Raw genomic sequence first — 57,671 nt, 5'->3', positions numbered from 1 at the left:
GGGGTTGTTTCACGTGAAACATAATTATTTTGCTCTATGGAAGGAATATAAACGTGTACTAAAGCAACGCAATGCACTTCTCAAATTACGAGTACCTTTTGCACAATATATTCCTTGGGACAAGCAGTTAAATCTATTGGCTTACCAGCTTCATCTATTAAGAGAAGAGTATTTTATTCAATGGGAGCAAGAATTTATTTCTGTACTGAATGAACTTAGTGAAATTAAGTGTACCCTAAAATACTACAAAGGCTGGGATAAAAGAAATTCTGGTAAAAATTTAGAAGAAATATTGGCTGAGAATTTTGAGAGTGACAAGCAGAAATTATATACGCAGCATGGAGCTCATCAAGCAGATTTTAGTATTGAAGTAGATAATAATAAGGCTAAGCATTTCATATCAAGAGGTCAACAAAAAATTATTTTAATCTCACTGAAACTAGCTCAAGGAAATCTTGTTGCGCAGGACTGTTTATATTTAATTGATGATCTTGCTTCGGAACTTGATGAAATCCATCAACGTAAGGTAATTTCACATTTATTAACACGACAGGGACAATATGTTATTACTTCAACTTCCAATTCATATACCTTGTTGGAGAATCTATCCAACAAAACTAGTACACAATATCAAATTAATGCAGGTATTCTTAATCAAGTGAATACTATTTATTAATACGTCCCATTTCAGGATTTCTCTCGCTACATTCGGTATGTTTATGAGACACTTAATTTCTATATCGACTGATGCTCAACGAAATAATGTTTCACGTGAAACAAAAAGGTATATAAAATTTTCGCTTTAGGAATAATAAAAGAGAATTTAATTAATCTTAAAAAAACAGATAAGTTACCATTGTCAAAGTTCCTAAATCACATATAAACACAATACAAACTATGCTATGATAAGGTATTTGAGAAATCATAACAGGGTTAAGAGGACCACTTAATGAGCGTTGATGCCAGCTACGATTCAAATAATATTAAAGTTCTAAAGGGGTTAGATGCAGTAAGAAAAAGGCCAGGGATGTATATTGGAGATACTGATGATGGCACAGGTCTGCATCATATGGTTTTTGAGGTTGTTGATAATTCTATAGATGAAGCACTGGCGGGATATTGCAAAGAGATTTTTGTTACCATTCATTCTGATGAGTCAATCACGGTTAAAGATGATGGTCGTGGTATACCTGTTGATATTCATAAAGAAGAAGGACGTTCCGCTGCAGAAGTGATTATGACAGTCTTGCATGCAGGTGGTAAGTTTGACGATAACTCCTATAAAGTATCTGGTGGTCTACATGGCGTAGGTGTGTCAGTAGTTAATGCTTTATCCGAAGAGTTATATTTGACTGTGCGGCGTCATGGCAAAATCCATGAGCAACGTTATCGAAATGGAGTTCCAGATGCCCCTATGGCTGAAACTGGAGATGCAACAACGACAGGAACACAAATTTGGTTTAAACCAAGTGCTGGAACTTTTTCAAATATAGAGTTTCACTATGATATTCTTGCAAAACGTCTAAGAGAACTATCTTATCTAAATTCAGGTGTTTGCATTCATTTGTTTGATGAACGATCGCAAAGACAGGATACTTTTCACTACGAAGGAGGTATAAAAGCATTTGTCGAACATCTCAATAAGAATAAAAATGTGATTATGCCCATAGTATTCTCTATGACTGCTGAAAAAGATAATATTGTCGTTGAGCTTTCAATGCAGTGGAATGATTCATATCAAGAAACGCTTTATTGTTTTACTAATAATATACCTCAGCGTGATGGCGGAACTCATATGGCAGGATTCAGAGCTGCATTGACCCGAACTTTAAATAACTATATTGAAAGTGAAGGATATGCCAAGAAAGCAAAAGTATCGCCAACTGGAGACGATGCTCGCGAGGGATTGACGGCTATACTTTCTGTAAAAGTACCTGATCCAAAATTTTCTTCTCAAACAAAAGATAAACTCGTTTCTTCAGAAGTAAAGTCAGTAGTTGAATCCAGTGTTTCAGAAAAATTTAATGACTTTCTTTTAGAAAATCCCTCAAGCGCAAAAGCGATTGTAGCTAAAATTATTGATGCAGCTCGAGCTAGAGAGGCGGCCCGGCGCGCCCGAGAAATGACTCGACGAAAAGGTGCATTGGATATTGCAGGATTACCAGGGAAATTAGCTGATTGCCAGGAAAAAGATCCAGCTTTATCTGAGCTTTACTTGGTAGAGGGTGATTCAGCAGGTGGTTCAGCGAAACAGGGTCGAGATAGAAAATTCCAGGCAATTTTGCCACTTAAAGGAAAAATACTTAATGTTGAAAAGGCTCGTTTTGATAAGATGCTTTCCTCTCAAGAGGTGGCGACACTTATTACCGCTTTGGGGTGTGGTATAGGGCCTGATGAATATGACCCCGATAAAGTAAGATATCATCGAATTATTATTATGACTGATGCTGATGTTGACGGTTCACACATCAGAACACTGCTACTTACCTTTTTCTACAGACAGACACCAGAGTTAATAGAACGTGGGTATATTTATATTGCCCAGCCACCATTATATAAAGTTAAACGTGGAAAACAAGAACAATATGTTAAAGACGATGAAGCTTTGTTTGAATATTTAACACAAAGTGCATTAGATGGAGCAGCATTCTTTCCCGTAAAAGATGCTCCTCCTATCGCCGCTAAAGCTCTTGAGGAATTAGTGCATCAGTTCAGACGTACTGAAAAAATTATCAAACGTTACAAGCGAAGATATCCTACTGATATATTGAAGCGTATCGCTTATTTACCCATGCTTCATAATGAAGATCTTAATCAGCAAGAAAAAATAGCAAACTGGTGTAAACATTTACACTTAAGCCTACAGCAATTAGGAAGTAAAACGGAACAATATGATGTTGATGTTCATATGATACCTGATACAAATCAATTTCTACCTAGGATCATTGTGACTCAACATGGAGCAAAAAATCCTATACCTATAAATGCTGAGTTTTTTAATTCTAAAGACTATAAAGAGTTAGTTAGTCTTGGTTCTAAGTTGGCAAGTTTGATAGAAGAAGGAGCATATATCAAACGAGGAGATAAAGAACTGGCTGTAGAAAGCTTCGAACAAGCTTTGGATTGGTTAATGGAAGAGGCGAAACGGGGACAAACGATTCAACGATATAAAGGCCTTGGAGAGATGAACCCCGAACAACTTTGGGAAACAACAATGGATCCAACAGTACGACGTATGCTCCAAGTGAATATTGAGGATGCAGTTGCTGCCGATGCAATATTTACTACACTTATGGGCGATAATGTTGAACCTAGAAGAGAGTTCATCGAGTTCAATGCACTTGAGGCTGAGAATATCGATGTATAATTATTATTTGCGTGATCGATATTTAAACAATCACGTAAAGTATTCTTAAAGTGAGTTATCTTTTGTAATTAATGAATTAATTTTAAATGAATGGGTGTATTTTTAATGGATAATCATTTGCTTAGAGGTTCTCGATACCACGCATGAAGTGTAGTAGGTAGAAGTTTCTAATAAAACATTAAAAACATTTCTGGACAAATGATATCACCTATGCCAGGATATAATTCTTTTTAGAGGTAATGATAGTTTGTTTCGGTTTTTTAAGATGAACTAGCGTGGAACGTTGTAGAAGACTGCTCTAGTTACTCTTGCAAAGTCTAATGCTCTAAAGTATAAGAGGATTAGTTTTTAATGGGTTCAAATACTTTTCTCCACAAAAGTAAAAACTCTTGAGTGTGATTTCTATCGCTCAAGAGTTCATTACTGTGTACCATTCTTATTAAGTTAAAATTCACAAAATAGTTATAAATTTTGAAGATAAACAAACTTGGTTTTCAACGTAATCTGAAGTTTCAATTATAGATTAGTTTGATCTAATATAGTTTAATGTGATCTTATAAAGAATCCTCTGTTTTTATTTGCTACAACTGGTCATAAAATATATAATCCGCATCCCTTATTTTATTTGTTAACTTTTTACGAGGCTAGAAATGTTTTTTGTAATTATTGGTGGTGCATCTGGATCTGGAAAAACAGGTTTATCTCACCGTCTTCTCACTAAGCTGCAAGATGCTGGCATAAGTGCACAAATATTGAATATGGATGATTATTATCATGAGATACCTGAGGGTGTTGATCTCGAATATTTCAGAAAAAACACAAATTTTGATACACCAGACATGCTTCACTTGGATTTGTTGCAAAAACATATTGCTGAATTGAATAAGGGAAAATCAATAACAAAACCACTTTTTGATTTCAAATCAAATCACAGGGTAGGGGAAGAAACAGTTCATCCATCCGATGTAATTATCATGGAGGGTATATTTGCTCAATACTTTTATAAAAAATATGGATTATCCGATTTGCCTGTAGTGACAGTAAATATTACTACTGAAAACTATCTTGATGTTATTGAGCGCCGCATTAAACGTGATATAGAGCAACGTGGCCGAGTTCGACTTGAGGGTGTAAAACAAGAAAAAAAATACGTTGGACCTGGATTCTTAAAATATACAGCGAGCAGTTCTGTTGGGGCAGATGTTTATGTGTGCAATGAACATCGAGAAGGAAGTGAAGAGCAACAATTAATGCTGGATACTAAAGCCGCTGAAATTGTTGCCGAATTAAATAGAAAACGTATAGAAATTGAATCAGGAAAAGCTCAATTGAAAAAGACTAGGCCGAACGTACAAGAAATGGTTGCTAAAAGCCATTTAATGGCTGGGACTTTATTCCATCCTCATAAATTCGAAGGGCATTTCAGTGGTGTGTTTAATGATTTTAAAGGAAATTTTGTGAGAGAATTTAATGAGCAGGAAATAAAAGAAAGTCAGCTAACTCTCTAATCTGAGTTGTCCGACCCACGTTTAAAACGTCCATTATTTTACCTCAGTAATTTAACGATATAAAAGGCATTTCAATGCCTTTTATGTTGCGCTCACATTACTTACATGTGGCATATTAAGTATTTTTCGTGAAAAACTTATATTAAACGGATTAAATAGTAAGTCTAATATTTATGAATGAATATTCAATAGGTCACTAAATAAACTTTTTCACTTGATTAACTCACTCTTGGATAGGAAGTATCTCAAAAATTACACTGCTTTTTAAATTTCAATATAAAGTAACTTCTTTGTGCGGACGAAGCTAAGACACAACTATTTGATTTTTTTTAATATTTATATTAAAAATATTGATGCCATCTAATTTAAATTTTCTTCATTAGCCATTCTCAAGGATTAGAAATGCTAAAAAAACCCAAAATTCTCATTTTATTAATCTCAATGATATTTTTTTCTGCTGTATCGGCAGAAAATTACAGAGTTCCAGCAACAAAAGATACTGTGACCTTGGGTCTTTTTATGCTGGATAAACAACCTGTAGTCAAAGTTCATTCTGGAGATTCTGTATCTTTGGAAACTTGGAACAGTTGTTTGCATGAAATGGTTTTTAATAAGACAACGCCTGCTGAGGTTGCACAGTTCTATACAAAATATGACATCCAAAAAAGACGTGGTATGCATAGTTTAACAGGTCCTGTTTATATTGAAGAGGCTGAGCCAGGGGATGTGCTTGAGATCCGGGTATTAGATATCAAATTGAATGATTTTGGGTATAACTTTTTAAGCCCTACACAAGGAATTTTATCAGAGTTTACCCAACCACAAATTATGTACTTTAAATATGATAAAGAAAAAAATACCACAGAATTCACAAAAGGTGTATGTTTGCATCTAAAGCCGTTTCCAGGGATTATTGCAGTAGCTCCTCCAAAGGATTGGCCAGATGCATGGCCTGTAAATTTAGAAACGCATATGGGTCAACCTGTTCCTGGGCAATTTAATTCTGTTCCTCCAGGTCCTTTTGGCGGTAATTTAGATCAACCGAGCTTACAAGTGGGTTCTGTTCTTTATTTGCCTGTTTTTCAAAAGGGCGCTTTAGTTTGGACTGGTGATTCGCATGCTATGCAAAGTAATGGGGAAATTGATGTCACTGCACTAGAAACTTCTTATGAAGGAATCACTTTGCAATTCGTGGTACGAAAAGATCTAAAAGCTGAAGGAGTATTTGATAAAACAAAACGAAATGGTAATAGCCTATTTACCTGGCCAATTGTCGAAAATTCAAAAGAGTGGATTGTGATAGGATTGAATGAGGATCTGTTTGAAGCCATGCAGCTTGCTTCTAAAAATGCCATTGAATTTTTAGTCCGCACTCAAGGGTTCTCACCACAAGAAAGTTATCAATTTTTAAGTATGGTAGGTAATTTCGACATTCCTGAAGCAGTTAATGTGATTAAAAGCGTAGCCGTACATATTCCTAAAGAAGCATTCAAAAATCTTGATAAGAAAACCACACTTTCTTCTGAAGGTAAATTTCCTCTAACGCCGCCCAAGAGCAATGAAAATGCAACCTGCGTGCCTCAAGAAGGTAAAATTATTCAATAACCATTAGGTGACAATAATGAAAAAGATCTTTGTTTATTTAGGCTTATATTTCATGGCTTCTGGGGTTTTTGGTGGCAACATTGTACTTGAGAATAAAACGGATTACCCAGAAAAAGATAAGTTAGGGAAAATTGCAGTGCAGTGGGCTGTTTCGGCTAAGGCGATACAAAAAGCGAATAAGGACATCCTTAATCACGCCACATTAAATTCAAACTCTTTAATGATGATTTCTCAAAAAGGAAAAATTCAGCTGACCACCCCTAATGATGCCCGATACTTTAGATTAGTAGTGTGGTCAAATGACAACCCTGAACCTGATTTTCTTACGAACTGGGTAGACATTGTTCCCAACAAAACTTATGTTGTGAATCAGAATCAACTGGTACACAGGGTGCTCATGGCTGGAGCAGGATGTTAAATAGTTGGTGCTATTAGTTAACGTAAGTACGACAGAAAAGATATTTCCATGCTTTTTCTGTCGTATTTTACAATGGTTGCTTTTGCCGCGGTTATTGTCTTGGAACACAAAGAAAATGATAAAATGTATCTTTTTTTTTATTCTATTGGTTACAATTCATGGTGTGTGTGCAGAGACAATTAAGGCTGGATCTAAAAAAGCTGCGTCAACAAAAAATCCAAGAACTACGAGTATTAGCTCCAACCCTGCAGCGATTAATGTACCTACGGGAACAGGGATAGTTCAGCGCTATATTGAGAAAAAACTTGGTATTGAAAATAATCATGGAATTATGATCCAAGGAGCCTGGATTGGCGATACTAATGATTTATTTTCTGGCGGTATACCTAATTCAGAACGTGTTACCTCAAACAGTGTACTATTAGTCGATTTAACTGTTGATATGGAACAATTTAATGGATGGAGAGGAGGCTTATTTAGCGCCCAGTTTTTACAACAAAATGCGCAAAATACCAATGCACAAGCTGGCCTTTTTCAAGGGTATAATTCTTTGCCTGATGTTTCCCCCTTCGATCGTTCGGAACTTTACGCGCTTTGGTATCGCCAAGCCTTGTTTGACGATAAACTATTTGTGCGTCTTGGAAAAACAATTACTACACTTGATTTTAATAATGTAATCAAGCCTGTTCCTCTGAGTGCTGGTGAGCCTAACATCCCTGCCGTAACCAGTTTGATTTATACCCCTATTTTTATCAATCCTGCGGTAGATGGGGTTATGCCGGGATATACGAATTCTGCGTATGGAATAACCTTGAATTTTACCCCAATGAAGCAATGGTATCTTGCTTATGGTATTTATGATGGTAATTTAGCCAGTGGCAAACAAACCGGTTTGTCTGGGCCAACGTTTAATGGAAATTACTTCCAAGTTGCTGAAACAGGCGGAGCCTGGGTTCTAGGAAGGAAACATTTGCCCGGAACTTCTGGAATTGGCATATGGCATCAAACTGGTCTTATTCGTCAGCATAATCTTACTGAAACAGGGGCGACAGGTGCTTATTTATTCGGATCACAGCGTTTATGGTACCGTCATCCTGGATACGATATTAGTGGGATTTCAGCGTTTTACCAATTGAGTATTAATAATTCCAGTGCATTATCTATGAACAAATCTATTGGCGCAGGGTTAACTGCATTTGGTTTGATTGCCAATAGAGAAGCTGATTCCATGGGATTTGGTTTTTCTTTAGCATGGTTGAATCAACGCAGTACGAATCGATCTACCGAACTGATGTACCAAGTTTACTATCAGGCAAAAATAATCACCAATATTTATTTAGAACCAGCTCTTTCCTATATTCCCACTCCAGGACAAAACGTGAATTTGCCTTCTGCGTTTGCAGGTACAATAAGAGCTATTATTTTAGCTTGAGGTCAAGATAGTGAATAAGCTATTACGCTACAGAATTTCACATGCGCAAATGGAATAAAAATATAATAATAGTTTAATATTTGAGCGTTATGATTGAAGTAAGTAATGAAAATTTGAATTACTTGATAACAGAACTGATGGAGCTTTAAGGAGAATAAAGTGAAGCGTAATAAATTAAGTTATAAAAATTGGTTTGCCAGTATTGCATGTTTAGGCGTATTGGCTTTGGTCAGTCAAAGTGCGGCTGCAGGCGATATGAGTGTAGGAGGTATGGCATCACAAATTACATCGTCATTTACAAATTTAACCAAACTAATAACCGCTGGTTCTTATTTGGCTGGTTTGGCGTTTTCTATTGGTGCAATTATGAAATTTAAGCAGCATAAAGATAATCCTACCCAAGTTGCTATAGGAACACCAATTGCGTTAGTTTTTATCGCTGCTGCTTTATTGTTCCTGCCTTCGGTGTTAGGCGTCACTGGCACAACAATGTTTGGTTCAAGTGGTGGTATAACTGCTGGTCCTAATGGTATGGTTCCTGGTTCTAGCACCTAATGTGAGCCTATATAAAAAGGTATCTTATTTTTGATGTCAAACTTATGATAATTAGACAAGACCTAATTGATAGCCCTTCACCTAGTCTAAGTGAAGGGCGTAGTGCTTTGTTACGGAGAATAAGATATATTAAGCGGTGCTGCATCCTTGCAGCGAAGCACATCCGATGTGCTGGTCCCTAGTTTGACATCCTGTCAGACAAGTCCGTGTCATCCCTATGAGATACAGTATAGTCTTTTCATGGCTGTTGTCATTGCGTGAATAGAGCAACAGAATGTAAGAAATATCTCAAAGAGTTTAAGGTATTGTCTTAGGTTGTTGTTGGGTTATACAATGAATTCCCCCTCCTCCAGCAAATACATCCAACGCGTTTATTTGAGTAATCTCATAATTAGGAAATAGCTGAGTGAATAACTGGTATGCTGCTTTATCCTGTTTTTCATACCCAAATTCGGGCATGACTATTCCCTTATTTGCTAAATAAAAATTAATATAGGATAGAGTGAGTCGCTCACCGTTAAGATATGTAGCTGGTGGCTGCTCTACAGTATAGACCTCAAGCTTACGTCCTTTTGCATCTGTTGTAGATTTAAGAATTTCTAAGTTCTCATGCAGATTTTCATAATTGGGATCTTCTTTGTCATGTGTAATAAGACATAACACCTTTCCTGGGGCGATGAAGCAGGCGATTTCATCAATATGGCCATCTGTTTCATCTCCTAATAATCCTTTATTGAGCCATATGATTTTTTGTCCTCCTAGAAAATCATACAGATAATTTTCAATTTGTTGTTGGCTCAATTGTGGATTACGATTTTCATTAAGTAAACATTCACGAGAAGTCAGAATAGTTCCTTCTCCATCGACATGAAAAGATCCACCTTCCATAACCAAAGGTGCGCGAAAAGACAAAGCATGCGTTTGCTTTATAACTACAGAAGCAATTTGATTGTCGAGCGTACAATCTTGATAGTTTCCTCCCCAGGCATTATGAATCCAGTCTACTCCTGCTAAGTGCTGTGCTTGATCCAACAAAAAGGTAGGTCCAGTGTCTCGAGTCCAAGAATCATTGATAGGAAGAGACAATAATGTAATATTGTTGTTTCCACATAAATTTTTGGCTGACTCTTCATCTCCAGGATTAACAAGTAGAGTAACAGGCTCATATTGTGCTATGGCTTGGGCAACACGTGCATAAGCTATTTGGGCTCTTTGTAAACCGACCTTAGACCATGTTTCTAAATGACAAGGCCATGCCATCCAGCATCGTTCATGTGGATACCATTCAGCGGGCATAAAAAATCCACTTTGCTTTGGGGTCATTTTATTTTCTCCGAATGTTTGCGTCTAAATAAGTTAATTGAGAAAAAATACTTCTCAATTCATTTAAATAGAGCAACGTTTTCTCTTCAGGTAATTCTGCCTGAATGAGTTGTTTCTCATAGGATTGAGCCAATTTTTTAGTATCAAAATGAGCAAGGTTAAGTACGTTAGTTACAGTGTCCCCACTGACTAAATCATTCAATTCAAATTGGCCATCGTCAAAAAGTTTGACATCTAAAGAATTGGTATCACCAAATAAATTATGAAGATTACCTAATATCTCTTGATAAGCACCTACAAGAAAGAAACCTAGGGAATAAGGATTGTTATTGTCATAAAGAGGAAGCATTAAAGTGGAATTCACACAAGAACTTCCTAGATACTCTTTAATTGTTCCATCCGAATCACAAGTTAAATCTTGTAAGATACTGTGCATAGATGGGGTATTTGTTAACTGCGAAATAGGTGCTATGGGAAAAATTTGGCCTATAGCCCAAGCATCCGGAATAGATTGAAAAAAGGAAATATTACAAAAAACTTTGACTGCCATATCTTCATTGATTTTTGCTAATAAGGTCTCTTCAGTCGGAATATCTGGATTTAGCCGTTCTTTAAGCTCCATACAAATATTGGTATAGAATGCCTCAACTTTGGCTTTCTCTTGTAAGCTAATTACTCCATGCTTAAATAAAGAGTGTGCTTCATTGAGCGAGTGTTCTGCATAATTATAAATTTCTATTGGGGCACTGTTAGTAATTGATTGATAAGTATCATAAATGTCACGAATCACATGCGAGTCCTCACTCGTAATCTCTGGAAGTGTGGGCTGCTTGTGGATCATTTCTATATCACTAATATCGGCAATTAAAATAGCATGATGTGCTGTTAGTGCTCGACCTGACTCGGAAATAATATTAGGCTCGGGAACATTGTATTCCTGACATAAATACTGCATTGCTAAAAGAATGTGGGTGGCATATTCACGTAAACTGTAGTTCATAGAGCAGCCATGATTAGAATGCGTTCCTTCATAATCCACGCTTAACCCACCACCCACATCAATAGTGTCTATCGGTGCATTTAATTGGCGTAATTCAACATAGTAGCGGGAAACTTCTTGCATGCAATGGCGAATATCATGAATATTGGCAATTTGTGAGCCCAGATGGCAATGCATGAGTTGCAGGCAGTCAAGCATATCATGAGCTTTTAATTGAGTGATCAACTCAAGAACTTGCTTTGCATTGAGGCCAAACTTGGATTTGACTCCTCCTGTATGCTCCCATTTTCCTGCGCTTTTACTGATTAAGCGAATACGAACACCAAGAGTTGGTTTAATTTTTAGACGGGCAGATTCTTTTAAAATAATAGCGAGCTCAGAGATCTTTTCGATGACGATAAAAACTTTATGCCCCATTTGTTGCGCAATTAATGCTGTGCGGATGTAGTAGCTGTCCTTATAGCCGTTACAGACTATGGTGCTCTCTTGATGATTACTGAGCATACCAATAACTGCCATAAGCTCGGGTTTTGAGCCAGCTTCCAGGCCTATAGTGTGGCTTGGTGATTTTAATAGTTCTCTAACAACACTTTGTTCTTGGTTTACTTTAATGGGATAAACAAGCTTATAATTCCCTGTATATCCATTTTCTTCTTTGGCTTGGGCAAACGCTTCATAGATACGATGTACACGATCATGTAAAATATCTGGGCTACGAATGAGTAAGGGTAAATGTAACCCTGCTCTGCTTGCAGCATTGACAATGGCTTGCAATTCGACACCAGGTTTACCGGGCGCTTTGCTTATTTCCATGTTCCCTTTGGCGTTAATGCTGAAGTATCCTTCTCCCCAGTTTTTAATGTTATATAAATTTTCTTCAGATGGTGCGCTGATGTTCATAGTTTCAATATTCCAAAGGGCTTAACGTGATTTTACTAATTCGTGATAGGTTTCAGGTTCGCGTTGTTGCGCAAAAGGAAATAGTCTTCCCCATAATGTACGCTGGCTGAAATCTAACTCGGCAACTAATACGGCTGGTTTGTCTCGGGGTGCTTGTGCCAAAATTTCACCCATAGGTGTACTAATAAAGCTACTTCCATAAAACTCTAATTCATCTTCACAACCGATTCGATTTGCAGCAATTACAAATGTATTACTCATAATGCCTTGTGCAACCATTACTTTTTGCCACATAGATTGAGTATCGACGTTTGGAGCAGTAGGTTCGCCACCGATTGCAGTAGGATAAACTAAAATTTCTGCACCTTTTAAACCATAAATTCGTGATAATTCCGGAAACCATTGATCATAACAGGTTGGCAGTCCCCATTGATGGCCGGCGATGTGATGAAGTGGGTAATCAGAATCTCCAGGTTTAAAGTAAAAATTTTCATGGTATTTTTCCCCGCTGGGGATATGCTGCTTTCGAGTTATTCCTATAAGCTCCCCCTGATTGTTATACGCAACAGCAGTATTATAGCCTGCTTTTTCAAAAAGAGAGGCGGTTATGCATACATTGTTTGCCTTCGCCATTGTACTAACGAATTGTGTCGTGGGGCCGTTATGAATATCTTCCATAAATGGAGTAGGGTCGACGTCGGAGCGGGTACAAAAATAGGGGCTTAAAGTGAGCTCTTGTAAACATACAACAGCAGCTCCTTGTTGTGCTGCAGTGTGGATCCCAGAGGCTAGTTTGTCTTGATGCTCTTTGGGGTTTTCATGCCATTTTTCTTGCACTAATGCAACTGTGAGTTTTTCGTGTGTCATTAATTTACCTCTTATCATTAAGGATCAAAGAAAAGAGCCCTTACTTTAGTGTAAGGGCAGTGGAGCTTAACATTAGCAACTGAATGAAGATTTTTCATATCCTTCCTCAGATTTTTTATCATCTGTTTCATTACTCATTTTGGGTGTCTCATTCAGATGTTTTGGACTGATTGACTGTCTTCGTGAATGGCCAAACATACGACTAGGGTTTGTGCCTTGAAATGAAACTTTCTTTTGTTCTATTTTTGGTCCCATCACCTCGGCAATGAGTTTGAAAGGATTCGCTTCATCAAATACTTCAGTATGAAGTAATGACAATTGGCGTCTAATGGCATCTTGACTGTCCAGACCGGATAATTTTTTGCCAATTTGATCTTCTTGTCCCTTTAATAATGTTTGAAACATACTTGGGAACATATTGTAAGCATCTTTATTAAAATCACGACTTTCAAAAAATTGCTCTGGATTTTCTCCTAACAATTTATCGACATTGCGACGTATGGCAAAGGCTGCTTTTGATTTTGTTGCAAAAGAACTGTGAGGAAAAGTAATCTCTACATTCCGAGCTAACTTACTTCGTGACTCTTCTGGTGTGCAAAGCGCTAGTCGTTCTGCAATTGCTTGCTCATTGCCTTTTAATATTTCTTTGGCGAGATCACCAAAGTTATTAAAAAGATCAGGGTTAAATTCTTCTAAAAACAAAGAGTGAGGTGTTTTATTTCTAGGATCGAGCAAGGTGAAAATTCTATGCCTTACTTGATAGGCGCCAGAAATTACTGCATGAAAACCATCCTCTTCAAAACTTCTCAATGCATTAATGTGTCGACCATATTGCTTAAATTTTGATTCTGGGCAGGCTGCAATTATTTTTGTAGCAAGTGTCTTTTGTTCTTCTTCGCTTAACTGATTAAGTACTTTTGCATTTTCAGCTAATGCATCACCATTGCTAAGTTGCTCATAGGGATTTTCTAGCTCTATGATTTGTTCATAAGTAAATGGCATTTAATCCTCCTTAAATTAAAGATGGGGTACTAAACAACAATACAAAGGAGCTCCCCCTTACACATCATTAGTATCATCTCCTTTGTCCTTTTCCGGTGAAGACAACCGAAATTCTTTTACTGCCATGATTTCTTAAAAAACTGTTCTTCATTTATATTTTTTTAGGCTTTCAGAGTTAAATTGCAAATAGTAACGGATTAAAATTGAACTGTCATGAAATTAATCTAAAGTTTTACGAAAAAATGTCGAATTACTGATCAGATGCATGTTTTGCCTTTAAAAAATACAATAACAATAAGGAGTGGGCAATGTCTAAAAATCATTTATTACAAGACCCTTTTTTAAATGAGCTACGTAAAGAAAAGGTGCCTGTATCCATTTTTTTGGTAAATGGAATTAAGTTGCATGGTATAGTGGATTCTTTTGATCAATATGTAGTGATGTTAAAGAATTCGATTACTCAAATGGTTTATAAGCATGCGATTTCTACAGTAGTTCCTTCACGTGCAATAAAAATTCCTGCTGATGATGAATCTGGTGGAACTGAAGGAACTGTGGCAGACTAGCAAAAAAATGTTCCACCTATAGGTTGGATTTTTGCTTATACTTTTAGTGATCACACTAAAGAAATGCTTAATACAATAGGTTAAGGAGCCCATTTTTAAACATTAGAGTGATGCTTGTCATCAAGTTAAGGAGCAGTAGTTAGTGTTTGAACGTCCTCAAGGCGGTGAGCGCGCCGTGTTGGTGCAATTAGCATTACCAGGAATTGATGCTGGTAAAGCATTGCAAGAGTTTGAAGAGTTAGCTCTTTCAGCTAATGCGGAAGTATTAGAATGTGTTTTAGGTACTCGTGCAACCCCTGATGCTAAGTATTATATTGGTCAAGGTAAAGCCGAGGAAATTGCGCAACTAGTTAAAGCTTGTGATGCAGAATTGGTTCTTGTTAATCATGAATTATCTCCATCACAAGAAAGGAATTTAGAACGTTTGTTTGGATGTCGCGTAGTTGATAGAAGCGGACTAATTCTTGATATTTTTGCACAGCGTGCACGAACTTTTGAAGGAAAGTTGCAAGTTGAACTTGCACAATTGCAGCATTTATCAACTCGCTTGATTCGTGGATGGACACACTTAGAACGACAAAAGGGTGGAATTGGGCTGCGTGGGCCTGGTGAAACACAATTGGAAACAGACCGTCGTTTATTGCGAGAACGTATTAAATATATTAATAAACGTTTAGAAAAAGTACGAAGTAGCCGCGATCAAAACCGCCAAGCACGACGAAAGGCCTCTTTACGAACGGTATCTTTAGTAGGTTATACCAATGCCGGTAAATCCACGTTATTTAATGCATTGACTGGAGAAAGTATCTATGTAGCGGATCAATTATTTGCTACTTTAGATCCAACGATGCGTCAACTCAATTTGCCTGGTTCTTCCTCCGTGATTTTGACGGATACAGTTGGATTTATTCGTGATTTACCGCATCAATTAGTAGAGGCATTTCGCGCTACCTTGGAGGAGACACAACAAGCTGATTTGCTACTCCATGTTATTGATATTTCTGATCCTCATTGGCGAGATACTGTTTTTTCAGTTCAGCAAGTTTTGGATGAGTTAGAGGTCCATGATGTTCCAATAATACAGGTATTCAACAAAATTGATTTAAAAGAAGAATGGGAACCTAAAATTGATTATCAAGAAGAGAAATGTAAAGTCTGGCTCTCTGCGGCATCAAATTTGGGATTGGACTTATTAAAAGAAGCAATTAGCACTCAATTACATGGCGCAATTTCTACTGAAGAAGTAGTACTTAAAGCAACACAGGCAAAATTGCGTGCTCAATTATACCAATTAGGCTCGGTTTTAAGTGAGTCAATTAATGATGAAGGTGATTGGCTACTAAAAATTCGCATTACAAAGGCGCAAAAGCAACGTTTGTTTGCCAATGAATGCTCTTCATGAACCTTTCTATCGAAAGTCATTAAAATGATATATAGCGCCCCGTTGAATTCTATATATTATCATGACTTAAGTACGCTCCTTCATCTCGCTTTACTTGTGCATTCGTTTAGAAATTAGTGGATGAGTTATAGTATAACTCCTTCGCTTATCGCATTGATGCCCTCATTTCATCTTCTAGAGGCTCCGGTTGATTTTTTATTAAGTTCAGTCGCTCTTTAAAATCACGCGCTATCTGAAAAACTTCTGGGTTATCAACGGTGGTGTGAAAAACAGGCTTCTTATGAAATGTATCGCAAATCCTATTAATAAAACCTCTAAATCCAGTACTAAGGGGGATTTTTTGAGCATCCGATACGGTCTTTTCAATATGAGCTTCTACATTCTTTTGGAGTTTCTTCTCGTCAACAGGAATGTTTGCATATAGAGAAATTATGGCGTTGTTTATTTCTTTAGTTACTTTTTCGCAAAGATTATCTACAAATGCTTGTTCTATATTGGAAAATTCTTCATTGCTGGAAGCGTTTTTAATGGAATTTATTGTGTCGATATAATGTTCTATTTCGGGTGATTTATATGCATTGAGCAAGTTATTCGCATATTCTAGTTCCCTATCCAACATAGGTATTGTTTGTGTTTGTAAGGCTCTATTTTCCTTTAAGTGATTTTTGCACGCTTCTGCAGTTTGTAATATGGTGTTTAAAAATAATTGCTCATTTTTATCCTGAGTGGAATCAATTTTAATTTGTGTAAGAACGATGAGCTTATGTAACTCGTCTTTACTCATCCCACTATCAATAACAAAACAAGGAGTTTGATTTCGAGCTTCAGTTTGTAGTTGGTTAAATCTTTCTAATTGTTGCTCCAGCTCTGCTTTAGCCACCAATCTAAAACCTAGTTCATCTTTATTTTGTTTGAGTTCACTTTTATAGCGTGCTTTGTCTATCCCTCCTTCTTTTAATAAATCTTTTAAACCATGCTCAATTTCATGAGTGGTATCATTAATAATCTGAGTATTTACTTCCATCATTGATGTATATTGAGCAATTTTATTCGTAATGACATTTTCTACTTCTGCTTGGGGTATAAAGGCTACGCGAGACATATTTTTTCCTGAATATATTTGAATCATATTTTTTATAATAATTGAAACACATTAAATTAATATGATAACATTATGCACAAATAGAAGGGGGTTCTACATAAATCGTTTTGTTTTATAAACAAGGTTACGTTATGGATGTCTTGAGCCGGTGGTAGCAGCTAATGATTCGCTTTTTTATCTTGTATTCACGTAGGTCTGTTTTTGTTCTGTTTCTGTTTTTATTAATTTCTATTGCTCTTTAAAGTCCAGTAGTTTAATAGCCGAGAGCTTCAATGGTTGAATGGAGTCATCGCATTGAATATAGAGCGATGCCTTGTATGCCAAACTTGATAATAATGTTTTAAATGTCCAATGACCGTTTCAATTGTTGGTTGCATAAGACCCCAGAATCCATAATGAGCCTGAACGTATTAAACATTCGAAAAGTAGAATGGTTAGTTTTTGAAACATTAAAACTTATATTTCACAAATCATAGAGAGGTTAACTATTATAATGATAAATGAGCTAAAGAAATTATTAGAAGAATTCAACTCTGATATCGATAATGAAAATAAAAAGCATCCATTTACTCAAAAAAAAATGCTAATACAAAAACACAGCAAGGAAGTTTATGAAATTTTTTATTCTTTATTGAATACTTGGGAAAACGATAAAGAAATTAGTCATGAAAGCATTAAAAATACATTTGTACTAATTTGGAATAGAGTTCAAGGTACGATGCTCTCGTATACTGCGCTTCCAGAAGCTGCTGTAACAAAGTTTTTGATTAAAGTAGCCTGTAAATTACTTAAGGAAGATGATAAAGACTCTTACTCTTTAGTAGAGATTATTCAATTGTTAATGCCGACTCTTTTATTTGGAGAAAATCCTGAAATCTATAAGCCTGCAGCTTGGGGATTTAATTCAGGCTCTGCAAGTAGAATATCCGCAATTGCCTTTCAGGATGAGAATGACAAAGAAGCGGATGTAATTAAGTTTTTAAAAACTCATATTATCTCAGATTGTGGAACATATATCATCCCTCTTTGGGTATTGAACGTTTTAGAAAAAAAAGATAAGGATGAACCAATTCCTAATTATTATTATGAGCCTGGTGCAACTGATAATGAATGGTTAAGTGAATCTGAATTTGTTCGTTTAGGAAAGCATAATTTACTAACGAAGTCGATCGTGGAATCGTATGGTCGTATGCAGGAATATAAACAAGATAAAACTAATTTGCTTGGGCAGTTAAACATATTATTAAATTCACTTCATTATAATAGTGTTTCTGGTGTCGGAAAAGAGGAAATAGCTGGAGCTACTGCAGAGTTGTCTATAAGAAGATTTTTCGAATATTACAATGTTTTATGTGAAAAAATATCCTTTTCTTTAGATGATAAATTAAAACATGAATTAGGAATGTTACGTAAGTGTATCGGAGAGTATTCCTCTGGAGAGGCGCCAATTGCTCTTATACAGACCTGTATGGCAGCTAGGAAATCTTCGCTTCAAATGGCTATGATGGGAAAAGAAAGTTATCTGGCTGGCATTGGATTAGGGAAAAATGAAATAAGTGAGGTTATTGAAAACACGAAGAAGAAATTGCAAATTTCATTAGATGAACTGAATCAAGCAATAGAAACAGGTTCTGTAAATGGTTGTGATCATTTGCCTTTAACTAGAAAAATATTGGATATCTATGGTTTCAATTTACATAATTGTAGATTTGAGGAGTTAATCGATATTATAAACGATCTATCAGAGGAAGATATACGCATTTTATTAGATGATTTTTCTTATGTTAAATCATGGTCATATACTATAGGTACATTAGATAATATTATCAAGTTATTTCGCGAGTTAACACTGGTTAAAATAGGTGTTTTATGTGGTTACATGGCAGGTAGACTGAATAAAATTTTAAATAAAAAAGAAGATTACTATTTCCTAATCTCGTCCTTTTTAGATCCGAATGTACAGGAGGTAATTGTAAGGAATTTTGTTAACAAAGAAAACGTACTAAACAACGTTGGTTCTGAGAAAGGGTTGATGGAAATGTTAGTGCAATCCACCCAAGCATTTGATGTCGTCTGGAGGCAGTTTACGCAAAGCGAGAAGATACAAATTTTAAATACTAAAAACACTGATTCGGGAAATACATTGTTACATGATAGTATTAATCATGCTAATACTTTAAAACTTATTTTAAAATTTTTAGCTGATAATGACATGATAAATACATTCATTGTCCTGAATTTAAATAAAGATAACTTGCTTCATAGTGCTGCATCTAACGCCGAAAGTTTGAAGATGCTTCTTCAATGCTTACCACAGAAAGATCATCTGAATGCAATAAAAGCACAAAACAGGGATCAAGATACGGTATTGCACCTTGCAATGAGCGATACGGAAAGCTTGAAAATATTGCTGGAATTTATTCCGAGTCCCTCACTTTTAGAGTTAATTAAAATTGAAAACAGACGTAGCGAGACACCAATTTCTATTGCCTGCAAAAAAGCTGAAAACTTTAAAATAATTTTAGCTAAATTATCAGAAAAAGATCGCATGGAATTAATAAATCCATTTATTAGGGAAGACAAAAAAAATATTTTTAAAACCTATCTAAATTATAACCCTGATAAAATACAATTACTTCTAAATTTATTTCCTCCTAACGAGCGCATAAATATAGTTACAACTCAATTTGAAGATGGTCAAACTCCCTTCGACTTATGTGCACAAGCTCCTGATGCTTTAAAGTACCTTTTGCAGCAACTGCCTAAAAATGAGACGCTAAGAGTACTTACCCTTCAAACCAAATACTCACTCTCCACTATTTTTCATAGCGTCATTAGCTCTCCGCCTACATTACAAATACTATTTGATGCACTTACCGAACAAGAGTATTTAAAAGTGTTAGAAATAAAAAATAAATATAGTTTTTCTCTTGTAGAATATGCGTTGACGCATCACTTAGATAGTTTCAAATACATTGTTGAGCGTACCCCAAAAGACCATTTATTAAGGATCATTGAGGATATAAATGCTGAGCATTTTAATTCATTAGATGAGGTTACTTTTAGAGTATTAGGTGACTTATATCTTTCAAGTGATCGCTTTAATTGTAACTTTCTTTCGGCTATTGATATTACAAAATTTCCACAGTTAGCAGAATTAAAAAATAGACTGGTAGTAGAATCAAAAAATAGACAGGAGTTAAAATTCCTGCCTAGAGGTAACGATTGCTTGCTTCGTGTTGCTTCTATCCCTGAAACTTTAACGAAGATTCTTCGATACTTACCAGAGAAAGATCATCTGGAGCGAATGAAAGCAAAAGACAAGAAAGGCAATACGGTACTCCACCTTGCGATGAGCAATACGGAAAGTTTGAAAATAATACTGAAGTTTATTCCAAAGAATTTACTTTTAGAGTTAATTAAAATTCAAAATATGGAGTGCGAGACACCGATTTTTCTTGCCTGCCAAAACTCTGAAAACGTTGACATAATTTTAGCTCACTTATCCGAAAACGAGCGCATGGAATTAATGAGTCCGATTGATAGGAAAAACGAAAAAAATATTTTTAAAATTTATCTAAGTGAAAATCCTGATAAAATACAACCACTTTTAAATTTATTTCCTCCTAATAAGCGCTCAGATATAGTTACAACTCAATTTGACGATGGCCGCACTCCCTTCCACTTATGTGCACAAGCTCCTGATGCTTTAAAGTACCTTTTGCAGCAACTGCCTAAAAATGAGACGCTAAGAGTACTTACCCTTCAAACCCAATATTCATGCTCCACTGTTTTTCATATGGCCCTTGGTTCCAATGATGCATTAAAAATACTATTTGATGCACTTACCGAACAAGAGTATTTAAAAGTGTTAACAATGGGCGATAAATATAGTGGCTCTCTTGTAGAATGTGCTTTGAAGTCTCGCCTCAACTTACGTAGTTTCAAATACATTGTTGAACGTACTCCAAAAGATCATTTGTTATCTCTCATTGAAAGAATAAAATCAGAGAGCTTTAATTCATTAGATGAGGTTACTTTTAGATTATTAGGTGACTTATTTCTTTCAAGTGATCGTTCTGCTCCTAATTTTGTTTCGGCTATTAATGTTCAAAAATTTCCACAATTGGCAGAATTAAAAAATAGACTAGAGTCAAAGGTTAATCCGCAACCCCAGTTCGGAGTTTCCTAGAGCGTCGAATGATTTAAATTTACGCAGCTAAATTCATAGCGATATATAAATTTATCGCCATGGCAGTTCTGTTTAAATCATACTCATTAAGTCTTAAACCAATATATTTTGCTCTTGGTCCTTTTCGATTGCAAATGGAGGCAAGAGCATGCTCTACATGAGCCAGGGTTATTAGTACAGCATCTATTCCAGTTGACCAAAATGAATAATGATCTTAGTTTTGTCGCTAAACATATAATTGATAATCTCACCTCGAGAAATCCTAATCAATATCTAAGACTTAAACGAGAATTGGATAAAGATAATCCCCAGTAGATTTAAGTTTTACTTAAAAAACAGTCTATCTCCAACTTAAATAGTTAATAAATATTCAAACAATAATTAAAGGAAGAGAAATATATACATAAGGTAGACCATAATAGTGTCTTAAAAAGTCTGATTAGGTAGACTTTAAGTAGGAAACGAACTTCGAAATAGGGCGATACTTGAAAAAGAGATTTATTTAGCTTTTAAAAGAAGCAACGTTGGGAAAACTCACCTTAATTTTCCTTATTCTAGCGGTGAGTTATTTATAAGTTATTCATTTTCGCACAGCAAGGGCTTGAATAAATGTATATCCATAGTATAATTATACTATGGATATACATTATTGGAGTTACAATGTCTACTGTTACTTTAACTAAATGGGGAAATTCAATCGGAATTCGTATTCCCTCAGTTATCATTAAAGAAGCTCATTTACATCCTGGCGAAGAATTAGAAATTAGAGTAGATGAAAATGGCGTGCTTACGTTAATTCCAATCAAAAATCAGCAAGAAGGATGGTTAGAGCAATTCAATGCTGTTGTAGATGATAGAAGTGAGGAGGCTCATTTAAATCTAAGCAATGATTTTGATAAGGATGAATGGACATGGTAAAAATAAAAAGGTTTGATGTTTTTTTAGTAAACCTCGATCCTACAGTTGGTTCTGAAATAAAAAAAACACGTCCAGCAGTAATTATTTCACCTGACTCAATGAATTTGAGCAGGTTGAAAACAGTTATTATTGCTCCGATGACCAGCACCATTAAAGACAATTTTCCAACTAGAATATTGACAGAATTTAAAGATAAAAAAGGGCAGATTGTACTTGATCAGCTGAGGTCAATAGATCGCACTCGTATTGTCAAAAAATTAGGTGTTATTGAAAGGGAAGCTCAAAATAAGGTATTAGATCTTTTATCCATAATATTTCAAAAATAGTTTTCCCTTGGAAAGAGAGTCGTGCAATATTTCAGTCTACATGAATTAATTCTTCTTTATTTTGTTTTAGTTCTTCTTCATAGCGCAGCTCTTTTATTCTTCCACTTTTTAAAAGTTTTTTTAAACCAATATTTATCTCATAAGTAGTATCGACAATGATCTGAGTATTCATTGCTGCTATTCTTTGGAGATCGTCAATTTTTGGTTTTACGACTTTAATGACATCTTCCGGAGACATAATGGCTAAATGAGGCATTTTAACTCTTTGGTATGCTGAGTCTTTGCTAGCAAAATGCGAATCAACCCCTATTTATTAAGACTTAAGGTTCATTATCGCGGAATCTAGGGATGATATATCTTGTCCACCATAAAGTGTATTCACAAGTTTGCCCTGTGGATTAATAATAAAAGTGACCGGTACACCCATAATATCTCCTAAGCCTAAAGCAAACGCGGGATTAGATGCGAGAGAAGGATAAAGGATATTGAATTTTTTGATGAGCCTTTTTTGTTTATGTAAAGGTAACTCGTCATAATTGACTGCAAATAATGCGACAGAGTCATTTTCGTGTTTTTGATAAAAGCGATTGAGTTCAGGAATTTCATCAATACACGTTTTACACCAACTTGCCCAGTAATTAATAAGAATCCATTTTCCTTTCAAAGATGAAAAAGAAATAGTGTTTCCTTGAATGTCTTTAAGCTGTACATCTGCTTGGCTTATTGATGATATGGCCATTAAAATTAAAACAGCAAAAAAGGATTTTATTTTTGAATTCATAGCTATCTCATGTGTGCAAAAGATATGTTAACGATAAAAATATATTTTTTGTACTATACCAGAGAAATGCTATGATGGCTGCAATTTAAAAAAAAATTGAGCTTTCTCATGGCAAAACTCTATTTTTATTTTGCGGCAATGAATGCAGGAAAAAGTACAGTACTTTTGCAATCCAGTTACAACTACCGTGAACGAGGGATGCAAACTTTATTATTTACTCCTGCTATAGATAATCGTTACCAACAAGGAGTGGTGCATTCTCGCATTGGATTGTCTGAAGAGGCCTTAATTTTTAATACCAATGATGATCTGTACCAGAAAGTAATGAAACAAGGACAAAAATATGCGTGTATTTTGGTTGATGAAGCACAGTTCTTAACAAGAATCCAAGTGCATCAATTAACAGAAATCACCGATCAACTAGAAATCCCTGTTCTTGCTTATGGTTTACGTACCGATTTTCGCGGTGAATTATTTGAAGGAAGTCAGTATCTCTTAGCATGGGCTGATGAACTTGTCGAACTTAAAACAATCTGTCATTGTGGTCGAAAAGCAACAATGATCTTACGATTAAATGCACAGGGAGTCGTTATTACTGAAGGCGATCAGGTCGTGATCGGCGGTAACGATATGTATTCATCAACATGCCGCAAGCATTTCAAAATACGAGATCCAGGCATTACGATGATGGATACTGAGTTTTGTGAACAATCGATTCTTTAAAAATGAAGACTATTCTTCTGCGCGCTCAAAAAGTATAGCCATTGTGAGTGAACCTATAAAATATGAATAAGCAACTGCCCTTTTGCAAATGGGGGATCAATTGCCTGATTTCCAATGGCTATGTAATAGAACGCACACCGGAAATCGTGTTATCAACGCCTTGGTCGAAGGTGATGCGCTTTTCAACATCAATGGGTGATTTTTATTTAAAACAAACACCATCATCTGCTTTTTTATCGAATGAGCCTAAGATTATTCGGTGGTTATCCGAGCAACTCCATGCTCATGTGCCGAGGGTGATAGCTATTAATGATGATTTACATTGCTTTCTGATGAAAGATGCCGGGAAGCCTTTGCGTGAAACGCTTAAAGCTGGTTTTAAACCCGAACTATTGTGCCAAGCAGTGCAGCAATATGCCGCGATTCAACGTGCAACAGAAGCTTATATTACCACCTTGCTGCAATTGGGCATCCCCGATTGGCGGTTAGATAAATTACCTTTCCTTTATGATCAAATGGTCAGCCAAACCACTTTTTTAAAAACAGAGGGTTTAACGAATGAAGAATTGCAAAGATTACAAGCATTAAGCCCACCATTTTTAGCCCAATGCAACTTATTATCCAGCTATGGGATTCCTGAAACTATAGGTTATCACGATTTTCATGATAAGAATGTTCTTATTGATCAAGAGACTAAAAAGATGACCTTCGTAGATTGGGGCGAGACGGCTCTTATTCATCCATTTTTTTCGCTACATACCTGTCTTGAACAATCAATGATTCACCACGGCATAAAAGAAGGGGATGCTATCTATCAGAAGCTTCAAGAGGCCTGTTTGGAAAATTGGTTGAAATTAGCGCCAAAAAAACGGTTGTTAGAGGCATTTCTTTTAGCCAAACAAATACGGCTGATTTGGAGCACATTGGCTTGTTATCAGTTTATGTTAAGCGTAGATCTACATGCTTATAGGACTTATTATCTCAATAGGCTTAGTCCACTCGCAGGTTGTCTTAGAAAATATCTCAAGAATATGGAGGCTTAATAATTGATCTTTGTGATGTCTGATTGGGGGGTATTGTAGGCGGTATCAAATCCTGTTACTTTAATTTGCGTACGTCAAAATTATTTAAGGAGAAATTAGGATGATGTATTTAGTTACAGCGTCGCAAGGACCTGGTTTTGCCTCAAACGAAGAGACCATTGCTGTATTGGAGAATGGAATCCTTGCTACTTTTGATATGCTTATTCAACTTGAGCGTATGAAAAAAATTATTGCTGGAGGGGTTTTAGTCGGTGATAGAGCTTTTTCATTTATTTTAGACGCATCATCAAATGATGAAGTTGATCAGCTCCTTCGAGAAATACCTGGATGGGGTGTTCTAAAGTGGAAAGTGGTGCCCTTGCAAAGCTTTCAAAGCAGAGCTAATCAAGAGCGTAACCTATTAACAGAACTTAAAAAATAAGATTGTAGTCATTTTAATGTCACCGCCACATCTCTATTTAGTTTTTTCTTATTGTTAGTAAGGCGTATAAGAAAATGGAGTGGGATTAAATTTTGTCTCCTCTTGTGCTTTACTATCATTTCTTATCGTCTCAACTTTTTGAATAGGCTGATTTGAATTTGTTTCTTGTTTTTGAGATTGATTTGTTTTTAGTGTTGGTTTTGGGCTAGGTGGCATTAACTGCAACATTTTTTGGATACTATCAATAGGCTTAATAACCTCCTTCTCGGATTGGGGCAGTTTCGGTGATTGTTCTTGGTAATGTATCCCGCGATTACATCGTATTTGCTGCAAAGCCTCCCAATTTTCCTCCCAGCCAGTAGCAAAACCATATTTTTCTTTAAACCATTTCATCCCATGATCTAATTGAAAATTAGGTTTTATTAATGCTTCAGCGAGAATATGTCCGTTCCCATCAGGATCTGGGCCTTTTGCAAAATAAACGGTTGCCCTTCTTTCTTTTAAATCATCACTTAAATCGATTGCAACCCATCCTCTCCATGGACCCATATCACCTGTTTTAAACGCAGTAAGAGGTTTAGCATATTCATCAACTTCAAGTTGAAACCCTAAACATTCAGCCACATATTTTAGATCGCTTTGATTCGAAACCATCTTTTTTGCCCAGGGATCTTGAGTCATATGAATTTGGGGGTTAAACGCATATTGTAGTTTTTTATCATTCATCCATGCTTGCACAAAACGCACATAATCTTCGGCAGTAGTTATTAAACTATTAGCGGCACATGGTTTTTCGCCAAAACTGCTGTGGTCCATATGTAATGGATCGAACACATATTGATGAGCAAGTACTTCAAGGTTTGCGATATGCCCTCGTTTTGCTACTTCTTCAAGAATTTTGGCGCGGTACGGATTAAGCTCCTGTATATCAGTGAGTTTTTGTAAATTACAACTCATCTCTTCTAAGTTGATAGTACCGGTTTTCCCTTCACCCATAAGGTCAACAATTTTATACTTTAGATTCGGTGGATTAATAGAGACATACAGTTTATTTTTTTCAAAAACATCATTATCTGGCATGAGAGCAAGTTTTGGTTCGTGAAGTTTTTCAATAACTTTTTGCAAATAAAACAAGGGGAATCCTGAATATCGATAATATTCTTGGCTAGGTTCAAATTGATGATTCACTTGATTTTTTCGATTTAAATCAAAGCCAGTTTTATGAGAGAGAATCATGGCTGGTGTAAATGCATTAATTCGCGAAATATCCTCTTCATTAATTTCTTCATCATTTTTCCATACAAAACCATGTTTTTCGCAGAAAGACTTAAAGGGCAAAATATTATTAAAACCATTCATATCTAAAGAGAGTTTTCCAGCTTCTACAAGCTTTAATACTAGGTAAGTAAATACAGGTTTACTCAGAGACGCAGCTCCAAATACCGTGTCTTTATCTACGGTTTCATCTCCATAGCCATGAGTTACAGGAGCGCTGTCGCCTATCACCGTGGCGACACTTACTTGCGATATCATGGTTTTTTTCCTAATTCTTTCTATATCAGACTCTGCTGTGGGAGATTTAGATGTCAATGAACTCAAATCTTCAATAAGTGAGGTTGCGAATTTAACTGCCTTTTCTTTCATATTTTTCCCCTGGGTATTACTCAATTCATTATACTGAAACAGAGCTCGGTGATTGTATAAACTTTGTATTGATTGCTTTTTTTTGATGTGCCTAGAAAGGCAGATGGGGTATTTTGCGTGGGTAGTGGTACATAAGAGGTAATAACTTTGAAATTTGTGCTGAATTGATTGGAGAATTATAGGCCAGTATTACTACAATAATATTAATTCTCATAGAAATGTAAATAATGAAAGCAAACATACTGTTGATTGAAGATAACCTTAAATTAGTTAAGTACTTAAAAAAAATGCTTACGGATGAAGGATATCATGTGACTACAGAATCTCGAGGTGATAGCGCTGTTTATCGTATCATTAGAGAGCAGCCTGATTTAGTGATTCTTGATATCATGTTGCCAGGGATGAATGGTGAGCAGATTTGTGAAACAGTACGTGATGAATATCAGGGTAAGATACTGATGTTAACTGCCTTGAACACCGAGCAAAACGAGGTAGCAAGCCTTAAGCTTGGGGCTGATGACTATGTAACTAAGCCTGTTAAAGAGGAGGTATTAAAAGCGCGAATTATTGCACTTTTAAGAAGACCGAACGTCATTGAGGCGACTAAAAAAATCCAATTTGATAATTTAGTTATTGATTTGACAAAAAAAAGTGTAATTTATTCTGGAAAATATGTTGATTTAAGCCCAAGTGAATATGAATTACTGACTTTATTAGCAAAGAATGCGGATATTGTTTTGAGCCGAGATAATATTGCCTACGCACTACGTGGTAGAGAATATGATGGGATAGACAGAAGTATTGATCTTAAGATATCACGATTAAGAAAGATTTTGGGCGACAACATCGATCATCCTTATCGAATTAAAACGATTTATGGCAAAGGATATCTATTGCTATCGGACTCATGGGCGATAAATGATTAAATTATACTTAAAAACAATTTTTGCCTCTTTGTTCATCCTCTTTTTTATCCTTTTAGGCTTTTATCTATCCTTTACACATTCAATACGAATAATGTCTCAAAAAACTCAGGAGATTTTAGGCGTAGGTAATTTTTCCGCACTAGAACAAATAGTACTGAATTCAAACGCATCAAATAAATCTGTTGCGACATTCTCCACAGTAGCGTTTCGAAAGAGGTCTAATGAGGAGTTAAAAAAGTTATTTCCATCTAACCCTAATATTGCTCAAGTTATTGATATTAATTCCTTACCTTTTACAGATACGGAAACAGAACAATTGCTAGCAGATAAAATTGTTTATAAAGATGCAAAGAATCTTATGTTTTTGACATATAGTATTCATGATGTCTATGCCTACAAGCGAATTAATAAGAGTTCTTCTGTTTTAAAAGTACGGATGGGGGCATCGATCAATGATATGGTTAAAGGTGCAACCTATTTGATGCGAACTCTTATTTTGAACACGTTAAAGACTCTCCCAATGAGCGAATGGGAGAAGGCAATAATTCAGCTCCAGTTCCAGTATCAAATTCCTTTAAAACTCACATCAGTTCATAATAAAAATATTTCCCATAGAGCAAGAAACAGGTTAATAGATAATGATGTAGTTTATGAGATTCCATTTGATGAGAGTCCTATAACAACTGTTTATTTTAAAATTCCTGACAGTGATAAAATAATAACCGTGGGACCATTAAACTATCCCTATTTTTCACTGCGATTATCTGAGATTCAAGTATATTTTGTTATAACAATAACCTTTTTGACTATTTTTGCCGTGGTGGTTCTCACTTGGTTATTCAATAGAAATAGCGCAAAAATACATAAATTAACCCAGGAATATAGCCAAGGCCACTTTAACTATGATGTAAACCTAAATCGCTTTTCAACTTTAAGAGGCGTTTATGAAAATGTTGTTGCTATGGGCAACAAAATAAATTTACTGATACAGTCACAACAAAATATGGCTCGATTTGTTGCTCATGAAATTCGTACTCCTTTATACACCATACAATTAGCGATTGACTCCTTAAAAAAACTTAAAAGTCAGTTTAGCGAAGAAAACGAACACTTTGAAAGTATTGAAGAAGACATACAAGAATTGAATCGATTGATTCATACTTTTTTATTGTACTCACAAAGCGTTACAAGGGAACTTAAAATAAACAAGGAACGACTTAATTTACGTCAATGGCTTGATAACTTATTGAAAAATCATCAATACTATGAAGTAAAGGTATTATTTAATTACCAAAAAAGTGATAATGAATTTGTATCATTTGATCCCACGCTGTTATACCACGCTGTAAATAATCTCATTAGTAATGCGCTTAAATATGCCCATAAAGAAATAGTAATAAATTTGGAATATCAAAATAAATCAGTGATTATTCGTGTAGATGATGATGGTCCAGGAGTTCCAAAACAAGAGCGAGAAAAAATCTTTGAACCCTTTACAACATTAAATTCAACTGACACAACAGGCAAACATATTGGACTTGGTTTATCGATTACGAAGTCCATAGTGAGTTTGCATGGTGGATTACTTTTAATCACTAACTCGAAAATATTAAATGGAGCGAGTTTTAGTCTTATTTTGCCAAGAGAAACTTGACGCTTGCATGATGTTTCCTAAACTTATTGAAGCAAAATAGGGGGCATTCATACCTACAAGTTAATTTTTATTTTTTTCAAAAAACATAATAGTAAGCCAATCAGGGAGTTAAAGAGGTAAAGTAATTGTGAGCGTGCAATAAATCAATTGTAATTTTGGTAGGTAAATTCAAATTTTTGGTTATTTTGGGCTATGCTATAGGAGAGATTTGGAATTTAGAGTTCGTTGCAACATGGAGTGTATTCATGCGCGAAATTAAAGTAGAGCGATTAATTAAAGGCATTTTGGTGCGAGAAGGCGCTGGAGTGAAATTACAGCGATATATTGGTATAGAGCGAACCAATGATTTTGAGCCCCTGCTCTTGCTTGATTATTTCAATAGTGCTGATCCATTGGACTACATGGCAGGATTTCCTGAGCATCCTCATCGTGGTTTTGAAACGATTACTTATTTGCTTGATGGCAGTATTACTCATGAAGACAATAAAGGTCATAAAGGAGTTATTGGTGCAGGAGACGTTCAATGGATGACCGCTGGAAAAGGAATTATTCATTCAGAAATGCCTTCAGTTAACGGTCGATTACACGGCTTGCAACTATGGTTAAATTTACCCGCAGCAGAAAAAATGAAACCAGCGCGTTACCAAGAAATGTTAAGCACTCAATTACCCGTAGAAACAAATAATTCTGGGGCTCAAATTAAGGTTATTGCCGGTCAAACGGATATAGGTACAAGTTCACCAATTAACGGTATTGCAACTAATCCGTTATTTTTTGATATTATTTTGCCCCCCGGTGCGAGTGTACAACAACATATTCCCAATGACTATCAGGCTATTCTTCTTGTTATTTCGGGAACAGTTCATATCGATGAGCAGTTGGTTCAACACGACACTTTGGCAAAGCTAGGTTCAGGTGATGTTTTATTTTTAAGAGGTGAGACTGCCTGTCAATGCATTATGATTGCAGCTGCTCGAATTCATGAGCCTATCATGAGGCATGGGCCTTTCGTGATGAATAACCAGGAGGAAATAATACAAGCCATGGATGATTTTCGCAGCGGTAGATTCTGAGACCTAATGCAACATGAATGATTTTCTTGAAGTAGGTTTTTCATAAATTTGGTCTAAAATTGGATTATTAAGGATTATTTAGATAGATGCAAGTGAATAGGAGTAACGCCTATGCACCCAAGAAAAGAGCAATCAGCCAAAGAGATTTATAATATTGTCGATCAATATTGCGAAGCAAATATACGTGCTAAATATCATACAAATTCTGCCATATCTTTTGTCCTAGGTATTTCGGATGTTGATGCGCAGAAATTAATTAATAAAATTGTGATCGCATTACCGGATTGTTTTTTTTATTTGGCAAAACCTGAACGGATTAATGAAATGGTCAATTTTATTGCCCAACAGTATTTACTTTTTCAAGCCCAAGAAAACATCAATGATGAGCTATTCCCTAGCATGCTTATTAATTTCGTTAATAATTTAGTAGAAGAAATTATGCTTCGTTATTACTCAATTGTTGAATCAGGTGATTTATGAAAAGAGAAGAAATAATTCAAGCAATAGGATTTAGCGGTGATGATTTAGATAACCTATGCTTATTGGATAGAGTAATCAACATGACCTCTGACCAACATGATGAGTTAGGCTCCGAGGAAAAAAATCGCATGATTGCTTTTTTAGAAAAATCGATAGGGAATATGGAATTAAACAAAAAATTACTGGAGTTGGAGAAGTTAAAACAGCAAGATACAGGAATCAGCTTTAACGTGAACCGCTTGTTAACACATTTAACGTTTAAATCGAGGCACTGGCATGAAATTCGTTTTAGCCAATATGAAAATACAACTTTAGCCAGACGTGGGACTTTATTTGATCTTGCATCTCTTGTATCTGACTTGTCAATATTTGAGCGTATAGGTTTATTAATTGACTCTTCTTTTTTGTCCCAAATTTATAAGGATGCTAAAAAAGCATCAGAAGAAGGTTTTTCCAAAGAGCTTACTGCTTATCCTGATATGGCTTTTGAAATTAAAGCAATGAAAGGTGCACCTATGGTACCCCATATGGATTATCGAAAAGATGAATTTGTTTTAACAGAGTTTCTGTATAGCGAGGAATATAGAATTAAGTTGGATAAACTAATTGCAAGTGAAACAAAAGAGTACTTAAAAAAATATTTTGGGGATAATTGGTTACAACAACTAGAAAGTAAATTTGATATGCTTCAACGTGAAATCCATGATACTGAATTAATTGGGCCTCTTCATCATAAAGGCATTCACCCAGGAACCTCCGCACGGAAACATTTTCACGCTGAAGAGAGAAGCCCCGCTACGCTCATTTGTTCTCCATCTGTAGGTATTTGTACGGTTACTGCGATTAAGGCGCTAAATGACTATATTGTGCAAGAGCTAAAAAATAAAGGGGTACAAGAGATACCCCTCCACATAATTCAATTACCTATTAGCGAAAAAATCAAAGCATTGTCTCCTGCCGATTTTCTTGATGCATTAGATAAATACCAGGCTTTAGAACGATTGCCTGATGCTATTTAAGCCACTCAGTTAACAGTAATTCCATTTTTTTTCGTGCATCCTTGAGCGAATCAGAGTCAACTGATGAGGGGCTGTGTAAATCATCGCAATGAGCTGCACCTTGAATTAATTGATAAGTTAATCTTGGATTAATTGCATTACCATTTTTTTCGGCTAGAGATAAAGTAGACCAAGGATCATTTTCTCCATTTGTAAAATAAATATTGGAAGCCAGTATATTCATTAAGGGAAGATAAAATGTATGATTAAGCTCCATTGTATGGGCAGGTTCGGTTAATCCGAACAGCCGTTGACATACATTGTAGTGATAATCCAGGTTAATCAATGATGAGCGAGTAGAAAGAGCTGGGTTGGGATTAGCATTTTGCCAATATCCATACTCTTTACATGATTGATAGTACCATTGACGCATTCCTAAACCATTTTGATAATCATGTGGGTTTTCACTCATAGCGCCTTGAGCGGTCATTTCTACAGCTGTAGTCCTCATATCTTTATAAAGTTTTTTAGCAAAGTATGCGTAACCTTCAAGTGGTGTTGGATGTTCAGAAAGACTCGAGCAAAACGCATCGCGCATTCCATATTGCACTGCAGCAGCACCGGTATCTGCAATTAAATATAAAAAGTCGACAGGATCTTCAACAGCTGTGGCATCAAAAAGCGACTTAATTTGGGCAAATTTAACAGTATCCTCCATACTTGCCTCTACTTGATTGACTACTTCGCGCATTTGACTTGCGCATTGTGGGCCAGCAACTTGAGTAACATGAGCATCATATTCGATGAAATTTTCCTTAGCCATGACAGGGGCTGATGAAGCTAATGCCCCCACCACTAAATAAGGAAATTTCAAACGATAATAGGCTGATAAAGAGCCGGGATAAGAACCTCCAAAGGCAACCCATTGTCCATGCCAATTTTTTTCATTTTTTAAATGGCGTTGGAAATAAGCCAAATCATCTAGGGCTGCTTCCGTAGTTAAATAGTATAAGTCATTGGTTGATAGAGAGTTAAAGGGTAGGCTTTCCCCATAATAGCGATGTTCTAGTGCAACCAATTTGGCATGAAATTTTTGAGCATAATTTCTGATTGCTCCATTCAGCGCACGTTTGCTGCACGCTGATTCACCACAAATATAAAAAAAGACTGGTGAATCATCTTTAGGCCCGTATGTTTCATCAATATAGTAACGTTGGGAAAACGTTCCTGTAGCAGGATTATTATGATCGATTAATTGCTTAAAATAAGAAAGTTGAATGGTTTTTTCCGCGACTAACGGCGTTTTTTCTTCTAGCATTTGTTGCAAGTAACGTTCCACTGTTCCTGCATGCGTCAGGGAAAAAGTAGCGCAAAGACCGAGGAATAGTAGAGTATTTTTTTTAGTCAACATCATGTGCATCATCCTTAATGGTTTATAAAACTTTTACACTCAAAAATGAATCAAAGATTCGACCATCTATCAGAGTTTAAAAGGTCTAACTGGTATTTATTCTCAATTTTTGGAACGGTCGATTCGTCAAAAAATTGGAAAAATAGAGGTCGAATAAGATCGCACTGTATCATAAATTATTTTTAGGATTCATTATATAACTACTCAGTTTTTTAAAGCTTGTTGCCAATGATTTGTTGTGTTTTACTCATATCACGAATATATTAACTGCCTTTGTATTTTGAAATGTCTATGGATGGATTATGACTAAAAATATTTTTTTAACCACTTCAATTATAGCAGTACTTAATTTTGGAAGTGGTTTAACTTATGCTGGAACAAATATATGGGGTTTAAGTAAGGCTCATAAGGTAAGTAGCAAATCTTCAGCACCCTATACAGTTTATATTGGCTCTTATGCAAGCCAAAAGAATGCACGGCAAATGCAGTCCAAGTTTCAAGCAAAAGGATATAATGCTAAGATAAAAAGGGAAAAAAACTTATATGTAGTATATGTTGGGCCATTGAATACACTTCAAGCAGTGCATCAGTTGGCTTCAAATACACCATCTAGCCACTCACAAGCTACACATGTTAAACATCCAAAATTTAGTCCCATAGATGCTGTTCCGCTTAAATCGACGCACTATAATAAGAAACTGGCGGAGCAAATACCACAGTCAACTCAATATAGCGTTAAAGACGAAGCTGCAAATAAGATTAAATGCAAAGATTGCTCGCTGGAATATAATCATTGGTTTGTTCAATTACAAGGAGGGGTAGTTTTTCCTTTGAGTCAAAGTAATATCTTAGTCGATAATGGGTCTAATTTCCCACCTCCAGCAAATGTCGATTCCTATTCTGTTAAGCAGTCTAACCAAGGCACGATTGCGCTAACAGTTGGTGATCGAATTGCTACCCAGTCTTCGTTGATCAATCATTATACTTTAAGTGGGCGTTTGCAGTATGTGTTTTCGGCTAATGTAGGTGATACCATTATGCAATATAGCTTGCCAGAATTTCTTAATTACAGTTATGACTGGAAGCTTTCCACGCTCGCGTTAACTGCAGATACTAAATTAAATTTATTTAATTTTTCAAAATTTTCACCTTATGTTAATGGTGGATTGGGGGTCTCTTTTAATGAGGCTCGGTCATTTGATGAGACTGCTTTGCCAGGCATAACACCCCGAGTTAGCCCCTCATATGCGAATCATACTTTAACTCAATTTACTTACCATGTTGGCGCTGGCCTCGATTTCTCATTCGTACCAAATTGGTTATTTTCAGCAGGATATGAGTTTGAATCATTCGGTGATTTCTCATCAGGAAAAGGTCAGTCTACGTGGGCCGGAGAATCCTTACGATTGGATTCATACCAAGCAAATACCCTTTTGTTTGGTGTAACTTATCTCATGAATTAATAAAGGATTTTAATTGAATAACCACGGAACAAGATCGGGTGAATAGCGAAATAAGTATAACAAGTAGTTTGAAGTAAGCTCATGGGCTTATTAATAGTTTAACGATTGTGAAGGATGAGTATGGATATTATACGCACTAATACTGCACTATTATTGTCAATGTTTTTAATGAAAGGGTATGCGGCAGTCGATCCAGTTGCCTGGTCTCTTCTTCCAGAAAAGGGTTTCCCTCAAGTAAACTCTGGTGAAACAACCTCTGTCGTTTACACTTTGGCTGTGAATCCAAGATTCCCAGGACCAGTGGTTCTTCATACCCAGTTTGATAAAATCGGCGATACATTTTCTATTACAGATAAGTGTAATAATGTGGCGGTAAAACCCGGTGGTAAATGTCAGGTTATCATTCAGTTTACTGCCACTAATTCGACTCCATCTTCTATTCAGATGAGTTATCAATACAATAATAACGTGATCAAATTATCCAGATTAAATACATCAGTCACTGAAGTTCACGCAGATGTGGTGGGCTCCATCACGAATTTACCCACCCAATTCACCCTCAGTAATCCAGAGCAGCAGCCTGTGTTTAGCGTGACCTATACGAATACAGGAACTGCTAGTGTTATGGGTTATGCAGGTAATTCAGCAGGAACTAATCTTCTGTCAGCCTCTCCTGAAAGTGTGGCAACTGTGTCTGTTGTCGCCGGTGGAAACGGTTGTGGAACGATTAACAATCCGATTACTCTTGCTCCAGGTAACAGCTGTTCTATTAGTGGAAGGTTAACGCCGCATGCCGTCGGAAATCTCACGGTGGGAGGATTATTTACTTATAATAACGGTGCAAATACTGTAAATCCTACAGGTGAGACACAAGTAGTGAATGGCTCAGGACAATGTCAGTTGTCTGCTGCTACAAACTTGTTGTTCCATAATCCAACGTATCAATATTCAGATAACGTGCTTCAGTTTAAATTTACGAATCCATGCGCTACTGCCGTAACTTTAGGCGCAGTTAGCTATACATCTACAGGAGCCTCTTCCACAATTACACCTGGGGAACAATACGATCAGTGTTCTAACACGACGCTTGCTGCAAACGACAGCTGTACTGTTCTTGTTTCTGTTATTCCTCAGGGACTTGGTTTATTGAGCGTCAGCGCACAAGTTACTGCAGATTCGTTGACCGCCTCGGCGACAGCCGCTACAACGGTTCAAGCTCCGGGGTATACACATACGGTTACTTTTATAAATCAGTGCTCATTTCCAGTATGGTACGGTGTGTCACAACCGGCAGGTAGTGTTGATCCAACACAAAATCCTTCGCCTAATGCTTATTTATTGGCACCACAGGTTGATGGGCAGTTGTCTGCTGCCAAATCCATTACCATAACCGGTACTTATAATGGTCAATTTTTTCCAAGAACAGGATGTTCACAACAAAGCTCCAGTTCTAACTTCGTATGTGCCACTGGTGATTGTGGCTCTGGAGCTAATGCTCAATGCCCCAATGGAAATGTCTATGAGCCTTATACTCGGGTAGAAGAGACCTTTAGCTTAACAATACCCACACAAGGGGGATATGATGTTTCTTTAATCAATGGCGCAAGTATTCCTGCTGAGCTAAAAGGATTAGGGCCTCAGTCTTCACAGAGCAATTCACCGGCAGCTCCTTTTGTATGTTCTGGGGCGGGAGCACCGATTCAACCTCCTTATACTCCCTTTACCCCTCAATATCCTGCCCCACCTCCACCTGCTGGCCCTAATAATCCACCTACAACCCCGTTAGGAAATTGTCCATGGCAGTATACTGCGCCTTCTTCGTCACCCTTGTTTAACTTTGTTTCGAATACAACAACGGTAACGGATTGCAGCAGCTGTTCATCTCCCAATGTATGTGGATTGGCGTTTCAAACTACACCTTCTGCGGGTAATGTTGTATTAGCATGCGGTAATTTGCTTGGTTATTGGACCATTAATCAACTTTGCTCGAGTAACGTGACTTATGTAGGTGCGAATTCAGCAATGAATCCCAGTACGGTTTTTAATTGTAATAGCCCTATAACTAACTATTCCATTCAAAGTTATCCCATTGGGACAACCGCTTATGATATTTATTCTTGCACCCCACAAGGTTCGTCTCTTGAGAGTTGCTATAATAACAATAACTCCACTTGTTGCGGGGCAGTTGATTGGAACACAACGATGCCTTATTTGACTTGGGAGACTCAACAAGCGTATACCGCAAATACGGATTGGATTAATGGCGGCAGTGGTTCGAGCACCTCCAGGCTTTCGCCAACACCGCAGCAATCTATTCAGTGGTTAAAGGATGCCTGTCCTACCGCGTATTCCTATCCTTTTGATGATCACTCAAGCACATTTAATTGTAATACGTCTGATGCAGCACAACAAAATCAGGTCAATATGGATTTCGAAATAGTATTTTGTCCAGGAGGGATTATTGGTGATTTAAGTGAAAACCCCTAGGGATAATTTCTCCTACGACTAATGTGCATCGGCTTGTCCCTTTGCCTCTGAGCACTACACCCCGCGGTCTGTTTTCCTCGGGGTCCAGTGTTTTAATGCGGTACTTCTGGATTCTACGGACAAGTCGCAGAGCAGAGCTAGACTGGGTTTTTAGCAATGTGTATAAGATTCAGGGTTGCGCGGTTTTTTAGCAAAAAATTTAATCTATGATGTTCAAATCAATTTTTTTGGTGCTCTCAATATTCATATAATGATAACTGCTCTTAAAAAGTACCATAGCCAATGTATTTCGACTTGTTAGTTGTTTGTTTTTGTGCCATTATGGCGGCATTGTAAGTTTATTGGGCTATTCTTATGTTGAAAAAAATCCTCGGGTTCACCTTTGTTTTGATGTCATATGATGCCTTTGCAGTTAAAGAATTGGATTTGTACAAGGCCCCTTTAAGTAGTTTAAATCAATTTTTTCTCAAACAGCCTAGTAAAAAAACAGCTTATAGGGCTGGAACCTTAAGCACAGAAAAAAATACATTACAGCAAGTAAGTCGAACTCAAGATCATGCGGAGATTATTACGCGTTATCAACAAATGTACCAAGGAATTCCAGTGATTGGTGCGCAAATTATGATTGAGAATGAGCAGGTAAATGGACATTTGCTCGATGAAATTCATTTGAATACCCAACCAACGCTTAATCCTCTGCAAGCAATTGATATTGCGAAAAAATCTTGGTTTAGTTTTAATCTACAGATGCCTACTTACGAAGAGCTAAGCGAGTTACAAATTAGGGCGGGACAAAATGATGAACTTAAATTAGTTTATCAAGTTTCATTTAAAACTACCCAAAATGATAACAAACCTGCTTGGCCATTTTTTATCATAGATGCTCAAAGCGGTGAAATCACGAAGCAATGGAATAATATAAAAAACTATATGGATTCAGGACCTGGGGGTAACGAAAAAGTACATGAATATTGGTATGGAAAAGAAGGACTCCCTTTTTTGGAGGTGATGCAAGAGGGTAGCCAATGTATTATGGATACACCTAAAGTAAAGTTAGTGAATCTTGCCTCCGCTTGGGATTGGGGTGATTTGTTATCGACTCCTTTTCAATATACGTGCAACAATAATATAGAAGAAAATATAAACGGTGCTTATTCACCATCTAATGATGCTTATTATTTTGGACATATCATTGTGGATATGTATAGAGATTGGTATGGTGTTAATGCATTGCAACATGGTGATGGAACGCCAATGCAACTCGTCATGCGTGTTCATTTTGGCCTGAACTATGATAATGCTTTTTGGGATGGCCAATTTATGTCTTTTGGTGATGGGCGGGATTTTTATCCTTTGGTTTCTCTTGATGTTGCTGGTCATGAAGTAACACATGGTTTTACTGAGCAGCATTCAGGTTTAGAATATCATGATCAATCTGGAGCTCTTAATGAGTCTTTATCCGATATGGCTGGTCAAGCTGCGCGTGCCTATTTACTGGAAAAATTCCCTCAGCTTTATAATAAACTTTATTTGCAAGCAGATACGGTAACTTGGGGTATAGGAGAGACCATCGTTAGAGACTCATTTGGTAAAGCGTTGCGGTTTATGGATTATCCCTCTTCAGATGGTAGTTCCGCTGACTGCTTGGATAAAAAAATAGCACAAAGTCATGGTGCTTATTGTGCTATCAGTTATTCAGAATTGGTTGCTTATGCGAAGTCACATATTGCCAATCCCCAAGATAGGCAAAGCTTTATTGTTCATACAGCAAGCGGGATATTTAATAAAGCATTTTATTTATTATCCAAGGATATTGGTATTAAAAAAGCTTATGAGATTATGATATTAGCTAATAGCAAATATTGGACTCCTACTTCAGATTTTGTGAATGGTGCTTGCGGTGTGCTTTATGCGGCAAAAGATTTGGGTGTAGATCAGAAAATGTTCCAAACTATTTTTGGTCAGGTAGGTGTAAGCACCGCACGTTGTAAGATCTAAGTAACGTGTGATCTCTATAAAAGGTTCGATATAAAAATAAGCTTAGTTTTTATATCGAGCTTACTTGTGCTATAAAGGGATAGATCGCCACTGTAGGAATTGCACTTCATAAAAAAATAATTGCATCCCCTTTTATTTTTGCCCTTGCCCAATTCATAGAGTTTGTTTTTTGATCTATATGTTGTTTGCTGAACAATATAATTGGTATATAATTGCTGGATTTCATTTGCATTTGATCATCTAAGTTGGGAGTCAAATGGTTATTTTTTTTATTACGCTTAGCATTCTTTTATTAAGCTTGCTTTGCGGAACGGTGATGATTTTAAAGCTTATTCGACAACCTTCAGAGCCTTTATCGATAACTCAATATTTAAAATTAGGCATAAGTGGTATCGTCGCCTTTATTGCAGATACCTTGGGTATTGGTAGTTTTGCTATGAATGTTGCATTAGCCAAAATAATGGGCACCTTCCGTGATGATGAAATGCCAGCAGTAAATAATGGGGCTCAAGTTATTCCAGGAACAATTGAGTCCTTATTCTTTATGAGTTTAATTGATGTAGATTTAACTACTCTTTTAACGTTGATTATTGGTACTTGTGTTGGTGGCTTAGTAGGTGGCTTTATAGTAAGTCACCTAAGTAAACAAGCGATTCGTTTGTCAATGGTTTTCTGTTTTGCATTAATCATCATACTCTTAATTGCCCATAAGTTTCGTTTATTGCCTGTGGGTGGTGAATTAACAGAACTGCATTCATGGAAATTAATCGTGGGTTTTGGGGCAATGGTTGTTTGTGGTGCTCTTACATCGGTCGGAATTGGATTATTTGTTATGGTGCAATGTGTCCTATTTTTAATGAATATTTCACCGGTAGTTGCTTTTCCAATTATGACTACGGCTGGGGCTATGCAACAACCGTTAACGACCTTAGTATTTTTGAAGCATAATAAAATTCCCTTAAAGAAAACGATGATTTTAAGTATTTCAGGCTGCATTGGTGTTCTTATTACTATTCCTATTTTTATGCAATTGACTATTTCCTGGTTGCATGATCTTTTAATATTCATCTTGATTTATAACTTTTTTGCAGTGGGCCATACTTATTTACGGTCTCGATCAAGTAAAAAACTTACACAAGCGGCGGTTCCCGTTTCGCTTGTGGCGGCTGAATAAGGTTTATACTTAAAGCATCCCATTGGTGTCATGCGAAGTATATAGTATCATTATGTAAATTTTAGATAAAAAACAAATCCTATGGATGAACCAGTTAGTAAATCACAGAAAAAACGAGAGGCCGATTTTTTACAAAAAATGGGTGTAAAATTTATTGATTTGAGTATGGCTAAACTGAATTTACTTCCGCTTCCTGAAAATCTCTATAAAGCAATCATTGATGCAAAGTCCATTAAAAGTCATGGAGCTAAAAGAAGACAGGCTCAGTTGATTGGTAAATTGATGCGTGCCGCTGATTACGAAGAAATCTTATCTGCTTATGAACATATGCTTGAGGAAGATAGTGCTGTAACTGCATCATTTCATGAGGTCGAGCATTGGCGTGACCGCCTAATCAACGAAGGTAAAGAAGCACTGACTGAGTTTATAGAAGCTTATCAACCGGAGGATGTTCAGCATTTAAGACAACTTATTAAAAAAGCAGCGGATGAGCAACAGAAAGAAAAGAATTTGGGTGCCAGTAAGGCTCTTTTTCGCTATTTGAGGTCATCTATAGCATGAAATACTCTTTATTCATTAGCTGTCCAAAAGGGCTTGAATATTTATTAGAGGAAGAATTAAAAGCTTTAGGCTTATCGGTGACTCGTGTAAGTCCACAAGGAGTTTATGGTGAAGCCAGTTTACTGACTATATATCAATTATGTCTTTGGTCAAGAATAGCAAATAGAGTGCAGTTGATTCTTTTTAGTGGATACGCAGGAAATGAACAATCCTTGCACCAGCTTTGTACTCAATTTCATTGGCAGACGGTATTTTCACAAGATAAGACTATAGCAATTGAATTTCATGGTACGTCAGAGCATATACGTAATACGATGTTTGGGGCGCAAGTGGTCAAAGATGGGATAGTTGATCATTTTCGACGACTCAATCGCTCACGTCCATCTGTAGATAAAGAAAAACCACAAATTCTTATTCATGCTTACTTAAAAAATGATGTGATTACTGTAAGTTTTGATTTGACTGGATACAGTTTGCATCAAAGAGGTTATCGCAGTAAGGCTGGCACTGCTCCTTTGAAAGAGAATGTCGCTGCAGCCCTGCTTATGCGAGTCAAATGGCCAGAGTTGGCGGCAAAAGGATATGCATTGCATGATCCCTTTTGTGGTTCAGGTACTTTAGTGATTGAAGCGGCAATGATGGCAGCACATATTGCTCCTGGTTTATTGCGCCAGGATCAATCGCTGCAATACTGGGTACAACATCAGACTTCGTTATGGGAAAAATTACGTGTAGAAGCTTTGCAACAAGTTAAAGTTTTGCCCACAACTTTATTAGGTACTGATGTCGATCATAAAATGATTGCTGCAGCACGTGCGAATGCCGAACGTGCTGGGGTCGCTCCCTTAGTGCATTTTAAAGTGCAAACATTGAGTGAGATTAATCCCACAACGAAAACGGGTATTGTCGTATGCAATCCACCTTATGGAGAGCGATTAAGTGATGTGTCGCATCTTGTACCTTTATATCAGCAATTTGGTAAAATTTTACATGAGCGTTATCAAGGATGGCAGGCTGGAGTTTTGACGTCGAATCCTATTTTGGCCAAGGCTCTAGGATTACGTGCTCATAAACAATATACACTATATAACGGTGCATTGGAGTGTAAACTTTATTATTTGAATATAAATGCAGCTAATGAGCTTAAAGGAGCCATGGGCAAAGTAGTCTCTGAACACGCACAAATGCTTTTAAATCGCCTCGAAAAAAATTATCGTCATTTACAAAAATGGGCAAGAAAAAATAATATTTCTTGTTATCGAGTCTACGATGCTGATTTACCAGAGTATGCATATGCTATTGATCTTTATAATGACTATGTGGTGTTACAGGAATATGCGGCACCTGCAAGTGTAGCTGCATCTAAAGCAGAAAAGCGCAGCCTGGAAGTCATGCAAGTTGTTCCCAAGGCTTTAGGATTAACTCCTGAAAAATTGGTAATCAAACAACGTAAACAACAAAAAGGAAGCTCACAATACCAAAAGCTAAACCAGAGTCGAAAAACTATGGTTGTTACTGAGGGACAAGCGAAGCTATTGGTTAATTTGTATGACTACTTAGACACGGGTTTATTTTTAGACCATCGATTGCTTCGCTTAAGTTTTGCCAAATTGCAACCTGGAACTCGTTTTCTTAATTGCTTTTGTTATACAGCGAGCGCTAGTATTCATGCTGCTTTAGCCGGAGCTTTAACAACTAATGTCGATCTATCTCATACTTATTTAAGTTGGGCGGAAGAAAACTTCAAATTAAATCATCTTGATTTATCCAAACATCAGTTTGTGCAATTTGATTGCCGTGAGTGGATGAGAATGACTCGAGATCGTTTCGATGTAATCTTTTTAGATCCACCTAGCTTTTCCAATTCAAAGCGAATGAATGATGTCTTGGACATTCAAAGAGATCATGTCTCGCTGGTGAATGCAGCGATGCGTTTATTAAATCCTGATGGCGTTTTGTATTTTTCAACCAATTTGCGTCAATTTAAATTAGATCATACACTTGAAGAAAAATATTCCATACAGGATATTAGTGCTCAAACTATTGACCAGGATTTTAAACGAAATCAAAAGATTCATTATTGTTTTAAAATCAGGATGGCTCAATTTGCGTAAGCAAGTACATCTTTTATTTCCCAATATTTTTTGGTATTTCTGAACCCCAAGTTCGGAATAATTTCGACGATCGTCTTTCTTGGTTTTCTGCCACTGCGACGCAATGCTTCATTATAATCTGACCAATTGGTAATTTATATTTCTGTCTTAGGGAGGCTCCAGCCTTTCTTTAGGGATATTTATTTGGTATTGAATTAAATTAAGTACATGAATTTTAAAGCTTGGCAACATAAACGTCTTGTAAGGATCTATTTTTGAGCCACGCAAACAAAGTCATTGGCATTTACTGGCAACGAGTTGCATAATAAAAAATACCATTTTTTTCATGTAATACATTCTGTAATTGATAAAGGAGAGCAGAATTAAGTATCATGCAGACAATACAACCACTAATAATGGAGAAGTGATATGTATATAAAATTGATGTTTACTTATATGAACTGGCGCGTACCGCAAGCCGGCGGTGGGTGCAGAGCCTATTTAAATGCAAAACCAAGCATTGTTGCAACATTACCTATAAATGTTCAAGCAGATACTCATTGTGAACGTCAACAGAAATCAAACCATTTGGGTGAAAACTTTTCTTTTTCAACTTATTACCATGATTGTACCGGACTTATAGAGGCAGATGTTGAGAAGGCATTAGAGGCATTTAATTGCTTTTATGCCAATCATAAGCAACCTTTTGCTGAAGTCCTGAGTTATAAAGACGAGCATATCAACCAAAATGAAATAGTTACCAATCTTAAAATTGCTGTTACTAACATTCGAAATGGCTCTGAGGAACCTTTTTTGAATGAACGGAGTAATAAATATTATACTGTTTAGAGCACGTTGAGAGGGGCATTTCCTTGAAGTCCCCTCTCATCAGTACTTATTTAAACTCTTTTAGCTCATATCAATTGCTCTACTAAAACGTAACAAAATCATTTATCATTCTAGGACAGGCCATAATGTGCCGTAAAATGGATCATGACATTATTTTTAAAATCTAAGGTGAAAAAGGCTTCCCTTATCTGCCTAAAACCTTTTATTTATAGCGATGAAATAGCGCTTTTTGTTACCTTTGCGCCGCATGGTATAATAAAACCCCATGTTCAATATTATCTCCGTTCTTTAAGAAAACAAAAAATAGCCATCATTTTAATTGTTGCTGCGAATCAACCAAATATTGATATTCATGCGGATATTATTCGAGAAACTAATGGGGTATTTGTTCGACAAAATTCGGGATTTGATTTTGCAGCTTGGGCTCATATTTTTTATGAGTATCCACAACTTTATAATGTAAAAATGCTCTATTTGTTAAATGATAGCATCATTGGTCCAACTAATAATGATTTGTTTCAGAAATTGATTGAGCGAATTCGTCAGTCCTCAGCGGGCTTTATTGGATTGACTGACAATTTTAATGAGTATCGTTCACCGCGGCATTTTCAAAGCTATTTTTTAGTACTGAAAGCCCCAGCGCTATCCTCTCAAATTTTTCAAAAATTTGTCCGTAGCATCGTGCCTTATAAAAACAAGAACAACGCAATTGTAAATTACGAAACTCAGCTTACACATCGTTTAGAACATGGGGGCGTGCATTGTGAAGTAATTTTTCCTTCAAAAACAATGTACGATCCGACCTTATTTCACTGGCGAACATTATTAGACGAGGGTTTCCCCTTTTTAAAGGTTTCGGTAATTCAGGATCGACTTCCATTAGTTGTAGATAACAGGGGGTGGCAGTTTCACGTAGCGAAGCATGGTTATGAGCTATCTCTTGTTTCAAATCTTCCTGCTTTCAAAAATCCTAAATTGAACGATGATGGAAACAATTTTAATGGCGAATCCTCTGTTGCTATATATCAAATTTTTTATAAAAAAAAACAACGCTATTGCTTAGAAGATTCATTTATTCCTTATGATAATTCAGATTCATTTGCACCAATGCTTTGTGAATATGGAGTATTTAAAAAAATTTTTGATGCTTCTGTTCATAAGCAATATGGATGTGTAGGAGCAGTATCCTGGAAATTTAAACGAAAAACGACACTTAGCGGAAATCAATTTTTTGATTTTATTAAAAGCAATCCTGGATATGATGTTTATTTTGTTAATCCTTTTCCACGAGAAACAATTCATCATAGTGTATGGACACAAGGAGATCTTCATCATTCCGAGATAACTGCACTAACACAAAATATTTTAATGCAACTTAAATACGATATTGATTTATTCTCTATTAAAAATGATGTAAGTAACACCGCTTATTGTAATTATTGGGTAGGAAATGAATTATTTTGGGAAAAATATATGGCATTTACTTTGCCGATTTACTATTACATTTTATATGAAAGTCCACTTTATTTAAGAAACACACTCTTAAAGAAACGAGCTGATAAGAAGATAAACGCGCCGTATTTTCCGTTTATCTTCGAACGCCTATTTTCAACACTATTAGTCGTTGATCCGTCCATCAAGTATATAAAGATATAACTCTAAAGAACTTTTTCTTCAGAACCATGTATTTGTTCTTTTAACGACTGCATATAGCCTGCCATAAAAAAAAGTTCTGCAACGAGACATAAAGGTGCGATTAATGCTTGGCTAAAATTATCCATAAAAGCGGGTCTTTTACCCTCCAAATAATGGCCATATAATTGTAACCCTAACCCTATGATAAAAAAGATAATAAAAAACCAAACGCCAAAGGGTGTTGGCCCATCTTGGCTATACCAATTTGCAATCAATAACAGAATAAGCAGAATGGGTGTAAGTGCTAAAGCCAGTTGCCAATTTAAACGAAAATAATAAACTAGGGCGCCTAATGTAGCGAGAAATGCAAGATTTGTTGCAAAAACACCAGGCATAATTATTTTGATAAATCCCAAGAAAATCATTATCGATAAAATGAGAATTGGTACACCTGCCAAATGAGTATAACGTGTTTTTATATTATGGTGATAGGCAGCATAAAATTGCGCTTGTTCAATAAATGGTTTCATTTTAAAAATAGAACGAGTAAGTATAATTAAAACATAGCACAATCTGTTAAAAAAATCAGGGAGATAATTAAAAACGCCATCTTTGCGTAAAGAAGCCGATTTAATTATTTATCAAAAGAATATGTTCCCACTAGATACAAAACATTCCCATTGGTTGAGGAACCTGGAATATAAGCGGCTTTAAGTGAAAGTTTTTTATAAAATATTCCAGCCCAAGGTACTGCCCCTGGAAAAGGTATATTATGGAAGATATCAGGGCGTGCTGTCACCAGGACAGAAAATCCTAAACCCGCTTTAAATTCTTTAGTGACATTTACTACTTTCAAATATGCATATCCCGCAGTGGGCTCAACATTACGATGAGAATCTAGAAATGCAAAGGCATAAAGCCCATGCCAATTCCCTTTTTCATCAAAAAAACCTTTACCTAGTCCGCCACCCCAGGCGAGTTCGTTATATTTTTTTTCTCGTATTCGTTCAGGAGAATAAGTGAACCTGTTGTGCCACGCATAGCCTGAAAGGTAAAGATCTGTATGCCCCTCCCTCCATACCTGATGCAGCCGATGACAAAGAGGCTTGAATAAGGGAAGCCAATACTTACATCCTTTTGGTTCTTCAGTGACTAACTCTGTTTTTTTTGAGGTCTGGTCATTCGAAGGTATTTTGATTGTATTAATATTTAAGTTCTTGTCTATACTATTATTAGACGAAGAATTAGAAATTGTTGACGGCTTACTAAAAGCATTTAAAGAAAATACGATTAATAGCCCTATAATGAAATTACGTACAGTCAATTTATTCATTCACTTATAACCTAGAGGAGATAATACCACAGTTTAAGTGTGATCGAATTTGTCTCATATTGAATTTGCAGAGTTCTTGCTTATTAAGTTTAACTATAAAAATAAGAGCATACTAACATGGACTTGTTTCGTAAAAAAGAGATGGGTGAATCATTTGAAGAAGGATCTTCTCTTGTTAAATGTCTTACTGCATTCGATCTTACCCTTTTAGGTATTGGCGCTATAATTGGTGCGGGGATATTTGTTTTAACCGGAATAGTTGCCGCAACAGACGCCGGTCCTGCAGTGATTTTTTCATATGTCTTAGCCGGACTTGCGTGTATTTTTTCCGCATTATCCTATGCTGAATTAGCCGCATCTCTGGGTGGTTGTGGTAGTGCGTATGGATATGCTTACGCAGGTTTTGGAGAGATTGTTGCCTGGATTGTTGGTTGGGACTTATTGTTTGAATATACCATTTCAGTTTCTGCAGTGTCTGTTGGATGGAGTAGTTATGCTAATGATTTCTTTTTAGCTCTAAAAATACACATTCCCGCTGCATTCTTACATGGACCAGAAAACGGAGGTTTTTTCAACCTACTTGCATGTGCCATAATTGTTATCTTGATGGTTTTATTAACTTGGGGTGTTAAATCCAGTATTCGGGTTAATAACATTATGGTAATTACCAAGCTTTTAGTCATTTTGATTTTTATTGTGATTGCCCTTGGAGAGGTTGATCCTTCAAACTGGTCGCCTTTTTTTCCTTATGGTTGGGAAGGAGTTGTTAAGGGAGCATCCTTGATCTTTTTTGCTTATATTGGATTTGATGCGGTATCAACTGCAGCCGAAGAGGCGATTAACCCTCAACGTGATTTGCCTATTGGAATAATTGGATCGTTATTTATTTGCACCGTTTTATATATAATTGTTTCAGGTTTGTTGACGGGTATTGCACATTACAGCACGCTAAATGTTGCATCTCCAATCAGCCATGTTTTATTAGTTTTGGGTTATAAATCAATTGCTAGTCTTATTAGTGTGGGAGCGATAGCCGGCTTAACTACCGTAATGCTGGTTTTGTTTTATGGTTTAACGCGAATTATGTTAGCTATGTCTCGGGATGGATTATTGCCTAAGATTTTCTCTCAAACAAATTCATACACGCATACTCCTATCCGCGTAATTTTATTAAGCGGTATTTTAATGAGTTTATTTGCTGCATTTGTTTCGATGCATGATCTCACAGAGTTGGTAAATATCGGCACCTTATTTGCATTTTTTATGGTATGTGCTGGTGTTTTATATTTACACTACAAACGACCCGAACTGTATCGACCGTTCAAGGTACCAGGTATGCCCTATGTACCTATTTTAGGAATGATTAGTTGCTTTTATCTGATGATAAATTTACCTTTTATTACTTTAATGCGTTTTGTTATTTGGATGGTAATTGGTTTGGTGGTTTACTTTTCTTTCGCCTACAAAAACAGTCAACTATCAAAAATTAAAATTAAGAAATAGCCACTAGAGGCTCCCTAGATGGCTTGAAAAATTTTTGACATCCCTCCTTTTTTCTTTGTCTATCATTTAATCACGAACATCAATATTAATTCTAGCCGATTTATTATCTTGATCTACAAAGATGTAAGGGGGTATGTTTTTCACATCCAATTACTTTAAGTAGCGATTTTTGCTCTAAATGATGGTTTAAATGTTGCTTAATATCAATGCAGCAGAAATGATTGCTGCGGCAGGAATTGTAATGAGCCAAGAAAAGAAAATTCTTCTGATGACGCGCCAATGGGGACCAGAAAGTCCATTAGATAATCCGACCCCAGCAATTGCTCCAGTTACAGTATGGGTAGTGGAAACAGGAATACCTGATTGTGTTGCAATAAAAAGAGAAATTGCTGCTCCAGTTTCGGCTGCACAACCCTTTATGGTGTCGAGTTTTGTTATTTGGGTTCCCATTGTATGCACAATGCGCCAGCCTCCCGCAAGGGTTCCAAGACTTATTGCAGCTTGACATGAAATGACCACCCAACATGGGACATAAAAAGGCCCTTCGATCCAAGCTGCTGAAAAAAGTAATATAGAGATAATCCCCATAGTCTTTTGGCCATCATTACTTCCATGGGTTAGGCTAAGTAACGCAGAGGAGCATAATTGGAAGCCTTTAAAGAACTTGAAATGGGTTTGTTTTGAATTTTTCGAAAACTTATAAAAAAAATAAGTAATAAATAATGCAACAACTAATCCAAGAGCAGGTGACACAAAAATTCCGCCGATTACTTTGGCAAAACCAGTCATTTTTAGCGATGAAAAACCTCCCTTGGCTATTGCGGCACCCGCTAGCCCACCAATAAGGGCATGCGAAGAACTTGATGGAAGTCCGTAATACCAAGTCACAAGATTCCAGAATATAGCGCCGATTAATGCGGCTAAAATAAAATGTGCATCAACAATATGGGCGTCGATTAAGCCGCTCCCAATAGTTTTTGCCACCGTGAGATTAAAAACTAAAAAAGCAATAAAATTGAAAAATGCAGCCCATATTACGGCTTGCTTGGGAGTCAAAACCTTGGTAGTGACGATCGTAGCTATAGAATTTGCTGCATCATGGAAACCATTAATGAAATCAAAAGCATAGGCAACCATGATTACAAAAAATGTAAATAAAAAGGTTGAGTCCATACTAAAACTATTCCTTAGAATACTATATATAATAACTACTTTTGGTCATTAATTTAGACACAATATGCATTAAGAGCTTGATGACATAAGGTAACTCTATAGCACCAGACTCCATGGCAAGAGTTGCGTGCTGCTCTTCATCTTCTTTCATTTTAGTTAACAAGGAATGTGATTTTTTATCTTTTGCTGGCAGTTTTTGTAAATGTTGATGCAAATGGGCAGAGACTTGTCGCTCTGTCTCCATCACAAATCCCAAGCTAATTCTATCTCCAGCTAATCCAGCAAGAGCTCCTAACATAAGAGAACCACTATACCATAAAGGATTAAGTAGGCTCGTTTTGGAGCCCAATTCAGCCAGTCGTTCTTCACACCAGGCTAAATGATCAATTTCTTCAGCCGCTGCATCACTCATCTGCTTTTTAATATGGGTTAATTGTGCTGTTAAGGCTTGACCTTGGTAAAGTGCTTGCGCACAAACTTCTCCAGCGTGATTGACGCGCATTAATCCCGAAATATGTTTTTTTTCTTGGAGGGAAAGCGGGGTTTCAGGAAGATCTTTGGCGGGCGAATGACGAGACCCTATACGCTGAGCGGGAGGAAATAGAGTACGCAAAGCATTATCTACGTTGTCTATTAATGTATCCATAGTGTTCATTTTGCGCATAGTGATTCTGTATGAGCTCTTTTATAATTGAGTAAATTGATTAATCGTTAAGGTTAATCGATTGACTAATTCATTAATTTCATCTTCATTAATGATCAATGGTGGTAATAGTCGTACAACAGTATCTGCAGTGATATTAAAGAGTATTCCATTAGCAAGTCCTTGCAAACGCATATCATTGGCGGGTCGATCCAGTTCAATACCAATCATATATCCTTTACCGCGAATTGCTTTAACATTCGGATGTTCACCAAGATTTTTGATTAACTGTTCCATTAATAGCGCGCTGTTTTTTGTGACTTTTTCGCAAATTTTATCGCGCTCTATGATTTCTAGTACAGTTAAAGCTGTCGCACAGGCTAAAGGATTGCCACCAAAGGTTGAACCATGATTCCCGGGTTTAAATAAATCCTTTGCTCTTTTACTGATGAGACAAGCTCCGATTGGAACACCATTTCCTAAACCTTTGGCTGTAGTAAGAACATCAGGCTGAATATCATAATGCATACAGGCAAATAATTTTCCAGTGCGGCCATTTCCAGTTTGGATTTCATCTAAAATAAGCATCCAATCATGTTGCTCACAAAGTTTGGCAACAGAACGAAGATAACTTTCCTCTGCTGCATGGATGCCGCCTTCGCCTTGTATCGGTTCAAGCATCACAGCGACGACATCTTCCCTGTTCGCTGCAATAGTATGAATGGCGTCTAAGTCATTAAAAGGAGCACGAATGAAGCCAGGGACCAAGGGTTCAAATCCCGCTTGTACTTTACGACTTCCCGATGCAGTTAATGTCGCCATGGTGCGACCATGAAAGGCTTTTTCCATAACAATGATTGATGGTGTTTCAATTCCTTTTTTGTGACCAAAAAGGCGGGTTAATTTAATTGCTGCTTCATTCACTTCTGCACCTGAATTGGCGAAAAAAACCTGCTCCATGCCTGTCATGGTTGTGAGTTTTTCTGCAAGTAATTCTTGTTGTTTAATGTGAAAGGTATTCGAGGTGTGAATCAGCCTAGCTGCTTGTTGTTGTATTGTTTTTGTGACATCAGGATGAGCATGTCCTAACCCACAAACGGCTATCCCGCTTAGGCCATCAAGATAGGCCTTTCCTTGTTCATCATACAACCAAACTCCTTCTCCATGTGTGAACGTTATTGGCATGGGATTGTAACTTGTGATTAAAGCCATAATGTTTTCCTTTAAAACTTAAGGATTTCCATTTTAAATATATTATTTCTTATTTTTATGGAAGAGATAATGATAGCTCACATTATAGCCACAACTTTCTTTCCTGCGCTATATGGGAATAAAAATTCTATAGGCGATATGTTTCTATGAAAAGAGATTATATTATGAGTTTCGTATCAGAGAACGTGATTTTACTACGAACCGTTTGGGCTGAGGAACACTGCTATTGACTTAAGAATAGATTTCTTAAGTCAATAGCAGGAAAGTGGAGGGACTATGGCAACAAATTTTGCTCTAATTTCTAGATAATCTATTCGTTGACACCATCAACTGTTCTTTTTTTATAACAGTGAAAAAAGGATACTATTTCATATTGTCAGCTACAAAATCCCAGTTCACTAAATTCCAAAATGCAGTCACATAATCTGGTCGAGCATTACGGTAATCAATATAGTAAGCGTGTTCCCACACATCGCAGGTCAATAGTGCAGTTAACCCTTCGGTCATTGGTGTGCCTGCATTACTGGTACTGGTTATTTTTAATTCGCCAGTGCTGTCTTGAACAAGCCATGCCCAACCTGAGCCAAAAGTTGTAATGGCGGTTTGTGTAAATTTTTCTTTAAATGAATCAAAAGATCCAAAATATTTATTAATTGCTTCAGCAAGTTTTCCTTGGGGTTCACCACCACCATTTGGGCTTAGGCAGTGCCAATAAAAAGTATGATTCCATACTTGTGCTGCATTATTAAATATCCCTCCTTTTGATTTTTTAATGATGTCTTCTAATTTCATGGATTCAAATTCAGTACCTGGAATTAGTTTATTTAAGTTCGTCACGTAGGCTTGATGATGTTTACCATAATGGTACTCAAGAGTTTCACTAGAAATATGTGGTTCTAACGCATTTTTTGCGTAAGGTAATTCAGGTAGTGTAAAGGTCATCCTAATCTCCTAATTTATTATTCTGCGCTAAGTGTAGCAGGTAGATGGTGATATTCAATGAAGATTATCCCTAATTAAGAAAAAAGCGTTTGCAATCGCCTACAAAGAGTTACTGTAATTGAACTATACTTGGATAATTTATTTGCTATTTGATCAAATGGGGTGTTGGTTGGCTTTTGATCAAAAATCTGTTAAGCTAACGTGCCAAAATATTATTGCTTGCGAGCTTGACAGGTTTTCGCAATAATGACCGTCATTAAATTTATTACTTATAAGGTGTGTGAGTGGATACTTTAGAAAAAATTAAAAAGCAAATAACAGAAAACGCTATTTTGCTTTATATGAAAGGTACACCGAAGATGCCACAATGTGGATTTTCTGCACGCGCAGTCCAATGTATTGAGGCGTGCGGCGTCGATTTTGCGTATGTAGATGTGCTTGCAAATCCTGATATTCGCCAAACGTTACCTCAGTTCTCTGATTGGCCTACCTTTCCACAGCTTTATATAAAAGGAGAATTGATAGGTGGTTCTGACATTATTGCCGAGTTATTTCAACAAGGTGAATTAGAAACCATGCTGCGTGATGCAATTGCTGCGTAACATAGATTAATTGACAATTCATTAGATTGAGCCAAAATGATGTGGCTTAGAGTCTCAACGCATTGCTTATATATAAAGCATGCGAATGTCGGCGTCTCATTTTGCTAAGATATTAGAATGGTCAACAAGCTCTAAGAGGCATACATAATTATAATTAATGGAGATCATAGAATGAGTGTATTAGTGGGAAGAAAAGCCCCTGATTTTACTGTAGCTGCTATTTTGGCAAATGGTGAAATCGTGGATAAATTTAATTTACACGAGCATTTGAAAGGTAAATATGGTCTTGTGTTTTTTTATCCTTTGGATTTTACCTTTGTATGTCCTTCTGAGTTGATTGCTTTAGATCATCGCATCGATGAATTTAAAAGCCGTAATGTCGAGGTGGTTACTGTTTCTATTGATTCACACTTTACTCATAATGCATATAGAAATACTCCAGTGAACAAAGGGGGTATTGGTTCTGTTCGCTATACTATGGCTGCAGACATAACTCATAGTATTTGTCAGTCTTATGGCGTGGAACATCCTGCTGCAGGTGTTTCTTTCCGTGGAGCATTTATTATTGATACCAATGGTATAGTTCGCTCACAAATCGTCAATGACTTACCTATTGGCCGCAACATAGATGAAATTCTAAGAATCATTGATGCAGTACAGCACTTTGAAGAAAACGGTGAAGTTTGTCCTGCTGGCTGGCAAAAAGGAAAAGCAGGCATGACCGCTTCTACAGAGGGTGTTGCCGCATATTTATCCGAGCATTCTGAGTCATTATAAAATTTGTAGCCTGAGTTGCCTTTTGGTTTACTCGGGCTGTCTATTTTTTGTCCTTGTCTGCCACATGTTTGTCATATGACAAAATAGATCTGCTGTTTTCTCTGCATCATAAATTGCTGAATGAGCTTCTTCTGCATCAAAAGAAATTCCGGCTGCCTGGGCTGCTTTAGCTAATACGGTTTGCCCATAAATAAAACCTCCTAAAGTTGCTGTATCAAAGCAAGTAAACGCATGAAATGGAGATTTAACCCCTGTCCTCTTTATGGCTTCCTTTATAAACAATAAATCGAACCATGCATTGTGACCTACTAAAACAGCACGTTGGCACTGAAATTTTTTGATTGCGGCAAAAATCGGATGGAATAAATTTTCTAGAGCAGCTTTTTCATCTATTGCAAAGCGTAATGGTTGAAAGGGATCAATTTGATTAAATTCAAGTGATTTTTGATCGAGCTCTGAACCAGGAAAAGGCAAAATATGCTCAAAATGGCTTTTTCCTCGATAAAGTTTACCTTGATCATCCATTAGAATGAGTACGATACATATTTCCAATAATGCATTTTTTTGTGGATCAACACCGGCAGTTTCAATATCAACAACTACAGGTAAAAAGCCGCGGAATCGTTCTTTTATATGCATGCTAAATAAAGGATTATGATTCATGGATACTCCATTGAATCGTTTCTCCAGCTGCTATAGGAACAACTTGACATAAGCCTAAAGGTAAATAGTCGGGTACTATTTGTGGTGATTTAACTAATTCAATTTGTTGCTGATTAATAGGTAATTGGTAAAATTCAGCGCCAAAATGACTTAAAAAGTGATTCAATTGCTTTAATTGATTTAATTCATCAAACACTTGCGCATATAAAGCTAAGGCATATGGAGCAGAGTAAATTCCAGCACATCCGCAAGCATTCTCTTTCGTGTTTACACTATGGGGTGCGCTATCTGTGCCAGCAAAAAATTTAGGGTTTCCACTACAAGCAGCAATCTGTAAAGCCTTTTGATCCTTTTCATGCTTTAAAATGGGCAAGCAATAATAATGTGGCCTAAGTCCACCTACAAGTAATTTATTACGATTATATAATAAATGATGTGGCGTAATGGTAGCCGATACTGTTTTTGGTGCTTGCAGCACATATTCTACAGCAGTTTGAGTAGAGATATGTTCAAATACTATTCTTAGTTTAGGGAAATTGCTGACTATAGGTTTTAAATATTCATCTATAAATAAAGATTCTCGCGCAAATATATCGCCATGAGTTACTTCTCCATGAATTTGCAGCACTAAGTTATTACTTTGTAATACTTCAAAAAGAGGGTAAAGTTCAGTAAGTGATTTTGCTCCGGCTTCAGAATTTGTTGTAGCTCCAGCGGGGTAAAGCTTGGCTCCTAAAATATAAGGTATATGCGCTGCTTTATTTAAATCTTCGGCGCTTACAGAATCGTTCAAATAAAAAGTCATATAAGGCTCAAATGTGCTGTCTTTAGGTAAGGCGGCAAGAATTCTGGCTCTATAATCATTAATTGACGACAAGGAGGTAAGCGCTGGTTTAAGATTTGGCATAATTAATGCGCGTGCGAAATGCTCAGCACTGCCTGTTACAGTATGTTGTAATAGTTCATTATCTCTGAGATGGACATGCCAATCGTCAGGACGGTTAATACATAACGTCTGTACCATAAAAATCTCGTAATTTTGCAGATAACTAAGGATAACACGAAATACCATTCAAGATGCAGAATGATAGTATTTATTCCTATTTGTACTGATGACCAACTAATTTGTCTGTAAAATATTAATTTTTTTCATTTTGAGCAAAAAAAATATTCGATGCTCAAAAAAAACATATCTACTTGAAAATTATTATTTTTTTTAATAATTTTTCTTGACATATTTCACTCCACTGCTAATACTCAACACTGTTGCATGCATCGACCTGAAGCGACGAAGGCATGCTAATGACAACTCCTAGTAGAGAGTTATCAATGAATATAGAAATACAATAATAATTTATGCGGAGACATAAGCATGTTAAGTTTAAAAAAAACAACTTTGGCAATTTTAGCTTTAGGCAGCAGTACCCTTTTCGCAGGTACTATGGGACCAGTTTGCTCCCCAGGTAATGTAACTGTTCCTTGTCCAAGCACTGGATGGAATGTAGGTGGACAAGCTTTGGTCTTACAAACAATGACCGATACAGATGTTTCACTGGGTATAGAAACGAACCCTGTTATAGCTGGTGCTTCTATTAATACTGATTTAGATGCTCAATGGAACTGGGGTTTTCAAATCGAAGGTTCTTATCACTTCAACACTGGAAATGATATTACCCTAACTTGGTATCATCTAGATACAAGTTGGAATAACACCACATTTACTCCAGGTTTTGATCCTGACTTACTAATTGGTTTTGGTCACAAAAACAGATGGGACGCAGTTAACGGTGAGTTTGGTCAATTTGTTGATGTCAGCGCTAACAAGAAAATCCGTTTCCATGGTGGTTTCCAATTCGCAAGCATTAAGAGAAGCGTTCATGCATTTGCTGCTGACGTAGATGCTGATGCTGATGATTTCCTTGCTCGATTCAATGGAAATACTCAATACAATGGCTTCGGTCCACGTACTGGTATCGACATGAACTATGTATTCGGTAACGGTTTCGGAATTTATGCTAAAGCAGCTGCTGCTGTATTGGTTGGTAGTGCTAAGCATGGATACGACCTTGATGTCTTTACAAGTGCTGGTGGTGAAGTATTTGACTTAAACATCGGTGGAAGCAGAACAACAGTTGTTCCTGAATTAGAAGCTAAGTTAGGCGCTAGCTATGACTATCCATTGGCACAAGGTGATTTAATACTGGATGCTGGTTACATGTGGTTTGACTACATTCATGCATTAAACACAACTGTATTACAAACTACAGCTACTGACTTTGCTGCTGCAGGTCCTTACTTTGGCTTGAAGTATATAGGTAACATTTAATTCGCTATCATTTTAAGAAATTTAATTAATACTGTTGACTTTATAAAGGTCCGGTAAGATAATTGAGCAAGGTACGCTCTCGGTATAGAGCGAATATGCGTACCGTTGCTAACAATTTAAATTGGTAACGAACGGAAATAATAATAAAAAGTGGAGATAAGCATGTTAAATTTGAAAAAAACAGCGTTAGCTGTTCTTGCTTTAGGTAGCAGTGCAGTATTCGCTGGCACCATGGGACCAGTTTGCACCCCAGGTAATGTAACTGTTCCTTGCCCAAGCAGTGCATGGAATGTTGGTGGACAAGCTCTGGTCTTACAAACAATGACCGATAATAACGTTTCACTGGGTATAGAAGCAAACCCTGTTATAGCTGGTGCTTCTATTAATACTGATTTAGATGCTCAATGGAACTGGGGTTTTCAAATCGAAGGTTCTTATCACTTCAACACTGGAAATGATATTACCTTAACTTGGTATCACCTAGATACAAGCTGGAATAACACCACATTTACTCCAGGATTTGATCCTGACGTAACAATCGGTTTTGGTCACAAAAACAGATGGGACGCAGTTAACGGTGAGTTTGGTCAATTTGTTGAC

Annotated in this window: 50 protein-coding genes (1 of these 50 only partly in view); 33 read left to right on the top strand and 17 right to left on the bottom strand. The window is 36.6% G+C overall.

Going from position 1 to position 57,671, the window contains the following annotated elements:
- The 7 genes from recF to Lsan_RS19950 form a co-directional block, all read left to right on the top strand.
- Window positions 1-676 carry the 3' portion of a DNA replication/repair protein RecF gene (gene recF, locus Lsan_RS19980; protein ID WP_058515854.1) on the top strand. 404 nt of this gene lie to the left of the window's left edge, so only the last 676 of its 1,080 coding nucleotides appear in the window; its start codon lies beyond the left edge, outside the window; its stop codon occupies window positions 674-676.
- Window positions 677-949: 273 nt separating this feature from the next.
- Complete coding sequence (gene gyrB / locus Lsan_RS19975; RefSeq protein ID WP_058515853.1) at window positions 950-3,367, top strand: DNA topoisomerase (ATP-hydrolyzing) subunit B; 2,418 nt, start codon at window positions 950-952, stop codon at window positions 3,365-3,367.
- 650 nt (window positions 3,368-4,017) lie between these two features.
- Window positions 4,018-4,875 (top strand): uridine kinase family protein, encoded by an 858-nt coding sequence (locus Lsan_RS19970; RefSeq protein ID WP_058515852.1) that lies wholly within the window; start codon window positions 4,018-4,020, stop codon window positions 4,873-4,875.
- Window positions 4,876-5,277: 402 nt separating this feature from the next.
- Complete coding sequence (locus tag Lsan_RS19965; RefSeq protein ID WP_058515851.1) at window positions 5,278-6,480, top strand: acetamidase/formamidase family protein; 1,203 nt, start codon at window positions 5,278-5,280, stop codon at window positions 6,478-6,480.
- Between the two features lie 16 nt (window positions 6,481-6,496).
- On the top strand, window positions 6,497-6,898 hold the full coding sequence (locus Lsan_RS19960; protein WP_058515850.1) for a hypothetical protein: 402 nt from the start codon (window positions 6,497-6,499) through the stop codon (window positions 6,896-6,898).
- Between the two features lie 115 nt (window positions 6,899-7,013).
- On the top strand, window positions 7,014-8,330 hold the full coding sequence (locus tag Lsan_RS19955; RefSeq protein ID WP_058515849.1) for a carbohydrate porin: 1,317 nt from the start codon (window positions 7,014-7,016) through the stop codon (window positions 8,328-8,330).
- Window positions 8,331-8,489: 159 nt separating this feature from the next.
- Window positions 8,490-8,885: a hypothetical protein gene (locus tag Lsan_RS19950; RefSeq protein WP_058515848.1), complete on the top strand. Its 396-nt coding sequence runs from the start codon at window positions 8,490-8,492 to the stop codon at window positions 8,883-8,885.
- 297 nt (window positions 8,886-9,182) lie between these two features.
- Here the strand turns inward: Lsan_RS19950 and Lsan_RS19945 are convergent, their stop codons facing one another.
- The 4 genes from Lsan_RS19945 to Lsan_RS19930 all read right to left on the bottom strand — a co-directional run bounded on the left by Lsan_RS19945 (window position 9,183) and on the right by Lsan_RS19930 (window position 13,977).
- The gene (locus Lsan_RS19945) at window positions 9,183-10,208 is read right to left on the bottom strand and encodes an agmatine deiminase family protein (protein ID WP_058515847.1); all 1,026 of its coding nucleotides are present in this window, start codon (window positions 10,206-10,208) and stop codon (window positions 9,183-9,185) included.
- Window position 10,209: 1 nt separating this feature from the next.
- A complete protein-coding gene (gene speA, locus Lsan_RS19940; protein ID WP_058515846.1) occupies window positions 10,210-12,108 on the bottom strand; it encodes a biosynthetic arginine decarboxylase in 1,899 nt (632 codons plus the stop codon).
- 21 nt (window positions 12,109-12,129) lie between these two features.
- Entirely contained in the window at window positions 12,130-12,975 is an 846-nt protein-coding gene (locus Lsan_RS19935; RefSeq protein WP_058515845.1) for a carbon-nitrogen hydrolase, read from the bottom strand.
- Window positions 12,976-13,047: 72 nt separating this feature from the next.
- Window positions 13,048-13,977 carry a lpg0008 family Dot/Icm T4SS effector gene (locus Lsan_RS19930; RefSeq protein ID WP_058515844.1) on the bottom strand — a complete coding sequence of 310 codons (930 nt, stop codon included), beginning with the start codon at window positions 13,975-13,977 and terminating at the stop codon, window positions 13,048-13,050.
- A gap of 308 nt (window positions 13,978-14,285) precedes the next feature.
- Between Lsan_RS19930 and hfq the strand changes: the two genes are divergently transcribed.
- Complete coding sequence (gene hfq, locus Lsan_RS19925; RefSeq protein WP_058515843.1) at window positions 14,286-14,543, top strand: RNA chaperone Hfq; 258 nt, start codon at window positions 14,286-14,288, stop codon at window positions 14,541-14,543.
- Between the two features lie 142 nt (window positions 14,544-14,685).
- A complete protein-coding gene (hflX, locus tag Lsan_RS19920) occupies window positions 14,686-15,945 on the top strand; it encodes a ribosome rescue GTPase HflX (protein ID WP_058515842.1) in 1,260 nt (419 codons plus the stop codon).
- Window positions 15,946-16,090: 145 nt separating this feature from the next.
- Here the strand turns inward: hflX and Lsan_RS19915 are convergent, their stop codons facing one another.
- Entirely contained in the window at window positions 16,091-17,047 is a 957-nt protein-coding gene (locus tag Lsan_RS19915) for a hypothetical protein (RefSeq protein WP_058515841.1), read from the bottom strand.
- Window positions 17,048-17,540: 493 nt separating this feature from the next.
- Between Lsan_RS19915 and Lsan_RS19910 the strand changes: the two genes are divergently transcribed.
- The 3 genes from Lsan_RS19910 to Lsan_RS19900 all read left to right on the top strand — a co-directional run bounded on the left by Lsan_RS19910 (window position 17,541) and on the right by Lsan_RS19900 (window position 22,483).
- The gene (locus tag Lsan_RS19910; RefSeq protein WP_058515840.1) at window positions 17,541-21,239 is read left to right on the top strand and encodes an ankyrin repeat domain-containing protein; all 3,699 of its coding nucleotides are present in this window, start codon (window positions 17,541-17,543) and stop codon (window positions 21,237-21,239) included.
- 660 nt (window positions 21,240-21,899) lie between these two features.
- Window positions 21,900-22,157 carry an AbrB/MazE/SpoVT family DNA-binding domain-containing protein gene (locus tag Lsan_RS19905; RefSeq protein ID WP_058515839.1) on the top strand — a complete coding sequence of 86 codons (258 nt, stop codon included), beginning with the start codon at window positions 21,900-21,902 and terminating at the stop codon, window positions 22,155-22,157.
- Window positions 22,151-22,483, top strand: coding sequence for a type II toxin-antitoxin system PemK/MazF family toxin (locus Lsan_RS19900; protein ID WP_181951460.1), 333 nt, complete (start codon window positions 22,151-22,153; stop codon window positions 22,481-22,483). Before Lsan_RS19905 ends, Lsan_RS19900 begins: the two co-directional genes overlap by 7 nt.
- A gap of 31 nt (window positions 22,484-22,514) precedes the next feature.
- On the opposite strand, the gene Lsan_RS19895 is transcribed toward Lsan_RS19900, so the two are convergent.
- Entirely contained in the window at window positions 22,515-22,739 is a 225-nt protein-coding gene (locus Lsan_RS19895; RefSeq protein WP_058515837.1) for a hypothetical protein, read from the bottom strand.
- 57 nt (window positions 22,740-22,796) lie between these two features.
- Window positions 22,797-23,264 (bottom strand): TlpA disulfide reductase family protein, encoded by a 468-nt coding sequence (locus tag Lsan_RS19890; RefSeq protein WP_058515836.1) that lies wholly within the window; start codon window positions 23,262-23,264, stop codon window positions 22,797-22,799.
- A gap of 108 nt (window positions 23,265-23,372) precedes the next feature.
- Between Lsan_RS19890 and Lsan_RS19885 the strand changes: the two genes are divergently transcribed.
- The 3 genes from Lsan_RS19885 to Lsan_RS19875 all read left to right on the top strand — a co-directional run bounded on the left by Lsan_RS19885 (window position 23,373) and on the right by Lsan_RS19875 (window position 25,451).
- Window positions 23,373-23,987, top strand: coding sequence for a thymidine kinase (locus tag Lsan_RS19885; RefSeq protein WP_058515835.1), 615 nt, complete (start codon window positions 23,373-23,375; stop codon window positions 23,985-23,987).
- Window positions 23,988-24,049: 62 nt separating this feature from the next.
- Window positions 24,050-25,030, top strand: coding sequence for an aminoglycoside phosphotransferase family protein (locus Lsan_RS19880; protein ID WP_058515834.1), 981 nt, complete (start codon window positions 24,050-24,052; stop codon window positions 25,028-25,030).
- A gap of 100 nt (window positions 25,031-25,130) precedes the next feature.
- Entirely contained in the window at window positions 25,131-25,451 is a 321-nt protein-coding gene (locus tag Lsan_RS19875; RefSeq protein ID WP_058515833.1) for a hypothetical protein, read from the top strand.
- 54 nt (window positions 25,452-25,505) lie between these two features.
- On the opposite strand, the gene Lsan_RS19870 is transcribed toward Lsan_RS19875, so the two are convergent.
- A complete protein-coding gene (locus Lsan_RS19870) occupies window positions 25,506-27,095 on the bottom strand; it encodes a serine hydrolase domain-containing protein (protein WP_058515832.1) in 1,590 nt (529 codons plus the stop codon).
- A gap of 227 nt (window positions 27,096-27,322) precedes the next feature.
- On the opposite strand from Lsan_RS19870, the gene Lsan_RS19865 reads away from it, so the two are divergent.
- The 5 genes from Lsan_RS19865 to Lsan_RS19845 all read left to right on the top strand — a co-directional run bounded on the left by Lsan_RS19865 (window position 27,323) and on the right by Lsan_RS19845 (window position 32,247).
- Window positions 27,323-28,021, top strand: coding sequence for a response regulator (locus Lsan_RS19865; protein WP_058515831.1), 699 nt, complete (start codon window positions 27,323-27,325; stop codon window positions 28,019-28,021).
- Between the two features lie 91 nt (window positions 28,022-28,112).
- Complete coding sequence (locus tag Lsan_RS19860) at window positions 28,113-29,675, top strand: ATP-binding protein (RefSeq protein WP_162265630.1); 1,563 nt, start codon at window positions 28,113-28,115, stop codon at window positions 29,673-29,675.
- A gap of 245 nt (window positions 29,676-29,920) precedes the next feature.
- The gene (locus Lsan_RS19855) at window positions 29,921-30,748 is read left to right on the top strand and encodes a pirin family protein (RefSeq protein ID WP_058515829.1); all 828 of its coding nucleotides are present in this window, start codon (window positions 29,921-29,923) and stop codon (window positions 30,746-30,748) included.
- Between the two features lie 111 nt (window positions 30,749-30,859).
- Entirely contained in the window at window positions 30,860-31,228 is a 369-nt protein-coding gene (locus Lsan_RS19850) for a hypothetical protein (RefSeq protein ID WP_058515828.1), read from the top strand.
- The gene (locus Lsan_RS19845; protein WP_058515827.1) at window positions 31,225-32,247 is read left to right on the top strand and encodes a hypothetical protein; all 1,023 of its coding nucleotides are present in this window, start codon (window positions 31,225-31,227) and stop codon (window positions 32,245-32,247) included. The genes Lsan_RS19850 and Lsan_RS19845 overlap by 4 nt, the downstream gene beginning before the upstream one ends.
- On the opposite strand, the gene Lsan_RS19840 is transcribed toward Lsan_RS19845, so the two are convergent.
- Window positions 32,240-33,640, bottom strand: a complete 1,401-nt coding sequence (locus Lsan_RS19840; RefSeq protein WP_193392758.1) for a S28 family serine protease — start codon at window positions 33,638-33,640, stop codon at window positions 32,240-32,242. The two genes, Lsan_RS19845 and Lsan_RS19840, sit on opposite strands and share 8 nt — an antisense overlap.
- A gap of 299 nt (window positions 33,641-33,939) precedes the next feature.
- Between Lsan_RS19840 and Lsan_RS19835 the strand changes: the two genes are divergently transcribed.
- The 8 genes from Lsan_RS19835 to Lsan_RS19795 all read left to right on the top strand — a co-directional run bounded on the left by Lsan_RS19835 (window position 33,940) and on the right by Lsan_RS19795 (window position 45,918).
- A complete protein-coding gene (locus Lsan_RS19835; RefSeq protein WP_058515826.1) occupies window positions 33,940-35,100 on the top strand; it encodes an SPOR domain-containing protein in 1,161 nt (386 codons plus the stop codon).
- Window positions 35,101-35,220: 120 nt separating this feature from the next.
- On the top strand, window positions 35,221-37,587 hold the full coding sequence (locus tag Lsan_RS19830; protein WP_058515825.1) for a thaumatin family protein: 2,367 nt from the start codon (window positions 35,221-35,223) through the stop codon (window positions 37,585-37,587).
- A gap of 354 nt (window positions 37,588-37,941) precedes the next feature.
- Window positions 37,942-39,585 (top strand): M4 family metallopeptidase, encoded by a 1,644-nt coding sequence (locus Lsan_RS19825; RefSeq protein WP_058515824.1) that lies wholly within the window; start codon window positions 37,942-37,944, stop codon window positions 39,583-39,585.
- A 256-nt stretch (window positions 39,586-39,841) separates the two neighbouring features.
- Complete coding sequence (locus tag Lsan_RS19815; RefSeq protein WP_058515823.1) at window positions 39,842-40,759, top strand: sulfite exporter TauE/SafE family protein; 918 nt, start codon at window positions 39,842-39,844, stop codon at window positions 40,757-40,759.
- 81 nt (window positions 40,760-40,840) lie between these two features.
- A complete protein-coding gene (gene yjgA / locus Lsan_RS19810) occupies window positions 40,841-41,320 on the top strand; it encodes a ribosome biogenesis factor YjgA (protein WP_058515822.1) in 480 nt (159 codons plus the stop codon).
- Window positions 41,317-43,434, top strand: coding sequence for a bifunctional 23S rRNA (guanine(2069)-N(7))-methyltransferase RlmK/23S rRNA (guanine(2445)-N(2))-methyltransferase RlmL (gene rlmKL / locus Lsan_RS19805; RefSeq protein ID WP_058515821.1), 2,118 nt, complete (start codon window positions 41,317-41,319; stop codon window positions 43,432-43,434). The genes yjgA and rlmKL overlap by 4 nt, the downstream gene beginning before the upstream one ends.
- Window positions 43,435-43,842: 408 nt before the next feature.
- Window positions 43,843-44,262: a hypothetical protein gene (locus Lsan_RS19800; RefSeq protein WP_058515820.1), complete on the top strand. Its 420-nt coding sequence runs from the start codon at window positions 43,843-43,845 to the stop codon at window positions 44,260-44,262.
- A 144-nt stretch (window positions 44,263-44,406) separates the two neighbouring features.
- Window positions 44,407-45,918, top strand: coding sequence for a rhamnan synthesis F family protein (locus tag Lsan_RS19795; RefSeq protein ID WP_058515819.1), 1,512 nt, complete (start codon window positions 44,407-44,409; stop codon window positions 45,916-45,918).
- Window positions 45,919-45,920: 2 nt separating this feature from the next.
- On the opposite strand, the gene Lsan_RS19790 is transcribed toward Lsan_RS19795, so the two are convergent.
- Both Lsan_RS19790 and pagP read right to left on the bottom strand, forming a co-directional pair.
- Window positions 45,921-46,427, bottom strand: coding sequence for an Mpo1 family 2-hydroxy fatty acid dioxygenase (locus Lsan_RS19790; RefSeq protein ID WP_058516091.1), 507 nt, complete (start codon window positions 46,425-46,427; stop codon window positions 45,921-45,923).
- 104 nt (window positions 46,428-46,531) lie between these two features.
- Window positions 46,532-47,230, bottom strand: coding sequence for a lipid IV(A) palmitoyltransferase PagP (pagP, locus tag Lsan_RS19785; protein ID WP_058515818.1), 699 nt, complete (start codon window positions 47,228-47,230; stop codon window positions 46,532-46,534).
- A gap of 117 nt (window positions 47,231-47,347) precedes the next feature.
- Between pagP and Lsan_RS19780 the strand changes: the two genes are divergently transcribed.
- Window positions 47,348-48,733 carry an amino acid permease gene (locus Lsan_RS19780; RefSeq protein WP_058515817.1) on the top strand — a complete coding sequence of 462 codons (1,386 nt, stop codon included), beginning with the start codon at window positions 47,348-47,350 and terminating at the stop codon, window positions 48,731-48,733.
- 186 nt (window positions 48,734-48,919) lie between these two features.
- Here the strand turns inward: Lsan_RS19780 and Lsan_RS19775 are convergent, their stop codons facing one another.
- The 4 genes from Lsan_RS19775 to sodB all read right to left on the bottom strand — a co-directional run bounded on the left by Lsan_RS19775 (window position 48,920) and on the right by sodB (window position 52,703).
- Complete coding sequence (locus tag Lsan_RS19775) at window positions 48,920-49,906, bottom strand: inorganic phosphate transporter (RefSeq protein ID WP_058515816.1); 987 nt, start codon at window positions 49,904-49,906, stop codon at window positions 48,920-48,922.
- A gap of 22 nt (window positions 49,907-49,928) precedes the next feature.
- A complete protein-coding gene (coq7, locus tag Lsan_RS19770; RefSeq protein ID WP_475001234.1) occupies window positions 49,929-50,561 on the bottom strand; it encodes a 2-polyprenyl-3-methyl-6-methoxy-1,4-benzoquinone monooxygenase in 633 nt (210 codons plus the stop codon).
- A 30-nt stretch (window positions 50,562-50,591) separates the two neighbouring features.
- Window positions 50,592-51,761, bottom strand: a complete 1,170-nt coding sequence (locus Lsan_RS19765) for an aspartate aminotransferase family protein (RefSeq protein ID WP_058515814.1) — start codon at window positions 51,759-51,761, stop codon at window positions 50,592-50,594.
- A 363-nt stretch (window positions 51,762-52,124) separates the two neighbouring features.
- Window positions 52,125-52,703 carry a superoxide dismutase [Fe] gene (sodB, locus tag Lsan_RS19760; RefSeq protein ID WP_058515813.1) on the bottom strand — a complete coding sequence of 193 codons (579 nt, stop codon included), beginning with the start codon at window positions 52,701-52,703 and terminating at the stop codon, window positions 52,125-52,127.
- A gap of 284 nt (window positions 52,704-52,987) precedes the next feature.
- Between sodB and grxD the strand changes: the two genes are divergently transcribed.
- Window positions 52,988-53,305 (top strand): Grx4 family monothiol glutaredoxin, encoded by a 318-nt coding sequence (gene grxD, locus Lsan_RS19755; protein ID WP_058515812.1) that lies wholly within the window; start codon window positions 52,988-52,990, stop codon window positions 53,303-53,305.
- Between the two features lie 171 nt (window positions 53,306-53,476).
- Complete coding sequence (locus Lsan_RS19750) at window positions 53,477-54,082, top strand: peroxiredoxin (protein WP_058515811.1); 606 nt, start codon at window positions 53,477-53,479, stop codon at window positions 54,080-54,082.
- A 27-nt stretch (window positions 54,083-54,109) separates the two neighbouring features.
- Here the strand turns inward: Lsan_RS19750 and rnt are convergent, their stop codons facing one another.
- Both rnt and pyrC read right to left on the bottom strand, forming a co-directional pair.
- Window positions 54,110-54,745, bottom strand: a complete 636-nt coding sequence (gene rnt / locus Lsan_RS19745; protein WP_058515810.1) for a ribonuclease T — start codon at window positions 54,743-54,745, stop codon at window positions 54,110-54,112.
- Window positions 54,735-55,769: a dihydroorotase gene (gene pyrC / locus Lsan_RS19740; RefSeq protein WP_058516090.1), complete on the bottom strand. Its 1,035-nt coding sequence runs from the start codon at window positions 55,767-55,769 to the stop codon at window positions 54,735-54,737. The genes rnt and pyrC overlap by 11 nt, the downstream gene beginning before the upstream one ends.
- 348 nt (window positions 55,770-56,117) lie before the next feature.
- Here pyrC and Lsan_RS19735 point away from each other — a divergent pair, with 348 nt between their 5' ends.
- Together Lsan_RS19735 and Lsan_RS23250 are read left to right on the top strand one after the other, a co-directional pair.
- Window positions 56,118-57,071 (top strand): Lpg1974 family pore-forming outer membrane protein, encoded by a 954-nt coding sequence (locus Lsan_RS19735; protein ID WP_058515809.1) that lies wholly within the window; start codon window positions 56,118-56,120, stop codon window positions 57,069-57,071.
- Window positions 57,072-57,233: 162 nt separating this feature from the next.
- A partial coding sequence (locus Lsan_RS23250) for an Lpg1974 family pore-forming outer membrane protein (protein WP_237762220.1) occupies window positions 57,234-57,671 on the top strand: 438 nt, incomplete at its 3' end.

Origin of the sequence: Legionella santicrucis (assembly GCF_001468135.1) — a bacterium.
Lineage (GTDB): Bacteria > Pseudomonadota > Gammaproteobacteria > Legionellales > Legionellaceae > Legionella > Legionella santicrucis.
This window is presented reverse-complemented; position numbering and strand designations above follow the sequence as displayed.

Bases quoted from the DNA above. Each gene is read 5' to 3' on its own strand.
- gyrB (WP_058515853.1), top strand. From the start codon at position 950: ATGAGCGTTGATGCCAGCTACGATTCAAATAATATTAAAGTTCTAAAG.
- Lsan_RS19970 (WP_058515852.1), top strand. From the start codon at position 4,018: ATGTTTTTTGTAATTATTGGTGGTGCATCTGGATCTGGAAAAACAGGT.
- Lsan_RS19965 (WP_058515851.1), top strand. From the start codon at position 5,278: ATGCTAAAAAAACCCAAAATTCTCATTTTATTAATCTCAATGATATTT.
- Lsan_RS19960 (WP_058515850.1), top strand. From the start codon at position 6,497: ATGAAAAAGATCTTTGTTTATTTAGGCTTATATTTCATGGCTTCTGGG.
- Lsan_RS19955 (WP_058515849.1), top strand. From the start codon at position 7,014: ATGATAAAATGTATCTTTTTTTTTATTCTATTGGTTACAATTCATGGT.
- Lsan_RS19945 (WP_058515847.1), bottom strand. From the start codon at position 10,208: ATGACCCCAAAGCAAAGTGGATTTTTTATGCCCGCTGAATGGTATCCA.
- speA (WP_058515846.1), bottom strand. From the start codon at position 12,108: ATGAACATCAGCGCACCATCTGAAGAAAATTTATATAACATTAAAAAC.
- Lsan_RS19935 (WP_058515845.1), bottom strand. From the start codon at position 12,975: ATGACACACGAAAAACTCACAGTTGCATTAGTGCAAGAAAAATGGCAT.
- Lsan_RS19930 (WP_058515844.1), bottom strand. From the start codon at position 13,977: ATGCCATTTACTTATGAACAAATCATAGAGCTAGAAAATCCCTATGAG.
- hfq (WP_058515843.1), top strand. From the start codon at position 14,286: ATGTCTAAAAATCATTTATTACAAGACCCTTTTTTAAATGAGCTACGT.
- Lsan_RS19915 (WP_058515841.1), bottom strand. From the start codon at position 17,047: ATGTCTCGCGTAGCCTTTATACCCCAAGCAGAAGTAGAAAATGTCATT.
- Lsan_RS19910 (WP_058515840.1), top strand. From the start codon at position 17,541: ATGATAAATGAGCTAAAGAAATTATTAGAAGAATTCAACTCTGATATC.
- Lsan_RS19905 (WP_058515839.1), top strand. From the start codon at position 21,900: ATGTCTACTGTTACTTTAACTAAATGGGGAAATTCAATCGGAATTCGT.
- Lsan_RS19900 (WP_181951460.1), top strand. From the start codon at position 22,151: ATGGTAAAAATAAAAAGGTTTGATGTTTTTTTAGTAAACCTCGATCCT.
- Lsan_RS19895 (WP_058515837.1), bottom strand. From the start codon at position 22,739: ATGCCTCATTTAGCCATTATGTCTCCGGAAGATGTCATTAAAGTCGTA.
- Lsan_RS19890 (WP_058515836.1), bottom strand. From the start codon at position 23,264: ATGAATTCAAAAATAAAATCCTTTTTTGCTGTTTTAATTTTAATGGCC.
- Lsan_RS19885 (WP_058515835.1), top strand. From the start codon at position 23,373: ATGGCAAAACTCTATTTTTATTTTGCGGCAATGAATGCAGGAAAAAGT.
- Lsan_RS19880 (WP_058515834.1), top strand. From the start codon at position 24,050: ATGAATAAGCAACTGCCCTTTTGCAAATGGGGGATCAATTGCCTGATT.
- Lsan_RS19875 (WP_058515833.1), top strand. From the start codon at position 25,131: ATGATGTATTTAGTTACAGCGTCGCAAGGACCTGGTTTTGCCTCAAAC.
- Lsan_RS19870 (WP_058515832.1), bottom strand. From the start codon at position 27,095: ATGAAAGAAAAGGCAGTTAAATTCGCAACCTCACTTATTGAAGATTTG.
- Lsan_RS19865 (WP_058515831.1), top strand. From the start codon at position 27,323: ATGAAAGCAAACATACTGTTGATTGAAGATAACCTTAAATTAGTTAAG.
- Lsan_RS19860 (WP_162265630.1), top strand. From the start codon at position 28,113: ATGTCTCAAAAAACTCAGGAGATTTTAGGCGTAGGTAATTTTTCCGCA.
- Lsan_RS19855 (WP_058515829.1), top strand. From the start codon at position 29,921: ATGCGCGAAATTAAAGTAGAGCGATTAATTAAAGGCATTTTGGTGCGA.
- Lsan_RS19850 (WP_058515828.1), top strand. From the start codon at position 30,860: ATGCACCCAAGAAAAGAGCAATCAGCCAAAGAGATTTATAATATTGTC.
- Lsan_RS19845 (WP_058515827.1), top strand. From the start codon at position 31,225: ATGAAAAGAGAAGAAATAATTCAAGCAATAGGATTTAGCGGTGATGAT.
- Lsan_RS19840 (WP_193392758.1), bottom strand. From the start codon at position 33,640: ATGATGTTGACTAAAAAAAATACTCTACTATTCCTCGGTCTTTGCGCT.
- Lsan_RS19835 (WP_058515826.1), top strand. From the start codon at position 33,940: ATGACTAAAAATATTTTTTTAACCACTTCAATTATAGCAGTACTTAAT.
- Lsan_RS19830 (WP_058515825.1), top strand. From the start codon at position 35,221: ATGGATATTATACGCACTAATACTGCACTATTATTGTCAATGTTTTTA.
- Lsan_RS19825 (WP_058515824.1), top strand. From the start codon at position 37,942: ATGTTGAAAAAAATCCTCGGGTTCACCTTTGTTTTGATGTCATATGAT.
- Lsan_RS19815 (WP_058515823.1), top strand. From the start codon at position 39,842: ATGGTTATTTTTTTTATTACGCTTAGCATTCTTTTATTAAGCTTGCTT.
- yjgA (WP_058515822.1), top strand. From the start codon at position 40,841: ATGGATGAACCAGTTAGTAAATCACAGAAAAAACGAGAGGCCGATTTT.
- rlmKL (WP_058515821.1), top strand. From the start codon at position 41,317: ATGAAATACTCTTTATTCATTAGCTGTCCAAAAGGGCTTGAATATTTA.
- Lsan_RS19800 (WP_058515820.1), top strand. From the start codon at position 43,843: ATGTATATAAAATTGATGTTTACTTATATGAACTGGCGCGTACCGCAA.
- Lsan_RS19795 (WP_058515819.1), top strand. From the start codon at position 44,407: ATGACATTATTTTTAAAATCTAAGGTGAAAAAGGCTTCCCTTATCTGC.
- Lsan_RS19790 (WP_058516091.1), bottom strand. From the start codon at position 46,427: ATGAAACCATTTATTGAACAAGCGCAATTTTATGCTGCCTATCACCAT.
- pagP (WP_058515818.1), bottom strand. From the start codon at position 47,230: ATGAATAAATTGACTGTACGTAATTTCATTATAGGGCTATTAATCGTA.
- Lsan_RS19780 (WP_058515817.1), top strand. From the start codon at position 47,348: ATGGACTTGTTTCGTAAAAAAGAGATGGGTGAATCATTTGAAGAAGGA.
- Lsan_RS19775 (WP_058515816.1), bottom strand. From the start codon at position 49,906: ATGGACTCAACCTTTTTATTTACATTTTTTGTAATCATGGTTGCCTAT.
- coq7 (WP_475001234.1), bottom strand. From the start codon at position 50,561: ATGAACACTATGGATACATTAATAGACAACGTAGATAATGCTTTGCGT.
- Lsan_RS19765 (WP_058515814.1), bottom strand. From the start codon at position 51,761: ATGGCTTTAATCACAAGTTACAATCCCATGCCAATAACGTTCACACAT.
- sodB (WP_058515813.1), bottom strand. From the start codon at position 52,703: ATGACCTTTACACTACCTGAATTACCTTACGCAAAAAATGCGTTAGAA.
- Lsan_RS19750 (WP_058515811.1), top strand. From the start codon at position 53,477: ATGAGTGTATTAGTGGGAAGAAAAGCCCCTGATTTTACTGTAGCTGCT.
- rnt (WP_058515810.1), bottom strand. From the start codon at position 54,745: ATGAATCATAATCCTTTATTTAGCATGCATATAAAAGAACGATTCCGC.
- pyrC (WP_058516090.1), bottom strand. From the start codon at position 55,769: ATGGTACAGACGTTATGTATTAACCGTCCTGACGATTGGCATGTCCAT.
- Lsan_RS19735 (WP_058515809.1), top strand. From the start codon at position 56,118: ATGTTAAGTTTAAAAAAAACAACTTTGGCAATTTTAGCTTTAGGCAGC.